Source organism: Ferdinandcohnia jepli (genome assembly GCF_047246645.1).
Lineage (GTDB): Bacteria > Bacillota > Bacilli > Bacillales > Bacillaceae_L > Ferdinandcohnia.
On the sequence record NZ_JBFOKR010000027.1, the window covers coordinates 1 to 50,273 of the forward strand.

Annotated in this window: 43 protein-coding genes and 2 riboswitches; of the genes, 12 read left to right on the forward strand and 31 right to left on the reverse strand. The window is 35.0% G+C overall.

Features of this window, described 5'->3' with window-relative positions; genetic code table 11:
• Positions 1–461 precede the first annotated feature (461 nt).
• The 9 genes from AB3M96_RS21670 to AB3M96_RS21710 all read right to left on the reverse strand — a co-directional run bounded on the left by AB3M96_RS21670 (position 462) and on the right by AB3M96_RS21710 (position 13,492).
• Entirely contained in the window at positions 462–1,784 is a 1,323-nt protein-coding gene (locus AB3M96_RS21670) for an NCS2 family permease (protein ID WP_412969691.1), read from the reverse strand.
• A gap of 136 nt (positions 1,785–1,920) precedes the next feature.
• A riboswitch (purine riboswitch) is annotated at positions 1,921–2,023 on the reverse strand.
• 89 nt (positions 2,024–2,112) lie between these two features.
• Positions 2,113–3,651 carry a glutamine-hydrolyzing GMP synthase gene (gene guaA / locus AB3M96_RS21675; RefSeq protein ID WP_412969692.1) on the reverse strand — a complete coding sequence of 513 codons (1,539 nt, stop codon included), beginning with the start codon at positions 3,649–3,651 and terminating at the stop codon, positions 2,113–2,115.
• Between the two features lie 191 nt (positions 3,652–3,842).
• Positions 3,843–3,944, reverse strand: a riboswitch (purine riboswitch).
• Between the two features lie 29 nt (positions 3,945–3,973).
• The gene (locus AB3M96_RS21680; RefSeq protein WP_412969693.1) at positions 3,974–6,151 is read right to left on the reverse strand and encodes a transglutaminase TgpA family protein; all 2,178 of its coding nucleotides are present in this window, start codon (positions 6,149–6,151) and stop codon (positions 3,974–3,976) included.
• Complete coding sequence (locus tag AB3M96_RS21685) at positions 6,148–7,365, reverse strand: DUF58 domain-containing protein (RefSeq protein ID WP_412969694.1); 1,218 nt, start codon at positions 7,363–7,365, stop codon at positions 6,148–6,150. The genes AB3M96_RS21680 and AB3M96_RS21685 overlap by 4 nt, the downstream gene beginning before the upstream one ends.
• Positions 7,365–8,327: an AAA family ATPase gene (locus tag AB3M96_RS21690; RefSeq protein WP_412969695.1), complete on the reverse strand. Its 963-nt coding sequence runs from the start codon at positions 8,325–8,327 to the stop codon at positions 7,365–7,367. The genes AB3M96_RS21685 and AB3M96_RS21690 overlap by 1 nt, the downstream gene beginning before the upstream one ends.
• Before the next feature lie 298 nt (positions 8,328–8,625).
• Positions 8,626–9,798, reverse strand: a complete 1,173-nt coding sequence (locus AB3M96_RS21695; RefSeq protein ID WP_412969733.1) for a quaternary amine ABC transporter ATP-binding protein — start codon at positions 9,796–9,798, stop codon at positions 8,626–8,628.
• Between the two features lie 3 nt (positions 9,799–9,801).
• Positions 9,802–10,662 carry an ABC transporter permease gene (locus AB3M96_RS21700; protein ID WP_412969696.1) on the reverse strand — a complete coding sequence of 287 codons (861 nt, stop codon included), beginning with the start codon at positions 10,660–10,662 and terminating at the stop codon, positions 9,802–9,804.
• A 324-nt stretch (positions 10,663–10,986) separates the two neighbouring features.
• Positions 10,987–11,979: an ABC transporter substrate-binding protein gene (locus AB3M96_RS21705; RefSeq protein ID WP_412969697.1), complete on the reverse strand. Its 993-nt coding sequence runs from the start codon at positions 11,977–11,979 to the stop codon at positions 10,987–10,989.
• A gap of 739 nt (positions 11,980–12,718) precedes the next feature.
• Positions 12,719–13,492: a divergent polysaccharide deacetylase family protein gene (locus AB3M96_RS21710; RefSeq protein WP_412969698.1), complete on the reverse strand. Its 774-nt coding sequence runs from the start codon at positions 13,490–13,492 to the stop codon at positions 12,719–12,721.
• Positions 13,493–14,271: 779 nt separating this feature from the next.
• Between AB3M96_RS21710 and AB3M96_RS21715 the strand changes: the two genes are divergently transcribed.
• Complete coding sequence (locus AB3M96_RS21715) at positions 14,272–15,126, forward strand: malate synthase (protein WP_412969699.1); 855 nt, start codon at positions 14,272–14,274, stop codon at positions 15,124–15,126.
• A 277-nt stretch (positions 15,127–15,403) separates the two neighbouring features.
• Here AB3M96_RS21715 and AB3M96_RS21720 read toward each other — a convergent pair whose 3' ends face one another.
• The gene (locus tag AB3M96_RS21720; RefSeq protein WP_412969700.1) at positions 15,404–17,326 is read right to left on the reverse strand and encodes an ATP-dependent helicase; all 1,923 of its coding nucleotides are present in this window, start codon (positions 17,324–17,326) and stop codon (positions 15,404–15,406) included.
• A complete protein-coding gene (locus AB3M96_RS21725; RefSeq protein ID WP_412969701.1) occupies positions 17,319–19,247 on the reverse strand; it encodes an ATP-dependent nuclease in 1,929 nt (642 codons plus the stop codon). Before AB3M96_RS21725 ends, AB3M96_RS21720 begins: the two co-directional genes overlap by 8 nt.
• 332 nt (positions 19,248–19,579) lie before the next feature.
• On the opposite strand from AB3M96_RS21725, the gene AB3M96_RS21730 reads away from it, so the two are divergent.
• Entirely contained in the window at positions 19,580–20,824 is a 1,245-nt protein-coding gene (locus AB3M96_RS21730; protein WP_412969702.1) for a hypothetical protein, read from the forward strand.
• A gap of 118 nt (positions 20,825–20,942) precedes the next feature.
• Here AB3M96_RS21730 and AB3M96_RS21735 read toward each other — a convergent pair whose 3' ends face one another.
• Genes AB3M96_RS21735 through AB3M96_RS21745 form a run of 3 tightly spaced genes read right to left on the reverse strand, consistent with a single transcriptional unit; the run spans position 20,943 to position 22,136 of the window.
• The gene (locus tag AB3M96_RS21735; protein WP_412969703.1) at positions 20,943–21,179 is read right to left on the reverse strand and encodes a hypothetical protein; all 237 of its coding nucleotides are present in this window, start codon (positions 21,177–21,179) and stop codon (positions 20,943–20,945) included.
• A 6-nt stretch (positions 21,180–21,185) separates the two neighbouring features.
• Positions 21,186–21,878 (reverse strand): hypothetical protein, encoded by a 693-nt coding sequence (locus AB3M96_RS21740; RefSeq protein ID WP_412969704.1) that lies wholly within the window; start codon positions 21,876–21,878, stop codon positions 21,186–21,188.
• Between the two features lie 48 nt (positions 21,879–21,926).
• Entirely contained in the window at positions 21,927–22,136 is a 210-nt protein-coding gene (locus AB3M96_RS21745; protein ID WP_412969705.1) for a hypothetical protein, read from the reverse strand.
• Positions 22,137–22,726: 590 nt separating this feature from the next.
• Here AB3M96_RS21745 and AB3M96_RS21750 point away from each other — a divergent pair.
• Genes AB3M96_RS21750 through AB3M96_RS21765 form a run of 4 tightly spaced genes read left to right on the forward strand, consistent with a single transcriptional unit; the run spans position 22,727 to position 26,154 of the window.
• A complete protein-coding gene (locus AB3M96_RS21750) occupies positions 22,727–22,873 on the forward strand; it encodes a hypothetical protein (protein WP_412969706.1) in 147 nt (48 codons plus the stop codon).
• A 58-nt stretch (positions 22,874–22,931) separates the two neighbouring features.
• Positions 22,932–23,102 (forward strand): hypothetical protein, encoded by a 171-nt coding sequence (locus AB3M96_RS21755; RefSeq protein ID WP_412969707.1) that lies wholly within the window; start codon positions 22,932–22,934, stop codon positions 23,100–23,102.
• A gap of 9 nt (positions 23,103–23,111) precedes the next feature.
• Complete coding sequence (locus tag AB3M96_RS21760) at positions 23,112–24,542, forward strand: recombinase family protein (protein ID WP_412969708.1); 1,431 nt, start codon at positions 23,112–23,114, stop codon at positions 24,540–24,542.
• A complete protein-coding gene (locus tag AB3M96_RS21765) occupies positions 24,526–26,154 on the forward strand; it encodes a recombinase family protein (protein ID WP_412969709.1) in 1,629 nt (542 codons plus the stop codon). The genes AB3M96_RS21760 and AB3M96_RS21765 overlap by 17 nt, the downstream gene beginning before the upstream one ends.
• A gap of 278 nt (positions 26,155–26,432) precedes the next feature.
• On the opposite strand, the gene AB3M96_RS21770 is transcribed toward AB3M96_RS21765, so the two are convergent.
• The 5 genes from AB3M96_RS21770 to AB3M96_RS21790 form a co-directional block, all read right to left on the reverse strand.
• On the reverse strand, positions 26,433–27,296 hold the full coding sequence (locus tag AB3M96_RS21770; RefSeq protein ID WP_412969710.1) for an HNH endonuclease: 864 nt from the start codon (positions 27,294–27,296) through the stop codon (positions 26,433–26,435).
• Between the two features lie 75 nt (positions 27,297–27,371).
• Positions 27,372–28,085 carry a M48 family metallopeptidase gene (locus AB3M96_RS21775; RefSeq protein ID WP_412969711.1) on the reverse strand — a complete coding sequence of 238 codons (714 nt, stop codon included), beginning with the start codon at positions 28,083–28,085 and terminating at the stop codon, positions 27,372–27,374.
• A gap of 13 nt (positions 28,086–28,098) precedes the next feature.
• Positions 28,099–31,254 carry a type I restriction endonuclease subunit R gene (locus AB3M96_RS21780; protein ID WP_412969712.1) on the reverse strand — a complete coding sequence of 1,052 codons (3,156 nt, stop codon included), beginning with the start codon at positions 31,252–31,254 and terminating at the stop codon, positions 28,099–28,101.
• Positions 31,255–31,265: 11 nt separating this feature from the next.
• Positions 31,266–32,441: a restriction endonuclease subunit S gene (locus tag AB3M96_RS21785; protein WP_412969713.1), complete on the reverse strand. Its 1,176-nt coding sequence runs from the start codon at positions 32,439–32,441 to the stop codon at positions 31,266–31,268.
• A gap of 12 nt (positions 32,442–32,453) precedes the next feature.
• Positions 32,454–33,971 (reverse strand): type I restriction-modification system subunit M, encoded by a 1,518-nt coding sequence (locus tag AB3M96_RS21790; RefSeq protein WP_412969714.1) that lies wholly within the window; start codon positions 33,969–33,971, stop codon positions 32,454–32,456.
• 202 nt (positions 33,972–34,173) lie between these two features.
• Between AB3M96_RS21790 and AB3M96_RS21795 the strand changes: the two genes are divergently transcribed.
• Both AB3M96_RS21795 and AB3M96_RS21800 read left to right on the forward strand, forming a co-directional pair.
• A complete protein-coding gene (locus tag AB3M96_RS21795; RefSeq protein ID WP_412969715.1) occupies positions 34,174–34,410 on the forward strand; it encodes a helix-turn-helix domain-containing protein in 237 nt (78 codons plus the stop codon).
• A 29-nt stretch (positions 34,411–34,439) separates the two neighbouring features.
• A complete protein-coding gene (locus AB3M96_RS21800) occupies positions 34,440–35,639 on the forward strand; it encodes a site-specific integrase (RefSeq protein ID WP_412969716.1) in 1,200 nt (399 codons plus the stop codon).
• A gap of 99 nt (positions 35,640–35,738) precedes the next feature.
• On the opposite strand, the gene AB3M96_RS21805 is transcribed toward AB3M96_RS21800, so the two are convergent.
• On the reverse strand, positions 35,739–36,908 hold the full coding sequence (locus AB3M96_RS21805; RefSeq protein WP_412969717.1) for a DUF3800 domain-containing protein: 1,170 nt from the start codon (positions 36,906–36,908) through the stop codon (positions 35,739–35,741).
• 237 nt (positions 36,909–37,145) lie between these two features.
• On the opposite strand from AB3M96_RS21805, the gene AB3M96_RS21810 reads away from it, so the two are divergent.
• The gene (locus AB3M96_RS21810) at positions 37,146–38,357 is read left to right on the forward strand and encodes a site-specific integrase (RefSeq protein ID WP_412969718.1); all 1,212 of its coding nucleotides are present in this window, start codon (positions 37,146–37,148) and stop codon (positions 38,355–38,357) included.
• 83 nt (positions 38,358–38,440) lie between these two features.
• Here AB3M96_RS21810 and groL read toward each other — a convergent pair whose 3' ends face one another.
• Complete coding sequence (gene groL, locus AB3M96_RS21815; RefSeq protein WP_412969719.1) at positions 38,441–40,072, reverse strand: chaperonin GroEL; 1,632 nt, start codon at positions 40,070–40,072, stop codon at positions 38,441–38,443.
• A 53-nt stretch (positions 40,073–40,125) separates the two neighbouring features.
• Positions 40,126–40,410 (reverse strand): co-chaperone GroES, encoded by a 285-nt coding sequence (gene groES, locus AB3M96_RS21820; RefSeq protein ID WP_412969720.1) that lies wholly within the window; start codon positions 40,408–40,410, stop codon positions 40,126–40,128.
• A 403-nt stretch (positions 40,411–40,813) separates the two neighbouring features.
• Here groES and AB3M96_RS21825 point away from each other — a divergent pair, with 403 nt between their 5' ends.
• Both AB3M96_RS21825 and AB3M96_RS21830 read left to right on the forward strand, forming a co-directional pair.
• The gene (locus AB3M96_RS21825) at positions 40,814–41,551 is read left to right on the forward strand and encodes a CPBP family intramembrane glutamic endopeptidase (protein WP_412969721.1); all 738 of its coding nucleotides are present in this window, start codon (positions 40,814–40,816) and stop codon (positions 41,549–41,551) included.
• 3 nt (positions 41,552–41,554) lie between these two features.
• Positions 41,555–41,758, forward strand: coding sequence for a YdiK family protein (locus tag AB3M96_RS21830; RefSeq protein ID WP_412969722.1), 204 nt, complete (start codon positions 41,555–41,557; stop codon positions 41,756–41,758).
• A 22-nt stretch (positions 41,759–41,780) separates the two neighbouring features.
• On the opposite strand, the gene tatC is transcribed toward AB3M96_RS21830, so the two are convergent.
• Genes tatC through moaC form a run of 4 tightly spaced genes read right to left on the reverse strand, consistent with a single transcriptional unit; the run spans position 41,781 to position 43,922 of the window.
• The gene (gene tatC / locus AB3M96_RS21835; RefSeq protein WP_412969723.1) at positions 41,781–42,530 is read right to left on the reverse strand and encodes a twin-arginine translocase subunit TatC; all 750 of its coding nucleotides are present in this window, start codon (positions 42,528–42,530) and stop codon (positions 41,781–41,783) included.
• A 16-nt stretch (positions 42,531–42,546) separates the two neighbouring features.
• Positions 42,547–42,732 (reverse strand): twin-arginine translocase TatA/TatE family subunit, encoded by a 186-nt coding sequence (locus AB3M96_RS21840; protein ID WP_412969724.1) that lies wholly within the window; start codon positions 42,730–42,732, stop codon positions 42,547–42,549.
• Between the two features lie 38 nt (positions 42,733–42,770).
• On the reverse strand, positions 42,771–43,409 hold the full coding sequence (locus AB3M96_RS21845; protein WP_412969725.1) for a redox-sensing transcriptional repressor Rex: 639 nt from the start codon (positions 43,407–43,409) through the stop codon (positions 42,771–42,773).
• A gap of 18 nt (positions 43,410–43,427) precedes the next feature.
• A complete protein-coding gene (gene moaC, locus AB3M96_RS21850) occupies positions 43,428–43,922 on the reverse strand; it encodes a cyclic pyranopterin monophosphate synthase MoaC (RefSeq protein WP_412969726.1) in 495 nt (164 codons plus the stop codon).
• A gap of 136 nt (positions 43,923–44,058) precedes the next feature.
• On the opposite strand from moaC, the gene AB3M96_RS21855 reads away from it, so the two are divergent.
• Complete coding sequence (locus AB3M96_RS21855) at positions 44,059–45,993, forward strand: ABC transporter ATP-binding protein (RefSeq protein ID WP_412969727.1); 1,935 nt, start codon at positions 44,059–44,061, stop codon at positions 45,991–45,993.
• 347 nt (positions 45,994–46,340) lie between these two features.
• Here the strand turns inward: AB3M96_RS21855 and tsaD are convergent, their stop codons facing one another.
• Genes tsaD through thiL form a run of 5 tightly spaced genes read right to left on the reverse strand, consistent with a single transcriptional unit; the run spans position 46,341 to position 49,974 of the window.
• Positions 46,341–47,357 carry a tRNA (adenosine(37)-N6)-threonylcarbamoyltransferase complex transferase subunit TsaD gene (gene tsaD, locus AB3M96_RS21860; protein ID WP_412969728.1) on the reverse strand — a complete coding sequence of 339 codons (1,017 nt, stop codon included), beginning with the start codon at positions 47,355–47,357 and terminating at the stop codon, positions 46,341–46,343.
• Complete coding sequence (gene rimI, locus AB3M96_RS21865; protein ID WP_412969729.1) at positions 47,350–47,805, reverse strand: ribosomal protein S18-alanine N-acetyltransferase; 456 nt, start codon at positions 47,803–47,805, stop codon at positions 47,350–47,352. The genes tsaD and rimI overlap by 8 nt, the downstream gene beginning before the upstream one ends.
• Positions 47,806–47,818: 13 nt before the next feature.
• Positions 47,819–48,511 carry a tRNA (adenosine(37)-N6)-threonylcarbamoyltransferase complex dimerization subunit type 1 TsaB gene (gene tsaB, locus AB3M96_RS21870; RefSeq protein ID WP_412969730.1) on the reverse strand — a complete coding sequence of 231 codons (693 nt, stop codon included), beginning with the start codon at positions 48,509–48,511 and terminating at the stop codon, positions 47,819–47,821.
• Positions 48,511–48,966, reverse strand: coding sequence for a tRNA (adenosine(37)-N6)-threonylcarbamoyltransferase complex ATPase subunit type 1 TsaE (gene tsaE, locus AB3M96_RS21875; RefSeq protein ID WP_412969731.1), 456 nt, complete (start codon positions 48,964–48,966; stop codon positions 48,511–48,513). The genes tsaB and tsaE overlap by 1 nt, the downstream gene beginning before the upstream one ends.
• Before the next feature lie 9 nt (positions 48,967–48,975).
• Positions 48,976–49,974: a thiamine-phosphate kinase gene (gene thiL, locus AB3M96_RS21880; protein ID WP_412969732.1), complete on the reverse strand. Its 999-nt coding sequence runs from the start codon at positions 49,972–49,974 to the stop codon at positions 48,976–48,978.
• Positions 49,975–50,273: the final 299 nt, after the last annotated feature.

The following is a 50,273-nucleotide window of genomic DNA, read 5'->3' on the forward strand; positions in this document are numbered from 1 at the left end:
GTATTGATTGCTCAATAGTTTGTTACTTGAATTAAACGTTGACGCTTGTATTGTGTTCAGTTTTCAAAGAACTTTTTTGTTTATCGCTCAGAAGCGACTTTTATAATATATCATGTTGTATCACTGATGTCAACACCTCTTTTAAAAGTGTTTATGAAACTAAAAAACAGTGTAACAACGACTCACTAAATATACCAAGATTATTCCCCTAGGTCAATATCATTTATACAGGAAATATTGACCATTTTCGACATTTTATCTTTCATTGATTGATATCTTCATTATATAGTTTTTTCCACAAGCTTTATTCTAATATTAGAAAACTCGGCGGTTGCCGAGCCTTTAGGCGACAGCAGAGCCGTAGTTGCACTTATGCAGATAGGAAGAATTTTATGCTTTCCTATCTGCTAAAAAAGATCCCGAACAAGTGTCCGGGATCAGCTATATTACTCTTTATAAAATTAAACTAAAAACACAAAGTAAAGTACGAAGATAACGAATAACCCATACATAATAGGATGAATCTCTTTCGCTCTTCCTTTTACTATCATTGTAATTGGATAGAAGATAAATCCAATCGCGATACCTGTTGCAATACTATAAGATAATGGCATGATAATAATTGTTAAGAAAGCTGGAACTGCGATTTCGAATTTATCCCACTCGATTTTACCAAGAGTTGATACCATTAATACTCCTACGATAATCAGCGCAGGTGCAGTAACTGCAGATGTTACAACTCCTAAAAGAGGTGAGAAAAATAGAGCTAATAAGAATAAGACCCCTGTTACAATAGAAGCAAAACCAGTACGAGCTCCTGCAGCAACCCCCGCACTTGATTCAACATAAGACGTTGTTGTTGATGTTCCTAAAACTGATCCTACAACTGTTGCAGCAGAATCTGCAAATAACGCTTTTCCTGCACGCGGTAACTTGTTTTCTTTAATAAGTCCTGCTTGGTTTGCGACAGCAACTAATGTACCAGCTGTATCAAAGAAGTCTACAAATAGGAAAGTAAGAATAACAACTAACATTTGTAAAGAGAAGATATCGCCAAAGTTTTCAAATGCTGCTCCGAAGGTTGGAGCGATACTTGGAACTGCACCAACAATTGCATCTGGTGTATCAATCAAGTTAAACAGCATACCAACGATCGCTGTAACTACCATACCAATAAAGATTCCACCATTTATTTTTCGTACCATTAAAATAACTGTGATAAACACACCAAAGATTGCAAGTAAAGTATTTCCTGCTGTAAGATCACCCAATGCTATTAATGTAGCATCAGAGTTTGCGATAATACCTGCATTTTGAAGACCAACAAAGGTAATGAATAATCCAATACCAGCACCTACTGCGTATTTTAGTTCTGCTGGGATAGAGTTAATAATCGTTTCACGAATTCCTGATAAAGTTAATAGAATGAAGATTACTCCTGAAACAAAAACTCCTGACAAAGCAGTTTGCCAAGGAATGCCCATCCCTAAAATAACCGAGAAAGCGAAGAAAGCATTTAATCCCATACCTGGAGCTAGCGCTATTGGATATCTAGCAATTAACCCCATTAATAATGTACCAATCGCTGCAGCTAATGCTGTTGCAACGAAAACGGCACCTGCATCCATTCTCATTTCCGGCGGTAGATCTGGAATATCAGCCAGTGAAAGCATTGCTGGATTTACAAATAAAATATAAGCCATTGATAAAAACGTTGTTAAACCACCAACAAATTCTTTTCTGTAAGTTGTTCCTAGTTCGTCAAATTGAAAATACTTTTTCATGATATTGACACCTCTCCCTGTTATCTATTTGCATCGTATTGCTCAAACCAAACAACAAAGCGCCTCAGATATAATATCTGAAGCGCTTGACTTAAAAGCATAACAATAGAAAAGAAGAATCATAGAATAGACTCTTTTCAATCACGTTATACCTCGTAGTCAAGCCATTTTACGGTAGCTCGGTAGAAACTTTTGGGCCATATCCCCAAGATTATACGACGTATTTCTACAATATTTGATTTGTTTTCATTATAAGACAATGTACCTATGGAGTCAATATGAAAAACGAACGTTTATATATTTTTTTAACATATTGTTCGGTTCCGGCCTATTCCCACTCAATTGTTGCAGGTGGCTTACTTGTAATATCATACACAACTCTGTTAACGTGACTTACTTCATTTACTATACGTGTAGAGATCAACTCTAATACTTCCCATGGAATTCTTGCCCAGTCTGAAGTCATTCCATCTATTGATGTAACAGCACGGATACCGATCGTGTAATCATAGGTTCTCGCATCACCCATTACCCCAACGCTACGAATATCAGGTAATACCGTGAAGTATTGCCAAATCTCCCGATCCAATCCCGCTTTTCTTATTTCTTCACGTAAAATTGCATCTGATTCACGAACAATCTCTAATTTATCTTCTGTCACTTCACCTAAGACACGAATACCTAAACCTGGTCCAGGGAATGGTTGACGCCACACAATTTCATCAGGTATGCCAAGTTCAGTACCAAGTGCACGTACTTCATCTTTAAATAAAGTATTAAGTGGCTCGATCAATTGGAATTTCATATCCTCTGGAAGTCCGCCAACATTATGGTGAGACTTTATCGTTTGGGCAGTTGCTGTACCACTTTCAATAATATCTGTATACAGAGTACCTTGAGCTAAATAATCGATGCCCTCCAGCTTTGTTGCCTCATCATCAAAAACATAAATAAACTCATTTCCAATGATTTTACGTTTTTGTTCTGGGTCGCTTACGCCTTTTAACTTATTTAGGAAGCGATCTTTCGCATCAATTTTTATTACATTCATGTTGAAACCTTCAGTAAATGTCTTCATAACCCCTTCAGCCTCATCCTTACGAAGAAGACCATGGTCTACAAACATACAAGTTAGTTGATCACCGATTGCTTTATGAATCAGTACAGCAACAACCGAAGAATCCACTCCACCACTTAATGCACAAAGGACCTTCTTATCTCCCACTGTTTGTCGGATTTTTTCCATCTCAATTTCAATAAAGTTTTCCATTGACCAGCTCTCTGAGCATCCACAAACACCGAATACGAAGTTTTTGAGTAGATCGTTTCCATACACTGAATGGCGAACCTCTGGATGAAATTGAACCCCAAAAAGATCACCCGCTTCGTTACTCATGGCTGCAATTGGACATGAAGGACTTACAGCATCTACTGTAAAGCCGTCAGGTGTTTCTACCACTAAGTCACCATGACTCATCCAAACCACTTGTTCATTTGGAATAGTCGCAAATAAAGCAGATTCATGTTGTACAGATATTGTTGCTTTACCATATTCACGGTGTTGTGCTTTTTCTACTTTTCCACCAAAATGCTTTGTCATGAGCTGCATTCCGTAGCATATCCCTAAAACAGGAATTCCTAATTCAAAAATTTCCTCATCACAACTAAAGGCATTTGGGTCATACACGCTATTCGGACCACCAGATAAAATGATACCCTTTGGCTGAAGCTTCTTTATTTCATCTGCTGTCATTGTATGCGGATGTAACTCACTATAAACCCCAAATTCCCTTATTCTTCTTGTAATTAGCTGGTTATATTGACTTCCAAAGTCTAAAACAACGACGATTTCTTGTACGTTATTCAACTAAATCACCTCGTTATATTTTGTAATAGATTTACCTGTTTATATACACCAATAATGAAAAGTCGGCGAAAGTAGAGCCGTATTTGCACTTATACTTTCCTATAAGCCAAGAAAAGATCGGCTCATCCGCCGAACAACAAAAAAACTAGAATCCTCGCCTGTAAAAAGGCAGAATTCTAGTTTATAAGTACACACAGAATAGCTGCCTTCATAGTCAAGCCGTTTACGGTGGCCTGGTAGAAACTTTCGAACCATATTATCGAGGATATACGAAGGAAACGTATTAAATTTGTGTCTATTCTATCAATCGGGTACTTATTGGTCAAGATGATATCTTTTTAATTAAATTTTCCCATAATTCAGCGGACTTCTCCCACTCTTTATTGGCATTATCCTTACGATACAATGCTCTTTCATAACTACGAGTCAGTCTCTCCATATCATTTCCATGATAGTACTTATCGACCTGAAGCGCATATTCTCTAAGTGTTTGCCCTTTTTGACGTGGCATGCCAACCCTTGCCAAATGCTTTAGCAAGACACCATACGCTTTGAAATAGACCTCTTCGTCATTCCGTCGTTTATACAATAAAATAAACAAAATAGGAATCCATTTCTTCCGGGTCGAAAATAAAATATATGAAACTACTATCATACTTAACAAGAAGATGAAGAATATCTTCCATGTAAAATACCCGAGTACCTTTTCTAAGACATTTGTATTAGATTGAGTTTCTTTTGTCTCATCTGCTGTTTCCGGCTCTTCTTCAACAGGCATCTCTTGTGGTTGGTTATCTGGTAGTTCACTCTCTTGGTTCGTTTCATCCGCTGTTAAGTCAAACGAGAATACGTTTGAGTTATTGAAACCTTTCGTTGGTTCAAACGGAACCCATCCAAACCCTGGAAAATAAACTTCTACCCATGAGTGCGCATTATTATTTGTGATTTCATACTTGTTTCCTTCTAGATACTCCCCCTGAGAGTACCCTTTAACCCATCTGGAAGGAATTCCAACAGCTCGAAGTAAAACGATCATTGAAGTTGAAAAGTTATCACAGTATCCCGTTTTCGTATCAAATAAGAATTGGTCTACATAGTCTTGATCGGAACGAGGGATAGCTACGTTTTGAGTATCGTAGACAAAGTCATTCTGTTGAAAGTAATCCTCTACCGCCTTAACCTTATCATAGCGATTCATATGCTTACTTGTGATTTCAACTGCTAATTCATTTACTCGATCAGGAATTCTTTCTGGTAATTGTGTATAAGCGGCTGTAAATGAGCCACTTTGTTCTAAGCCGCCTGGATCGTATACCTCACGTAGTTCATTTATTAAAAACTTTGGTTGCTGATAAGCAACTTTATATTGTTCTAATTTTATCGCTTCTTGTCCTCTAAATGTACGAATCTTTTCAGATAACGGATCAACACTATAGTATACATCCGGATCAGCTTCTACAGAGCTTAGTCCCAAAGGATACACTAGATGTGAATATGTAAGACTCATTTGAACATCAGCTTCTAATAACTCTGTTTCGGTTTTCTCTTCATACCAATTAAGCACTGTATTTTCATTATTAAATTGGACTTTTTCGGCTTGATAGGATAACTGCCACCCTTTTCCGGTATATAAATCCTTTGTTTCCACTCGCCAGTAATGACGTCTATCGGATTCTGCAGTAAAAACAACAGTATCATCCGCGATAAATGGACCACCTAGACTTTGGTCGTTTGTTCCATATCCAATTTTTTTCATACCATTTACAGAACCATTTGCATTCTCTTCCCCGTATCCTGTTAAAAACGGTACTGGGTCCGGCCATTGCGGAGAAGCCTTTGGAGCAATATAACCGATTGTTGTTGAAAAAACAATGAATACAGCCAGAGGTACCGCCCACTTTTTCCCGATGTTTAAATGTCTTGTTAATTCCTTGTCCTTAATACGTTCAAATTGGAGTATCCCAAGCATGAAAAATCCAATAAGTACGGTCCGTACAATAGCAAATTTTGCATCGTATGGACTAAAGGTATCAAGAACCGTAATATAAACAATGGTTAGCACGAAAAAAAGTAATATTCTCTTTTGCTGGGTATACCAGTAATGCAATAGATAGCTCATTAACCAAAGTAATATATAGAATAAGAACGTCCGGAATATCGGCGTCATTTGCGACCAGTTCGCCTGAAAAAGTAATTCTATATTTGTTATAAAATCTACAATGAATGCTTTTACCCACGTAAGGTCTAACAACGCATGATCGAAATATAAGTAACGCATTGTAAATATAATTAAGAGACCTTTAATTAACGCAGATGCCAAAAATCTGACTTGTAAAAATAGCAATAAAAACGATATTGCTATAAACAAAATAAATACCGAAACTTCCTCTGTATCAGTCACTACCTTAAGAGGCCTCAACCATTCCCAAAGAAGAAGAAAGCCAAAGACATTCAATAATAAGTTTCGTAGATCACGTTGAGCCGCTATTTTTGGTTTCATGATTTACTCACCTCAAAAAATACATCTGCAAAATGCCCTTCGTAAACAACCTTCACAAATATATTGTGCTTTCTTATCGTTTCAATTACTTCGGTTTCTTCCCAGGTAAGTGGAGTTGCCTTCTCCTTCACTACAAAGAGCATGACATCAGCATTCCTCATTGAAAAGCTTCCAACCATGTGAATAATATCAAAACTCACTTTATTTGTTACCAACATAAAAGTAACAGGTTGATAGATTTTCTTACTTTCAGACTCTACGATCTGTGAAAATGGAACAACACTATTATCTTGTACTTTGGCAAGATGATTATAAATGAGTTGTTGCTGGGTATCACCACTTCGAAGTGGGTAGATGGATTGTTCCTCCCCAACTGAGATAAACGAAATCTGCGCTCCTTTTCGGAGAATAGCCCTTACTAGCGATGCCGTAAAAGTTACAATTTGTTCAAACTGTGGCGTCTTCGTTCGATCCATAAAAATAACTACATCGTGACTTTGTTGTTGTTCAAATTCCTTTGTCATAATGTCATTTTTTCTAGCAGATGCCTTCCAATCTATCCAAGAGAATCTGTCACCAGGCTTATAATCCCTTACTCCAATTGCAATCGCAGTATCACGTTGTAATCTTACATTTGAAGCGGTAGTACCCTGCTCAAAGCGATTCTCTAATTGACGATATACCATTTCAACGTATTGCGGATATATTAAAAACTGTTCAGGAATTGGGTAAACTTGTTCTTTTTCAACAAGGCCAACTAAATCACCTGTTTTGATCCGGATTCCCTCAAATTTATGTTCTCCCCTTGGAATAGCATCAAACACATATTGAAATGCAAAGCTTCGTTTAAACCAGGGAAATAAAATCACTTTCGATTGCTTTGATTGCCCACATTTTTGGAGCTGTGGCGGAAGTAACTCCTCAACAATGATATACATTAATGGGAAAGGAATTCTTCTTGTGATAAAAATTGTTGCCTCAAATCTCTCTCCCGCTATGTATTCAGCATTACTCGTTGTACGGCGGACTTCAAAGTCTTTTAGTGAATAAAAAGATAGAAACAGAGAGTATAACCCAAATGGAATAAAGCTATAGAATAAAAACCAACTTACAAATCCACCTTGGAACATGGCGTATACAAACGTTAACGCAATCAATAGAAAAATAGTACCTAGTTTTCCTGCTGACCTTAGGTTCTCAAGTAGTTTCTTCATTAACGATTCAACGACCTTTGCACTGGTATGGGTGTACGTTCAACTATTTTCATTACTACTTTTTCAGTTGTCATTCCTTCAAAACGAGCTTCTGACTTAAGGATGATACGATGCGGTAAGACATAAGGTGCAAGGAATTGAATATCATCAGGAATGACGAAATCTCTGCCATTAATTAGTGCATAGGCTTGAGCTGCTTTCATTAACGCAATTGATCCACGGGGACTCGAGCCTAGGTATACAGAACTATGCTCTCTTGTACCGTTAACAAGATCGACGATATATTCCTTAATCGTACTATCTACGTAAACTAATTTAGCTTCATCCTGAAGTTCTACTAATTCTTCAATTGTAATTACAGCTTCTAAATGTTGAATAGGCTTTGTTTTCTCAGCACGATTTAAGACTTCAATCTCTTCTTTTAATGTTGGATAACCCATTTTCATTTTTAATAAAAAACGGTCTAGCTGAGCTTCTGGAAGTGGATAGGTTCCTTCATATTCAATAGGATTCTGAGTGGCCATTACAAAGAAAGGTCTTGGTAGCTGTCTCGTAACTCCATCAACTGTTACGCTGCTTTCCTCCATACCTTCAAGTAATGAGGATTGTGTCTTTGGGGAAGTACGGTTAATCTCATCAGCAAGTACAATATTACCCATAATTGGCCCAGGTCGGAATTCAAATTGCAGCTCTTTAGGATTATAAATGGAAATCCCGGTTACATCCGAAGGTAATAAATCCGGTGTAAACTGAATACGCTTAAAGTCTGCACTTACTGATTTAGCAAGGGAGCGTACCATCATCGTTTTTCCAACTCCAGGGACATCCTCTAATAATACATGGCCTTCCGCTAAAAGCGCCACTAAACTAAGTGTTGCAACATCTCTCTTCCCAATCATTACTTTTTCGATATTCTCTATAACTCTACCTAAAACTGGATGTAACGTATCAAGCTGCGTCATTTTTTCTCCCCCTATGTCTACTAAAATAGTCTTATAATTTATGTAACTATTATACTATTCGGCCAATAATTGTAAAACCCCTTTGTGTATAGTGTAATCTAATAAATTAAAGCACTTAATGTGGTGTCAGGCACCACAAAAATACAGTTGTCCGCCTCAGGAGTACAGTAGTATCTTTTCTCAAGTTTTATTATGGTTTGGTTAGTGGTGCCTGACACATTTTCTACTTTATGAGATATGAAAACCCAGATTCGTTATTAGAATCTGGGTTGGTTTTCATTATTTCAATCTAGCAATTCTACACTAAACTTGAGAGAACATGTACACGTAGTATTAATCCAAGCAGACGATTATCTTCATCTACTACTGCTAGTGGGAACTTCGTATCTAATGCTTTAGGAATGATGTCTTGAACATATTCATCTTTAGAGATGGTGTAGATATCCTTCCGAATTACATCAGCAAGAGTCTTTTTATTTTTAATCGCTTCAATCGCATCATCTATTGTAACAATACCTTCTAAGTGGCGTTGCTTATTTACAACAAAAACACTCGATATTCCGTTTTTACGCATCTCTGTAACAGCAACTTGCAGGCCGTCCTTTAGAGACACAAGCGCATTAGGCTTCATCATAACATGTTCAGCCTGGAGAATCTTCGAACGGTCAATATCTTTTATGAATTCAGTAATATAGTCGTTTGCAGGTGTCTCAATAATTTCTTCAGGCGTACCAACCTGTTCAACCACACCATCTTTCATAACTGCGACCCGATCTCCCAATTTGAAGGCTTCGTTCACATCATGAGTAATAAAAATAATTGTCTTTTGAAGTCTCTCTTGAATATCTAAAAGTTCAAGCTGCATTTCTCGGCGAATTAAGGGATCCAGGGCACTAAATGGCTCATCCATTAGTAGAATATCAGGATCGTTTGCTAATGCTCGCGCTAGTCCCACACGTTGTTGCATACCACCCGATAACTCACCGGGATACTTATCTTCGTATCCCTTCAATCCAACTAATTCAATATTTTTCAAGGCAATTTTTTGACGTTCCTCTTTTGATACTTCTTTTATTTCTAGACCATATTCAACGTTAGCTAAGACTGTTCGATGGCTGAATAACCCAAAATGCTGGAACACCATTGCAATTTTGTTTTGCCTGAACTTCTTAAGCTCAGTAGATTTATAATCTACAATATTTTCTCCATCTACATAAATAGCTCCTGAAGTTGGCTTATTTAATAAATTAAAGCAGCGAATTAATGTTGACTTTCCGCTACCAGAAAGGCCCATGATAACAAAAATCTCACCTTTGTTAATCTCCATTGAAACATCATAGACACCAACTGTGTGATTGGTCTTTTTTAAAATCTCATCCTTTCCCATTCCCTGTTGAACTAATGGGATAACTGATTTTGGTTTCGATCCAAATATTTTTGATACATTTTCAATTTTAATTTGAGTTTCCATCACTTACTCTGACCTCCTGTGCTTCTGAAAGGAGTCTGCAACCCCAGCTGTCACTCGATCAATTATAATAGCCAAGAACACGATACTGATTCCCGCTTCAAAGCCTAATGCCATATCGATTCGATTAATAGATATTAGAACCTGTTCCCCAAGTCCTCCGGCACCAACCATTGATGCAATAACAACCATAGCAAGAGCCATCATTGTTGTTTGGTTAACACCAGCCATTATTGTCGGAAGCGCCTGTGGCAGCTGAACTTTCGTTAACATTTGCCATCTTGAAGAACCAAATGACTGAGCAGATTCGATCACTTCATCATCAACATTTCGTATCGCCAGCTCTGTTAAACGGATAACTGGAGGTAAAGCATAAATTAAAGTTGCAAATACTGCTGAAACATTTCCTAAACTAAAGAAAAAGATAGCAGGAATTAGATACACAAAACTCGGCATTGTTTGCATCGCATCTAATATCGGCCTCATTACAACAGAAAAACCTTTGCTAAATGCCATCCAAATACCTAATGGAATACCTATTACCAATGAAATAACAACAGATGTTATGACAATCGCAATGGTAATCATTAATACATCCCACAATCCGAACGTACCTATTAAGAATATAAAAAATGCATAAAAAACACCTGAAAAAACAGATTTGAAATACCAACCTAAAAGGAAAATAAGTAGAATGAAGAGCCACCAGGGAATGAACATTAGAACAGCTTCAATTCCATTAATGGTCTGAGAGGAGATAAAATGTATAAAATCAAAAAATCCTTCAAATGTTGTATCTAGCCATTTTATAAATGCTTCAACGTTTTCACCTAAAAAACCCCAACGTATATCTGGAAAACTACCCATAAAACAGGTTACTAATTGTAACCATTCACCTCACCCATATTCAATTTTCAATAGCAGCCTATTGATGTATAAATCTTCTAGTTGTTTATCAAATGCGCCTTGGCGTATTTGCGCCCGATTTTTTTCGAGCTTGCTCGAAAATTTCCTCTTAAAAATCGTGGCATCCGCCGGAGGCTTTAACTTTATTCAGTCGGAGTTTGAACCCTGACTGAATTGTATACTCCTTTTGCATTCATCCCCCACTTATAGAAGAAGGGGACTTCTGCTGAATAAAGTTAAAAGTTCAGTAGTAGTTGGCAGTAGCCAACCACTACCTGAGATAAATTACTCTAATGATTTTAAAACTTTTTCAGCGATATCCTCTGGAATCCAAGTAGTCCATAAATCTTCGTGTTCCTTCATCCACCATTCGGCAGCCTCATCAGCAGAAGCTTCATTTTCATTCATATAATTTAATGCTTCTTCTGTTAGTGCATTACTAGTTTCGTAGTTTTCTAGAAACTCAACGATTTCAGGTGCTAAGTCTGGAACATCTTTGTGTACTGCAATTACAACGTCATTCGGAGGAAAAGCAGTTCCAAAGTTTTTATTCCACTGTTCTTCGTTATACTCTGGTTCTTCTAGTAAAGTTAAATCGTATTTAGCTGTTACCCAAGTTGGTGACCAGTAGTATCCTACCCATCCTTCTCCTGCTTCATATGCATCCACTAATGTAGCGACAGCACTAGAATCTGATCCTGGACTAATATAATTAAAGGTATCTCCTAAGCCATAAGTTTCCACCTTAGCTGCCATTGTTTCCCCTACGGCCCAACCAGTTGGAGCACCTACAATACGACCTTTACCAGAATCCTCTGGATCCGGGAATACTTCCGGATATTTTTTTAGATCCTCTACTGTTTTTAAGTCCGGAGCAAGAGGCTCAATTCCTCTTTCTTCATCACCTTCAATAACGTAGGTTGGCACATAAAAGCCCTGTGTATTGTCATCAAAGTTTGTTGCTACTTCCACAATATCTCCTGCATCCGTCATTTCTTTATAGAGTTCTTTAACATTATCTGTCCAGATCTCCATATACACATTTATATCGCCTTGACGGAACCCTTCTAAAGTTGCTGCAGTAGATCCTGCTGTTACTTCGGTCTTATAGCCGTAGCCTTCTTCAAGAATCTTTTGCGCTACGCTGTTATGGAAGCGAATACTATCCCAACCAGCATCAGCTAGCACAATCTTATCTAGTTCTCCAGAAGTACTAGAACTACATCCTGCAAGTGCTAATAGTAAAACTGTCAGTAAAACCATAAACCTTCGTTTCATAAAAAACTCTCCCCTTTTTCTATCTCATTTTTAATACCTTTTAAGCCATGGGTATACCTATTTATACCGATCATTATGTTGACAACTTTCCAACATAATTGATATTCAAAGTAAATAATCCTTTATCCAGTTAATTAATAAATAGAATAAAAACACTTAATAATGAATCTTGAAATGGTATAACAGTAGTTTTATTCAATATGATGTGGCATTTTGGATGGTATTATTGAGGATAAGTCTACTTGAAATATCTTGTCGAATATTAGTGGGTGACCCGATTTTTTGGGCTCTATTAAAAGTATAGTGGAGGAATTTTTTTAAAACAAACTTGATAATTCAGCATATTCTGGGATTATCAAGTGTATTTTGTGATTAAATTATCTCAGAGCAAAGATATGGTTTATCCTTTTAAGATACTCCCAAATACTTCCGTATCCTCAAGATTTGTATGGGTTTTCATAATTTAGTTAGAAATTAGTAGGCCACTAGTCATTTAGTTGTAATCATCAAAAAAAGGCGAACGAAAAACTTCACTAGTTAATTCTTTTTTTCAGATTGGCCAAACATTAATAGGAGGTCCTATCATGTAAATGATTAGCACCTCCAATTATCTATTTATACTCGAAGCACCTTGAATTGGCCGCCACCAAACAAAGATGTAGTATAATCTATTTTCGCATTAGAGAAATACGGAGTATCTCTATAGCTTACTAGGAACTTAATCCAACCAACTCCTAGTCTACGGTTGGCTTTCAAGTAATTTGTATTCCTCAATTAAATCTGAAAGATGTACAATCTTTGCCATTTTTTCGTAAACAGGAATGTACTCTTTTAACACATTAACCATCTTTGGTCCTGTAATTCCAACATGACCAATGGCTATCAACTCTTCACTATTCGATATTTTTTTAGCTACTAAATTAGCCTGTTTCGAAATATGTCTTGTTGTATAGACCTCATCAAAAAAGATATCATTTTCTAAATATGGTACATTCATTTCTTTAGCCAGCTTTTCGACAACGCTTTTACTCGAAGTCATGCTATCAAGATAGAAAAGTCCGTTTTCTTTGCACACTTCAAGAACAATTCTCATAACTCTTTTGTCTTCTGTCACCTTTGAACCCATATGATGATTTACACCAACAATATGAGGTATTTCCTTTACGGCTTCTTCTACACGCTTTCTGACTTCTTCATCACTTAAATCCGTTGTGATTGCACCCGGTCCTAACCAGAATTTCTTACCCCTCTTCGGCTCCATGGGCAGATGAAGAATTACCTCATGACCATATTTATGTACAAGTTCCGCATCTTCTTTTGTTGTAGGCATAAATGGCATGATAGCTACCGTTAATTTTATAGGAAGCTTGAGCATTTCTTCTGTACCCTTCATATCATTGCCTAGATCATCGATGACAATGGCTAATTCTTTTTCAGGAATAGTAGATGCTTCCGCGAATCCTTGCGTAATAAATGAAAAAAGTAAGAAGAAAAAGCAGATCAAGATTTTCATTAATTCATCCCTCACTTTTTTCGGTAGTATTCCACACTGCAATATAATTTATAGATTTTCAGGTAGAACAAATGACCAAGGATTACAAAAAGGCTCCTCACTTCTTTCCAATGAGAAACCCCAATAATATTCAATGTATTTGCTGAAAATTCATGAGATAACTGCGAAGAGAATGTATATCTTACGTTGTTTTCTAACATAAGATCTACCCTGTTTAAGGTAGTAATGCCCTTTTATTAACCCGAACAATCAGCCAACATAAGTAAGTGAGAAAAAATAAACTTTTATTTTACAACATCGCAAATTAACCTGTCAATATAAAATTTGTTATTTTTCTGAATATATGGTACTGTACTATTATAGTTAATTTTTCGAAGCCCGCATTCAAGTTCTTATGTAAATTTCTACAGATAGAATTTGGATGCGTTTTTTTATATCCATTCCTCAAAGTTGAAGAAACTGACGAAAGAGGAAGTTATTAATACAAGTAGTCCTAATCATTGTAGTAGTTTCCCAGCAAGGCTACAAACGTGAAAGGAGAAAGGAACTAATAATCTCGACTTCAAACAATAGTTCTGCAACATTTTGAGCAGCATTAGCTGTTGATTTCTTTTGAGCCATTTTTTTCAACCTCCTTTTAATTATCGAGCAGTATCAAGCGTTAAAATCAAACGAGCGTTCTTCTCGAAAGGAACAAATTTGTCACTAGTAATAAAGCAGACCCTACAAGTAGATTTGAAAAATTGAACCAACTTCAGTAAACAAGGAGGACAATAGTAGTGAATCTAATAAATATGGAAGTAACACACAAGCATTTTGGTGAGGGTAGTGTTGTGAAACATGATGAGTCTATCATAGAAATTCATTTCGAAAATGAGAAGAAAAGGTTTGTTTATCCCGATGCATTTGGAAAACACTTAACACTGCATGATAAAAGAATTGCACAATCACTTAATAAGGTTATACATGAAAAGCAAATGGAGTTAGAGAAAGAAGAATTGGAAAAAGAAGAAGAAAAGAAACAACGAAGAAGAGAACAGCAACTTCGCATGGAACACGATAAGCTTATGAAAAACCATAAACTTCACCCGCAATCACAAATGGTCTATTGGTGTGACGACGAAGATCAGAATAAAGTCTTTACAGAATGGCAAGTTTTCACCGGTGTAATAAATAGCGGTACTAACAAAGGAAAGCCAAATAAACCTACACGTTTATACAAAAATAGCGTTTGCTTATTAACAACTAGAGATACAGATATGCCTGAACAGGATAGACGTATCTTAGGCGTCTACATGGTAAAAGAACAGTTTATCGGTAAGGTTTGCGAAAATGGATATGTTCCTGCTCATTCAGAGTACAGATTACAACTAACTGAACAGGAATCTAATGAGATGCTCTTTTGGAAATATTACGTAAACGAAAAATCCCCTAACAGGATGACTTGGAATACAGGTAAATACCGCTATTTGGATAATATCTGGGTAGCACAAATTTTGCTTGATATTGCTTCTCTGAAAAAAGACACAACGGAACAAAAACTGGCACAGAACTTTTTTGAACATTTCTGTATTATGAATCAGATAAGTAAAGAAGATCTACCAGAGAATAATGGTGCATTGTTACGTATATAGACAAAAGGTTCGAGTACTTAACAAAAATATTATAAAACAAAAAAGGTCACGAGCATGCTCGTGACCTTTAAATCTTGATATATCAAGGCTTTATGATGTTTATTACATCATGCCGCCCGTAAGCTTTGAGTGTGTAATATCGTTAACAAGAGGTGCGAAAAACGCGGTAAATCAACGTTTTGGATATTACTGGTTGTAACATCTTTAACGGGGATTTACCGTTTTTTATGGGATTGCGTTAGCAAAATGTTAGCATTATTGTTGATGTATTATATTTTTATTCTAAAATACCCATTTCATATAAAAATCTTGAAGGTTGCTTTGTCCATCCATTGTATCTATTCGCATATGTTAATGTAAGCGTAGAGAGAGTACGAGTTATTGCGACAAAACAATTTCGTCTTTCTTCCTCCATTTCAATACTAATTTCCCCTTTTTTCTTACTTGCAAATGAGGGTAGTTCATCCTCTACTAGCCCCAAGAGATATACGTGATCAAACTCTTTACCTTTAGCTGAATGGATAGTTAAACACTGTACGTAACCAACATCTGGTTCTTTTTGTTTAGATGACAAATCAAGCTCCTGTAAAAACGTACTAAGCGTTACATTATTATATCCGTATTTATAATAAAAGCTTGACATTAATTGTTTCCAAACTTCAAACTCATCATAAAATAATTCTTTATGTTCTTCTTCCATTTGATTAATATATATATCTGTATTTAACCATTGAAGAGTATCTTCTATAAAAGTAATAAAACTTTTCCCTTCAATAAGGTTTAGATTTAATGATTGTAAATAAGTACTACTAAGATCTAGAGAAGTAATACGATTATAGTATCCCTTTAAATAATCACCATCTCTAGCTTCACTCCACGCTATTACCTCTTCAATATCTATTTCAAATTTGGTGAAATACTCAAAAGTGTTTATTACTTCATTTAGAAACTTCTTATCATTCCTTTTATTTGCCAAACGAAGAAGACTATGCATCCAAGATATCTGTGGACTTTCAAATTCATTCTTCCTCTTAGAAATGACCGTCGGTATGTCCTTTTTCTTTAACTCTTCATAAATCTTTAACAATAACTTATTAGAACGTGCAATGACAGCATATGTTGAGCTATTTTCACGACTAACTCTTGATTCTAAATCTTTAACGATCCACTGCATTTCATCATCAAATGAAAGGAAGCTTTTTAAGCGTATTACTTCAGAATTATCCTCAATTTCCTTCATAGCATGAAGTGGCTTTTTATTATCTAACCGACCTTTATTATGAGCGATAAGGTTATTGGCTAACGTAACAACGGTTGAAGGGCATCTGAAATTATCAGGTAATTGAATGATATCCGCTTCATATTCCTCTTTAAACTCATGTATGCGCTTGTTACTTGCACCATTCCACTGATAAATTAATTGGTCATCATCCGCTACAATAAATAGGTTTCTATATTTGCTTTTAGTTAGTTGTTTAATCATTTGAAATTGTGCATAATTAGTATCCTGAAATTCATCAATATTTATATACGAATAAATTTTCCGGTAGTGATTCGCAATAAAAGGGTATTTTTTGAATAAAAGATACGTTCGAAATATTAAAGACTCAAAATCTAAAGCGTTCAATGAATTTAATTTATTTATATACCCTGTATATATTTTTTCAACTGCATTTCTCAAGTTATGATTAGTTATTAATTTATCTAAGGGTGCACCAGACTCAATTAGGTTCTTTTGAAGATATTGTATAACCGGTAAGAGGTTTGTGGTCCCAATCGAACCTATCTCTTCATTACTTTCTAATTCCATTTTTACATCCTTAATAATCTCATCTAAATCCTTTGAATCAGAATAAATGGTAAAATTCGGATTAACCCCTACATGAGAACCATGATTACGTAATACTTCTGCGCAAAAGCTATGAAACGTTCCTAAATACAATCTTTTATTCATATCAGGTACTAATTCATTTAATCTAACTCGCATTTCATCCGCTGCTTTATTAGTAAATGTCAACCCTAATATCCTGAAGTTCTCATTTATTGATTCTTTAAGTATCCGTGCAATTCTATAGGTGAGTACTCTTGTTTTCCCCGATCCCGGTCCAGCTATGACTACTAATGGTCCTTCATTCCAATTAACAGCTTGCATTTGAACAGGAGTTAATTTGGACAGCTCTGTTTTAAATGGATCATTCATTTGAAATACTCACACACCTTTCTATCATGTCCTTTATAAGTTTAGGTACTCTTTCACTATTGCAATTTCTTTCTTTTAATATTTCTACTAATCTATTTGCGTTTCCCACTTTGTCTTTCTTAATAATTTCAGCTAATTCATCTTTATCTAAAATTCCCAATGCATCTTCACTAATATTATAACCGTTTTCTATTGCAATAGCCTTATATTCCTCAGTAAAACCTTGATATGCTAAATACGTTTCAAAATCTTTTTGAGGGAGCATTGAAACAAGTTGTTCTATTTCTTCTTTTCTGTATCCAATTTTTTCAATTTGAGACAATGTACTTTCTCCTTGATCATCATTATCTGAAAGTAAAAGCCATGGAAAATCAAGTAATTTAGCTAATTTAATAAATGCACCCGGAGAACCATTGTTTTGATAATCAATTATGCTTATACCATAATCATCAAGTGGAAGGTCTAATATCTCTGAAAAATACTGTAACAGTATATACTCAGTCTGTCCTTCTGCTAATAACCAACCTCTAGCAAAAAACAATTCACCTCTTGTCCTCTGGACAAACGTAAACAAGTCATTCTTCTCTTCTTTTGTAAGGATTAATTGAGATTTAACAATCAAATTGTCAATTACTTCAGCGAATTCAGTGCCCTTATACATACCATATAAACCTCTGGATTCTTGTTCACTTATTGGCTCAAAAGCTACTAGTGTATTAGTAGTCTCATTAAAAGAAAATTTATTACCTTTAGCTTTAATAAATTTAAGTAAACTTTCCTTTCCTTCCACTCTAGCTTCAGCTTTATCTATTAGTAAGTGAACAAAAGTTTCAGATCCTGTTTTTCTAAATAATCTTAGGTCCATTAAATTCATATTCTGAACAAAATACGGAGAATGTGTTGAAATAATTTTTTGGCAATCAATTTGATTTATTTTAGATGCTAAAGATCGACTTGCTTGAGGGTGAAGATGTGCCTCTGGTTCTTCTAAAGTTAGTATTGCTTCCGTTTCTTGCTCAAAAGTAGTTTTTAATAAAACATCAATATATGCTTGAAATAAAAATAAGGTTGCTAGGCTTTGAGTACCTTGTCCATGCCTATCAAGAGGAAAATTAACATTACTTCCTTTCCCTTTCATTACAACTTGTGACTTTGAAAGTATATCCCATGTTTTTAAAGGCAACGCATTTATTGACACAACCTCTTTATCATTTAATGACAATACTTTGTGAATATTTTCTAGAGAGTTTATCATTTCCTCTATATTTGAATCACTTTTTATTATTTCTTCATTAATTTTAGAAAGACTATCTTGAATGTTCTGCAACTTTCCATCAGGGATATTTACCTTTTTCAAAAATCTCCCCCAAAATGGAGAGTTTGAACTAAATGTATCATGGATATCGCGTAAAGCTTGCAAATAGAAGACTGGCGTTAGTTGAAGAAAATCATTATATTTACTATTCGAGGCTTTAGCAGAAAGTGATTCTCCTTCAGTATTAAGAAAGTCTGTTTCTATTATAAAATCTTTTTGACCTTCATCATATTTAGAATTTACCCTCAACCAAATCTGGTTTATTGCTTCTTCTTCATCTTCCTCCCACATTATAGGTTGTACAATTTCACCTAATATCTGAGGTATTTTTTCAGGCCACTGGTTAGGCTTTTCTTCCCTAAATATAAATTCTATAGTTATTCCATCAGAACTTTTTGGTTCACCTTTCTCATCATTTACATAGTAGTCATATTCATTAAAGGGTGAAACCCTTTTGTTTGATCTACCCAGTCCTAATTTAATAGCATCAAGAAATGCTGTTTTTCCTGAATTGTTCTCACCAATTAAAATCGTATTTTTTGATAGTGGAACCCTAATCTCTTTTAAACTTCTGAAATTCTTTATTCTTACCTCTTTTAAAAACATTCTAAACACTCCCTTCACCATTGATTTCGGTTAAAAATATAACTCTAAAATCCCTAATTTGTATTTATAATTCGACAATTCTTATAACTATTTTACCAAAAATACCCTGAAAACCAATCTATAAATTTTTGCGTTGCATACCCTACCCAAGGCAGCGCTTGACAATAATAATATTCTCATAAAGATAAGAATGGACGGGTTAACTGAAGAGGAAAAATTGCTATAATTATAGAAAGGGAAATAAACTTTGAATTAAATGGAGTTTAGGAAGAATAAAAATTATAACAATAATTGAACGAAATGGAATATATTATACAGAATGGGTGAGTTATTTGCAGGATCAAAAAATATATAGCTTCTTTTTTGATGAATCATCTCATGATAGAAAAGTAACCAATACTGAAAAAGGAATTAATATTTATATGGATGGGAACAACGATTTATTCGTTGGAGTCCTTTGGGGATTAAACAGTCAAACCGAAGATGACTATAGATCCAGATATTTAAATTTTGAAAGCTTCGGAAAAAAGGTTCTGGGCTTATCCAAGGATCAAGAGCTAAAAGGAACAAATATCAGTAAGTCTAATTTCAAATATGGAATAAGCTCTTTTAATAAAAACACAATTGAAATTTATAATCGTTTTTTTGATCTAATCGATAGCAATGTAATGTTACATATAAATCTCTACAGCAAGACTGAGTTTTTAATCACTAGTTACTTTAATAATATAATTTTTCCGAAACAATTGATAATAAATAAACCTGCTTTTATATATTCAATTATTAAGTTTCTATTTAATTATAGAAGAGAGGCATTATTAAAAAAGATATTTTCTAGTGAACTCTTATCCACTGAAGAATTCATCTTTGAGTTAAAGAGTATGATGCAGGATGTAATTGGTAAAACAGTAAACATAAAACGAAAAATACATGAATTACCGGCACTTAAAGAATTGTTATATATCCTAAATAATGCCGAAATTAATCCAACCCCACAAGAGAAATTCGAGTGGAATTATAATGTAATTTTTGACGGCTTTAATCTACTATTAGAGGAGCTGAAAATTAACCCTAATAGGATTAATCTTGTCATTGATAAGGAAGGGACTGGGAAAGTTTTAAGAGCGGCCAAGCGCATAGGCTTTAAAACTGCTATAGAAATTGATTCCCAATATGATCCATGTGTTAGGGTCTCAGACTTTTTGAGTAACTTTTTTAATCGTTTGTCTCTAGCTTTGTATGAATCTTTAAAGGAACAAAGTTATGATGATCCAAATTCATTTGATTTTGAAAGTAAACATACGTTGAGTACTGATTGGTTTGATTTTAAAAATGATAAGCCTTTTTTACTCTATAAAAAATTATATAAAATTTTGGAAGAAAGAAAGAATATTTACTGGACAAGTTATAGTGGTGTTTTTTTTGATTATCAATTATTACTTTTCTCACTAATACTTTATATTGGCGGGAAACATGAAGATATAAATTCATTTAGAAAATATAGTCCAAAGAATCATGTAGAACGTTTCAATACTTTCTGCGCTCAAATTATTAAGGAAAGATTCAACAATTTATAATTCTTTAATAAATAGAATAATTAATGCTCTTATCAAAAAACACCCGAGATGATATAGCACTGAATATTGTGTTATGTCATCTTAGGTTAAGTACCTCATTAAATCTCCATTGATATTTTTAATTTGAATGATTATATCGGAATCCATCCATTATCAGCTCATCTCCCATATACTGAGCAACCCTCTGCGTAATCATTTTATTCTCGAACATTGATTTTCTAATATCCGAATGAGATTTAACGTGATTCAGATTATTCGCATCATCAATTATTAATTTTACTAATAGAATTTTAACGTAAAAAGGATCATCTACCTCTTCAATCCACTCCCACGCTTGCTCCGTAAAAAAAATCATATTATATTATTCATTAACAAAAGCAGCCACAATCAACTTTAATTTCTGTATAGGTAACGAGAGATATTGCATTAATCCTCCTTCTCCATCTTGATCTAAGACTTTTTTAATACTGTAGGCAATTGCTTTTAAAGTAAACTCTTGTTCGTCAGTTAATACAATCGTGCTGCCGTCATAGTATAGATAAGCATTTTCATCAGCTAAATACATTTTGTCTTCAGTGGAAGCTTCCTTAATTTCAAGAGCTGGACGGATTTGATTATGAAAGGCTAATAATTGATCTTCAATCTTGGTAATTTCCTGTTTTAACATCGTTTCGATTTCACTTGCTGTATTAGTTAAAAAAGACTCTAAATTTTTCGCAACCTCGGTTAATGGGATATATGTTTTTATCTCCCACCCGGTAAACATCATATCCATCACTACTGTACCAAATTGCCACTCCATCACTTCCGGATGACCAGAAACTTTGGAGAATGCATCTAAAAAGGAGAATTTTTCTCTTTGTAAGCAGAGCCATGTCCGGGCAATAGCTCTGATTACTTCTGAATCAGAAAACTGCGGTCCAAAGTATTCTCGTTTTACAACGTCTGCAAAAGGAAAGGCATTTACTAACTTTAAACTTTCATCATAAACTTGCTCCCATTCAATATTAGATATTCTACTAGGTACTATTGATAGATTAATATACGTTCCCACTATTTCTCACCTTAACTCTACTAAACTAAATAGTCGATTAGATTTTCCTTATTTTTTGTCAACCATCGGCGTTACTAATATGCTCAAGCCAAACTCCTCATAATCCCACATCTTAGTCCATGCATAAGTTCCTTCTGGTAAAATAAACTCTCTTTCCTCTAAATGTTGGATTGGCTTTTTTTTAGTAATACATCCATGGAAAGTTGCAGGATGAATTTTTACTAACCTACCGGTGTCATTAAAAAACACAAATTTCATTAAAGTACACTCCTTCTATTCATTATATTTCCTAGCCTTGCAAGGCTTCTTTTAACACTCAAGATTAATTGATATTTCCTTTCTTTTATCCGCTAACAATATTATCCAGTAAAAAATAATAATATACATAAGGCCTTTGGGTTTTTATTTTTTTGAGATAGTAGGTATAACATTTTTTAAAATTGAACATTATAGAGTTGTTAGTGCAATTTGTATGTCAAAGGAAAGAAGAAGTGCCTATGTGCATTTCTTCTTTTTCTTTCAAAAAATTTTTTCTTATTACCATGTCTGTTATTAAAATGAGAGAAATCCCAAGATATAATGATTCCTGATTAACCGGTTAATTCAAAAATTTAATAAATAACCAAATAAGCGAAGTCCGCTGGTTACATGATGTTATCTATTTAGATAACCATGTCCTGCGGACTTTTTTGTTTATCTCGGAGGTTTTCGAATGGAAGAAAGGAAACGGAAAAGATTAGATCCTCAGTGGATTAATAAAGTATTAGATTGTTGTGAAGAAATAGGCGTTTCCAAGGCTACTATAGAGCGTTTTAATCATTACTACGCCAAACCAAGGAGGGGTGACCATGCAAAATCTTCTCAAATTACTTCAAGAACTAAAAGTACCAAACATTGAGACAAAGATTATGATCGTACCAAATGATAAGAATAAAACACAGGAAGATACTTACCAGTTGCAACTAGATATAGATATTAGTAAAAACAGCAACTAGTATAAATTTCTTCACTCCCGTCAATGATTTTAAGTAATTGCTGATGGGAGGTATGTTTATGTCACGTAAACCAGTAGTCAAGGTGACGTTTAATGAAGAATTACAACCAGAATCCTATTATTTTCTTAAACGTTTAATTGAGAAAATGTTAATTGAACAGTTGGATTTAGATCCCAAAATGAAGGGGCTGCTGCTGATAAGCAGCAAACAAATTATTGAAAAGGAGTAAGTTATTATTATGGAAATACCACAATATATTGATGCAAAGAAATTGTATGATGAATTTGTTATCGTCTATAGTCGCGTGAGTTCTGCTAATCAGGATATTCAAAAACAAATTCTGTTAGCAGAAGCTTATGTAAATAATCATAACTACGAAAAGGAATCTGTTATTTGGTTAAAAGACAATGACGTATCTGCGAACAAACTTTCAATGGATGAGCGTCCTGCTTTGCAGGAGCTCCGATTACTGTTAAAACAAGGATTAATTAAAACCATTATTGTTTATAGTCGTGATAGGTTAGCTCGAAACTTTTATGAATATGTAGCGCTTGTAAAAGAGTTCTATCAATACGATGTAAATGTAATTTTCACCTCAACTAAACAACCGCCATTTTCAAAAAAGCTTTCTATCGAAGCTTTGTATGGTATTTTTGCGCAAGCTGAAGGACAGAGTATCATCGGAAGACGGGGTGATACGAATAAACAATACCCATCTAAAATCTTCGGGTTTAAAAAAATTGGTAAAAAGAAGGACACGAAATACGTGCCAGATGGTAAAGTTGAAAAGGATCTAAAGGCATTTCTTCTTGCCATTAAACAAGTGGAAAATGCCGAAAGTTTGTTTAAAATTCTTTTATCCTATAAAAAAATTCTTAAAAATAAAAACTATGATGATTTACTAAGGTATTTGCAGAATCCTTTTTATGCGGGACAGATGGAAACACCATATGGATATGAAAAGCTTCACCATGTTCAGCCAATAATTTCACTTGATGATTTCCAAGCTACCCAATCAATATTGAAAAGGTTAAAAAATGAGATATTTAATGCCATTTCCCTAGCAAGTAGTCATGGTATCATCATTCCTCACTGTAGCATATGTAAAAAAGTGATGACCTTTAGATCATCAGAGTTAGGAAAAAGCAGTTATTATGTCTGCAAAAATAAACATCCAAAAATTGTAGTACCTGTTGATGTTTTTAACAACTTAATTAGTAGTCACTTAAAAGATGTACTTGACTCAATATCTATTGATAAATTAAAAATTGATTTACTGGTTTATTTAAGGCAGCTCCAGAATGAATTTGAACAAAATCTCATAATTATAAACCGGCAATTAAACAACGTTCACAAAGAGTTGACTACCAACTTTTCAGCCCAATCAAATACAAAGTTGGATAAATTAATACAATCTTCTAGAAAACTAAAAGAAAACATCAAAGAAATTCACATTGCTATTATTAAAATTGAGGAGGCCCGTAAAGGGATAAATGACCATATTGGAATGATTAAAGAAAGTATGCTCATGGAAATACAAGAGTACGATTTGTATTATATATGCAATTTGTTCTTTTCAAAAATCGAAGTCAATAATACTTCACTCATTTACCATGTAACATTTGGTAAGTACTTTGATAAAGGTGATTCTTATGAGCTTCGAGCATAAACACGTTTACCTCGTTAATGATATGTTCTTAGTTACAGATCGTCCACGTCCAAAATATGAGCCAGTCAATTTGCCATGTAACATCTATAAGGACCCGATAAAAGTAATGACTGGCTATGTGCGGTGGTCAGATGATAGCCAAACGCTAGGGCATTCACTTGAAATACAAGAGTCAGTGATAATTTCTAGAGCAAAATTAGAGGGCTATCAAGTTGTAGTGTTATTTATTGATGAAGCAACCTCTGCCTATCACACACCCGCACAAAAACGTAAAATCATGCTTAACATGAAACACTATGTTTTAAGCAATTCAAATGTTACAGCAGTAATTTTTTATGAAGAATCCCGAGTAACAAGGTTAATCGAGGATTTTGTCCTAAATATCCTTGGACCAATTAAGTCAGCACGACCAAATTTTATTGTGTACTCAACTCAAATAGATGGTGAATGGGACGAAAATAACCCATATGTTCAAGCTAAACTTGCGTATGCACATGAAGAGGTCGTTAATAAATCTCAAAGGGGCTACGATTATCATAAAAGTGTTATTAAGGACTCTCATAATCCACAACGCCCCGGCTCACGTAACCCGTTCGGGTATGATAAGACGACGTTAAAAGATGATGAAATTGAACCAAATGAGTACTCGGTTTTAGTAATTTTCATTTTTTACCTATATAGCTTTGGTTATAGTGATAAGAAAATTGCTAAGTTATTAGATAAAGCTTCAATCCCTCCACCGTCCGTTGATGCAAAAGGATGGTCAGATTCAAGTATTCGGTACATTCTGTCCAATTATTGGTATATTGGGGATTTAGCATGGTTCGCTCGAACAAGTTATCATATAAGCAAAAAGAAACCGATGAATGAGATCGAATTTTTTAAAAATCATCACGATGCTCTCATAGGACCAAATTTATGGAACATCACTCGATTTTTTCGTGAATTTAAACAAGACAAAGACCGAATGAATAGTCCATTTATATTGCGTCACATTGTTTTTTGCGAAACCTGTGGAAAAAGGCTAGTTGCCAAGAATGCTACTCCTGCTAAATCAACAAAAAAATATAATTATTATCGTTGTCCAGAATGCAAGAATAAAATCAAAATGGAAGATTTACACCAGATTATTATAAGCGATTTTTCATCCCGTTGGACCAGAGAACTAAAGCATTATTTAGATAAAGCAAAAAAGATTCTTCATGTTTGGAAGAGTACTTTGAATGCAAAGCTTTCAAATTCGAGAAAAAAACTAGAAACTTTAAAATACGATTTAAGTATGCTCAAAGAAGATCACAAATATTATCCTGAATTAAAAGAGAGCTTTGAATTACAATTAGTGGCTATTGAAACTCAGAAACAACAATACCTTACTGTTAAAGAAGAAGTTGATTACCAACTCAAAGACAATATGCTATACGAATTATTAGGCAGATTTAAACAAGATATTTCATCTTACACGTTTGAAGAGCAGCGCTCACTATTACTGCTAGCAGTCGAAAAAATCTCGATAAACTTTGACGCTAATAATCAAACAACAATCGGATATCGCCTCACACCATTTGTAGATATAGAAAATATGATAAATTCTCTTGATGACGAATCCGCCTAGCTGCTGTTTTAAAACAGCAGTTTTTTTATATCTCATAGTACTTACTTTACCGAAGAAAACTTGATACTACTGCTCACATAACCGAAACATTTAATGGTTTCGTCTTATACTATGAATGTAGAATCGAGTAAACCCCTTGATATCAAGGCTTTTCACCGGTATATATTCGGCAAAGTACTTATCGAGCGATACGTCGATGCTTATATTACCGAAAGGGTTATTATCTTTATGCCCACTTTGCCGAAGTATTATACTCAATACCTTTAAGAGCATCTGATTTATAAAGATAAATTATTTAAGGCTTTCACTTTGATTTTTTCCATATCTTCATTTAATTCCAATTGGTGAATTTTCCTATGACAATTAGGACACAACGCAACAACATTATCGATTGTATCGCTTCCTCCTTTAGATAAATAGTTAATATGGTGAACCTCTAAGAATGGAACTCCATATTTATCTTTAAAGGGGGCTTCCTTATCACACAATTGGCAAATCCCTTGCGAAACTCTTCTTGCAAATTCTTTTATGTAGATGTTTCTATTATAGGATGTAGATTTTAATACTTTATGTTTATTGAACTTATTTGGCTGCTGATTAGCCACTTCCTTTAGTTCCTTTAATGACATTTTCTCAAAATACTCACTTTTCATTTCTTGAAATTCATCAATTAGACTTAGCACATGTTTCAATATATAAGGCCTGTAATTTTCTCTCCAATATTCTTGATCCCTCTTTATCTTCCATAAAGAATCATAATTACTGGCCCATGATTCCGTCAGATCTATTCCATAATCTTTTGCTTCTTTAATTATCTTTAGAGCCTCTTCTTTGGAGTTTGATAATAATATCTGTTGAATAAATAGAACACGATATCTACGGCGAGTTTTTTGTAATATCTTGTCTTTTAAAATCTTACAGTCTTCATAGTCTTCAATAAAGTGTATCAATGTGCCGTTAAAAAATTTGAAAGGTGGGTTAAAATTGTGTTCATTTAATTTATTGTAAAACATCTTAACTTGGTCATAATCTTCTAAAAAATAAACCATTACATTAAGATCTTGTATTGAAGGTCTTTTCTTCTTCTTTTTCATAAGATCTAAATATAATAGTATTTCAGATAGATTCATTGTAATTTCCATAGAAATCACCCTTTCTCCTTAAAAAGATTTCATATATGAAAGTAGGGCTATCAATACTCATGATAGCCCCAACTTTTACAAATCCATCCTAACCCCAAAATTTTTCAACCATTCTTTCCGTCTCTCATAATCTGGCATAACAGATGAGAGCAAGTCCCAAAAATCTTGTGAGTGATTCATATGATACATGTGACACATCTCATGAACAACGATGTAATCAATCACATGAGACGGTGCCATTGCACAACGCCAATTAAACAAAAGTTCGTTCTTAGAAGTGCAGCTCGCCCAGCGCTTTTGTTGTTCCTTCACTTTTATATCATTAGGTTTTTTCTTAAAGAAATGCTGAAAGTAATTAACTTTTTCTGTTACTTTCTCTAGGGTTTTCTCTCTATACCATTTTTCTAATGATATTCTTAATGGTTCTTGACTCTTTGTAGGAGTGGTAATAAGAAATTTACCTTGATAGAGTTTTACAGAAGGTTCCTTTATACTCTCATCAATTATAATTTGTAATGAGTAATTGCGCCCCATATACATAAAGGACTCTCCATTTACTAGTTCTCTGTTAATCTTTTGGAATTCCATATCCTTAAACAGAAATAACTTTTGTACAATCCACTGTGCCTTCTTTTTTACTTTTTGTTCAATTATTTCCTCTGGAGTATTTAGTGGGGCTACAACACTAACAATGTTCGGCGCCTCTACACTAATTTCCAACGATTTTCGTTCACGAAATTCTACTGAGTATTCAATTGTTTTTGTACCATATTCAATAGAACGAATCATTATTTTCAACCTCTTATTCTCTTGTTGCAAAGTGTTTTTTCGCTAGTTGTAGAAGAGGGCCGACTAATTGCTTTCTTACTTCAAGTTTTATTTGCTTGAAATACTTTGTTGTTAACATCATAAAGATGGAACGTTCAATGTCTGCTGTCTTAGATGGATTAGTTGTCCAATCAATTACCCATGTATTAGCAACAATATCAGCCACATTTTGGGCCATTTCTTTTGAAAGGTCAATAATATCTTGGCTAATGTATAATTCAGATGCCTCTTTTGCATGACCCGCTTTGGATACCTCTTCAGGGTCAAGAAGATGCTTCTTAATTACTTCAAAAAATGCAAATTCTTTTCTTGATAATCCAAGTGCTTCTGCTTCTTCAGTCTCACCTGTTTTAATATCCTTATTAATAAATTCTTCCAATTGCTTCTTTCTCTCTTCCCAATTGTTCCTAGTTTCATCAAGAATCTGCTGGAGTTTTTCTAATAAAGAGGTGTAATACACTGGATTGTCGTCCATCTTTACACTTATTACATGTTTTACAGCGTGTTCCATACTAGAAGCAATAGCCTCGTCTGACTTTAGAGTTTCGAGCTTCGTTTGGTAATCTTGATCAAAAAGAGTAATTGGCTTTATCCACTGTTGAACACCTTGGGATGTTAAGTGTTCATTTATGATTTTCCGAACCTTTTCCCCACAATCAGCTATATCTAGCTTTGTTTCTGGTTCAAATCTAGCCTTTGTAGCAGCTCGGATGTAAGAAAGCCATTTCAAATCATTTGTATTTTCAGTTGAGACATGACCGGGCATTAGTTGTTCCATTGTTCCAGCAAAGCGCTTATAAGCAAGTTCGAATTCAGCTCTTTTATCTTCAGGTTCTAATTGCTTAACTAATTGGTCAAGATTATCCTTTTCAATTCCCTTAAACATTCCCATAACCGCTTCACGATAAGAAAGCATTTGTTTATGAACTCCATCTAAAGATTCCATTGGTTCGCCCAAGTCTTCTTTATCAAATATCTTTAAAGCTTCCTCAAGATGATTTGAAATACCATAGTAATCTACGACATAGCCACATTTCTTCTTATCCCCAAATGTCCGGTTCACACGGGCAATAGCTTGTAATAGATTATGCTCCTTTAACGGCCTATCTAAGTACATCACTTGTTCAATAGGAGCATCAAATCCTGTTAGTAACATATCTTTGACTATAATAAAGCACAATTTATTCTCGGAAATGGGCTTCGTAAATTTATTAATGATATCTTCCTGTTCAGCCTTCGTTGTAAAATGCTCTTTCAAGTGAGGAGGATCATTTAGATTCCCTGAAAAGATTACTTTAACCTCTAATTCCTCACCCATGATATCTTTCATGTGTTTATTCAATGCATTGTAGTACTTAACTACTGCTTCACGAGAAACACATACTATTTGCGCTTTAAAACCGTTCGGATATATATATTCCTTGTAATGCTGAAGCATATCCTTGGCAATATCATCAATTCTTTCATCTGCCTCGACGATAGCTTTCTTATTAGCATATTTTTGTTTAATGGCTTCTTTTTCTTCATCTGTTCTGTCATCAAAAGCTTGATCAAATAATTGTTCTAATGTGTCAGCCTTTACTTGAAGGTCTGGCCTTCTTCCTTCATAAACAATACGTACGGTGGCACCATCATTTACAGCTTCTTGAATACCATATTTATCAATATAGGACCCAAAAGTCCGAGGTGTTGACTTGTCTTCTTTTTCAATCGGTGTGCCTGTAAAACCTATAAACGCTGCATTGGGTAAAGCATGACGCATATTCCGTGCATATCCTTTATATTGACTGCGATGAGCCTCGTCAGCCATGACAATGACATTTGATTTTAGGGTAAGAACAGGAAACTCTTTTTCAAGATACAAACCAGTTTGTTGAGTTGCATCTTTTAACACTTCCTGCTCTTCTTCGTCACTTTGAAACTTGTGTATCGTTGTCATAATGATTTGCGGCTGTGCATTTGATAGTAGTTCTTTCATGGTACTGACTTTATCCGCTCGAACTGGAGTAGTGATAGTCGATAAGGTTCTAAGGAATGTTTGGAAAATCTGCTTATCTAAATCAACACGGTCAGTTACAACAACGATAGTTGCATCCGATAATTCTTGTAATCTTCTTATCTTCCTAGCAAGAAGAACCATAGTGAGTGATTTACCTGAACCTTGTGTATGCCAAATGACACCTCCACGAGAAACTGAATCTCGTCCATACACTAAGCGATCAAGAGCTTTATTTACAGCACGAAATTGTTGATAGCGGCTAATCTTCTTTATTTTTCTAGAAGACGTTGTATCAACCTCAAATAATAGGAAGTTTTGTAGAATATCTAATAAGTTATGCTTCTCTAATAACCCTTGAAGGAATACATTTTGACCGTTATTTCCAACGTCTTCTATTTGCTCTTTTTTGTATGGATAAGGATCTTTCCATTCAACATAGTGAGTGTACTGAGAGCTAATCGTTCCAACATAAGCTCTATATTTATTTAAAATACCAGTAAAAAAATTGGTGTAAAATAAGCGAGGTGCGCCTTCAATCCGCTCTGAATCTCTCAAATCCATGTATCTTCGTAATTGATCAAAGGCTGCCTTCTTGCCGATATTCTCATTTTTTCCTTTTTCTAAGAAAGGAGACTTACATTCCAAAACAACGACTGGAATACCATTTATGAAAATAATGATATCAGGGATAATTTTTTCGTTTGGGCCTTGGATAACAAACTGCCTAGTCACTAAAAACTCATTGTTCTCAACATTGGTCCAATCAATAAACTTCACTGTGTGATAACTCTTTTTGCCTGACCCATCTATGTCTTGGTCAACTGCATAGTTTAAGTTAACAATAGCATCATAAATACGTTCATTAATCTCTAACAAGTTTGTACCGAGCTGTTCTGCTCTTGATAAAAAACGCACTGCTTTATTTAAATTTGATTCATCAATCCATGGATTTAACCGTTTAATTGCATTTTCCAATCGATGTAAGAGTATTACCTCATTCAACGATTCACGTTCATTTTTTTCTGGAGTTAACATTTCCCCATGAATAAACTTATATAGTAGCTTGTCTTGTAGATAATCTATGGCTGGCAATTCAACAAGCGTCTCTTCATTTCCTAGATAAGTAGCCATAATATCCCCCGCTAAATATTCACTCGAATTTTACCTTTTAACAGTTGTTTTGCTAAGCCATTTTTCATATTTTGAAGTTGGCTTTTAATATTTAAGTAGTGATTAATTTGATTATCTATCTCAAAAATAATCGAGGCAATCTTCTGTTGTTCTTCCAAACTAGGTAAAGGTAATTTAAGATTTCTAATTGTCTTTAATGAAAGATTTTTTATGGTAGTCCCTGTTAATTCAGACTGAAAATACTTCTGAACTCTATAAGACTCCAATGCATACATCAGAAATAATTCGGAAACCTCTTCTTTATTTACATTAATATAGGCAACACTCTTACCAAGAAGTACTTGTTCACCTTTATAAATTGCTGTATTTCCAATAGTACCATTGATTGATATTAAAACTGAATCATTCACTAAATGATTAGGATGTTTTTCAAGCTCTCTCCTTGATATTCTTTTAGCATTTCCCAATTTGCCGATTCGATGACTCACTAAGTTATTCCCATTAATAAATGCTACATCTCCATTTTCAGAGTATTCAGGAGTTGAATGGATACCATCTCCAATTTTAATTGTTATATCACTCAATAGTCTTACTTCCCAATCTAATGGAATATCACCAACTTCAGTCTTTTTAAACTCTTTGTTCCCAATACCTTCTTTCATTAACTTTTGAACTAGTCCATTTTTTAAAACTATAGTTTTTTCAATTAAAAAATTTGTTTCTTCTATTTGCCTATCAAATGTTGAAAGGATATTTGCAATTTCCTTTTGTTCATTAAGAGGGGGACAGTAAAACTTAACGGCACTAATATTAGATGCACTTAAACTCGGTACTCCAGTAGCTTCATTATATCTGTACCAGTTTATATTTTGGAATAAATAGTACATAAATTTCGGCACTACTAAATTAGTATCAATATCAGTATAAAAAAGTGTATCTATTGTCCAAAAGGGCCTATCCATATATTGCGGTCTATCAATTGTTCCTTTTCTTCCAATAAGAACAGACTCTTTATCAAAAAGAGGTTTATTCGCCCATCCTATTATTCCTCCGGTACCCAATATTGGAATATCACTATTATCTACTTCGATATTTTTTTGTGACTTCCCATACTTTACTTCTAGTACATCCCCTATCCTTTTTTCTTGCCAACCTTCTAGGGGAACTTCATTCTCTTTTAATTCCATAAAAATCACACCCTATATTTCATCGAGACCTAGTTCTCGTAAGTAATTATTTAACTTTGCTTCTGTCTTAGAAAATTCCTTTTTAATTTCCTTCAAATCATTAATTACACCACTAATATCAATTTCTTCCTCTTCCTCAGAAGTATCTATATACCGGCTAATATTTAAATTATATTCATTATCCTTAATAGTATTTATATCCACAATTGCAGCATACTTTTCAATATCTATAAATTCATTAAATGTAACAACAATTTTCTCTATATCTTCTTCACGGAGTTTATTCTTATTTCCATCCTTTATAAATTCTTGACTAGCATCTATAAACAAGACTTTATTTCTGCGTTCAAAAGGCTTGTTTTTATTAATAATGATTAGAGCAGCAGGAATAGTTGTCCCATAAAAGACATTCGAAGGTAGACCTATAACTGCTTCAACAAGATCATCTATTAAGTATCCTTGACGAATCTTCCCTTCTGCCCCCCCACGAAATAAGACTCCATGTGGGACAACTGTGCCTAATTTACCTTTTTGATTCAAACTCGCTACCATATGGGATACAAATCCTAAATCTCCATATGATTTCGGAGGAACACCGTATGAGAAACGATTATATGGATCATTTTCTGCTTCTTCAACACCCCAATTTTTAAGTGAGAATGGCGGATTGGCTAAAATAACATCAAACGTTTTTAATACTCCACCTTCTGTATGCATCGGAGTACGGATTGTATCACCTTTACGAATATCTGCCCCTCTAGCGAAGTGAAACAGCATATTCATTTTACAAATTGCCCATGTACTGAGGTTAATCTCCTGTCCAAATAAGGAAACATTTCGTTCATTTCCACCATTCTCTTTAATGTAATGCATAGATTCAATTAACATACCACCACTACCAACTGTTGGATCGTAAATTCGATCTCCTTCTTGTGGCTTTAATATATTTACCAATACTTTAACAACTTCACGAGGGGTATAGAATTCCCCACCCTTAGTACCTCCATCATCTGCAAATTGCTTGATTAGATATTGGTAAGCATCTCCTAGTACATCAGGATTCTCAAGATTTTCATATGCCAAATTGTGCTTATCAAATAATAGCAATAGCTGTGATAACTTTTTATCTGGAACACGTTCCTTGTCATTATAGTTAGCAGTAGTTAGAACACCTATCAATTCTGCGTTTTTCGGCTCATCTTCAATTGCTTTAAACGCTTTATCTAGTTCCGGACCAATATTTAAAGTTAGATTCTTTAGTTTGTCCCAGCGTGCAACAGGTGGTACGAAGAACGTTTCATACATGGTCGGTTCTTCTAGTAACACCTCAACTTCTTCCGCATCCATTCCTTGCGAAACAAACTCTTTTTCTTTAGTTTCTCTTTCAATTGAGAATTGATCGTTCATACGCTTTAAGAACATTAATCCGAATATGTAGTCTTTATATACAGCTGCATTCAATTCTCCACGAAGAATGTCCGCAGCATCCCATAACGTTTTTTCTAATTCTTGCAGTGTTAACTTACTCATTTAATTCATCCCTTCAATTAAAACAGTCTTACCTTACAATATATCACATTTCCTCAGTAGATTTTTTAAAACTATCTAGCATATTAGGTGAATCTCATTAATTTCCTTCCATTTTTTTAAAACAATTTTTCAAATTGCTATTCGAATGAAAAGATTTACCGTGTATCATGTTTCAGAATTTGATTGGAGGAGGATATATACAATGAAAACAACCAAAGAATATTCTACTTGGGAATCTCTACCCGATACTCTGACAGCAATGCACATCTCAGAATTTCTTGGTATTTCCAGAAGAAGAGTTTATGAATTGTTTCAAATACAAGTTGATAAGGGTGGGATTCCTCATTTTCGAATTGGAGCTTCTAAGAGAGTGGAAAAGGAAGACTTTAGACAGTGGGTTACACAATTGAAGAATAGAAATAGGAAGATCATCAGCTAAATTTATTTTAAAGAAAGAGAGGAATTATTATGAAAGGTCATTACTATAAAAGAGACTGCAAGTGCGAAGCGGATGATTGTACTTGCAAGTGGACATATGTTGTTGACAATGGAATTAACCCTAAAACTGGTAGAAGGCGTCAGAAATCTAAGGGAGGTTTCAGCACCAAACATGAGGCTCAAATGGCTGCATTCGCCTTCTTGGATGAGGTAAAAGAAGGGAAGTCTGTAGTTAAAAAAGACATTAAATTTAAAGATTTTATTCAAGACTGGTTAGAATATTATATTGATAGAAATGCACCAAAGCCCGGAACCATAGACAATAGACTTTATAGTATAAATAAATTAATGCCATTCTTTGCCCATCTAAACCTAAAAGATATTACTGAAGATATATATCAGGAAGCATTGCATACTTTAAAGAGTCAAAATCTAACCAGAAATACATTAGAAGGTATTCATACTACTGGGAAAATGATCTTTAATTTTGCAACTAGTAAAAAGGTTATTGAAACAAACCCAACAGAGCAGGCTTACATTAGAAAAGATCAAAAAACCATCATTGAGGATGATGTGGAAGAACTTCCTAATTTCTTCGAAAAAAATGAGCTTCTGATGTTTTTGGATACCGTTAAAGGAAAAGGTCTATATATGGATGAAGTCATTTTCACTACATTAGCCTATACAGGTATTCGTGTAGGAGAATTGGTAGCACTTCAATGGAAAGATATTGATTTTAAAAAACAAACAATCCGAATTACAAAAACGTACTACAACAAGAAAAATAATACCCGGAACTATCAACTGGTTCCACCAAAAACATTAAAGTCACGTCGTATTGTTTCAGTGGATGAAATTGTAATTAACGCACTTAAAAAGCATAAATTAGAGCAGGAAGCAGTAATTAGGCGTTTTGGGGACAGATACTCTGACTATGGGTATATTTTTGCTAACTTTAATCTTTATCCGGGCTATCCTGTCTTGATCAAATTAGTTGAAACAAGGATGGCAAGAATAATCAAGTTGGGAGAATTGAATAAAGGCCTTACTCCACACTCACTTCGCCATACACATACATCCCTACTCGCACAAGCTGGGGCAACTCTGGAAGAAATCATGGATCGGTTAGGCCATTATGATGAAGAGGTGACTCGAAAAGTATATCTTCATTTCACAACAGAAGTGAAAAGAGCCGCTTGTGATAAATTTAGTAAGTTATTACAGAGGTGATTAAAGTTATACTTTGAAAGCAAAATGTATTCATTTCGCTTTCCCTTACATATACAGTTTATATTTTCTCCATAATTAGGACTAACATTTGATCAATTGTTATACTAAGCCCTTTGATAGTTCTACAATTTTTTTAATATCTTCATATTCTGCTTTATCAAGAATATCTATCTCATTATTAGTAGCTAATAAAATTTGGTCTCTACATTTAGTTATTCTTTGAATCATCGGATGTATATTTAAACTAGTCAGGTTAACAAAATCATACAAATCTTCTATACATGTAGGTAACTTATATCCCTTATTACTACTGGCAATTAATAACCCATTGTCGCGTAACTTAGATACAATATTAGATCTAAAGTAATGGATGTTAATCTTTTGGTTTCTAATAGCATTTAGGTTATCAAGAATTTCATGTGTATATATATATTCATTTGGGTTTTGGTACGTTTTAAATAACAAAAACTTCAAAAAATCAACTCTGTCCTTTTCATCAATATCTTCGATATTGCCAGACTTATCTATATATTGGTAAGCCAAGTTGACAGCCTGTTTTAAGATTACTTCATCATATGGCGTTTTATTTTCATTTTTTGACCGATCAACCAAAAAATTTCTATAGTCCTTTGGCCAATATTCTAACCTAATAATGTGTTTTTCTAAGATCTTATAAAAAGTCTGATATTCATCTGTAAGTTGGTTTTTATCATATCCCTTAGCGAGTGTCCCCGCCAGTAGATCAGCTAATTGAATAAGGATATTAGACTTACTATTATTAAAACCGAAACTGGAGAAGTTAAATAAATCGGGCATACTCCTCCGTTTCACATACACTTTGAACTCTTCCATGAACTCTTTATTTCCATACTCATCTGCTACAAGCTCCAGTTGGTCAAAAGTTCTATATAAATCATCATATAATAGTCTATTTAAAAATTTAAAAAAAGTCTTTTTATAACGAATTCCTGCGTTCTCTCTTATTTTCCTTTTATCTATAACATAAGCAAAAATATTGAAAGGCAGACCTTTTAGTTCATTTAGAATCAAACTTCTTCTCTTGTGGTTGTTTCTGATTTTACTGGATTTCATTTCACCAGCCTGAAAAAACCTCTGCCTTATATATTCTACTTTTTCCTCTAATATCTCTTTATTAGAACCTTTAACTAGAACAGCAACAATTATAAAATGTGTAGAAACGTCATTTTTCTCAAAATCAAAGCCATAGTTTCCATATTCATCTACAAAAGCAAATTTAACATCGTTCACCAGCTATTCACTCCAACTTATAGTAATAATTATTATGAATAATTTCTACAAATTGTTCTCATTTACCTCCTGATTTTAGGAATTAATTGTAACAACTAGACAATTGGACATACCAATTCATAAACATTATAGCTACATTCTCTTTTAGTAGCTCTTGGAAGGAATTGTTCTTTTTTATATTGGACATAATGGAAATTCAGTAACAAATCCATCCAGAAAGTGAGGTTTTCAAATGAAATGAAAGGACATTTTTACCGGCGAAACTGTACTTGCAAGAAGAAAAAATGCATATGTGGTTCAAAGTGGGCTTTCACCATTGATATAGGAATAGATCCAATCACTGGGAAGAGAAAGCAAAAAGTAAAAAGCGGCTTTAATACTAAGCAAGAAGCTGAAGAATTTGCTGCTACTCTAATTCATGAATTAAACCAAGGAACATATTTAGAGGAAACAGATAAAACTTTTAGTGATTTTGCAAAAGAATGGCTTCCCGTTTACAGCGAAGCAAAAGATGTAAAGCCCGGAACCATTCGAGTCCGTCTCCATGAAATCGGTAAATTGTTACCCTACTTTGCTCAATTAAAATTGAAAGACATCACACGAAAGATGTATCAGGATGCTCTAAACAACTTAAAGGACAAAGGGTATTCTGATAGCACGAGAGAGGGAATTAATAGGACAGGAAGGATGATATTCCGAAAAGCACTAGAACTGGAACTGATAAAAAAAGATCCCACTGAATTCGCCTATGTAAAAAAAGAAAAGAAAACAATTGAACAATTAGAAGAAGAGGAGGTTCCCCGATACCTTGAAAAAGAAGAGCTTGCCCTGTTTTTAAAAACAGCCAAGAATCACGGTCTGGAGCATGATTACTTGATGTATTTAATTTTAGCCTACACCGGAATAAGGGTTGGTGAACTGGTTGCTCTCAAGTGGAAAGATATAGACTTTATTAACCATACGATTAGCATTTCCAAGACGTATTATAATCCGAAAAATAATACATTAGAGTATCAGTTAGTCACACCAAAGACAAGAAAGTCACGAAGGAAGATCATTGTTGACGAGGAAGTTATAAATGCTTTGAAGGATCACAAAAACACTCAAAATCAAGTGATTAAACGTTTAGGTGCGGATTACTATAACAAAGATTTCATTTTGGCCAAAATGGAAAGACAATACGGCTATCCCATCGTAGTTAAAAATGTGAGAGATCGAATGAAAAGACTTCTTAGAATCGCAGGACTAAACGAAGATTTAACGCCCCATAGTTTAAGACATACGCACACGTCACTTCTTGCCGAGGCTGGTGTTAGTCTCGAACAAATTATGGATCGCTTAGGTCATACTGACGATCAAATTACGAAAAATGTGTATCTCCACGTAACCCAAGAAATGAAAAAAGAAGCCTCTCAAAAGTTCGCTGAACTCATGAGAAGCCTCCGTTAATTTACCTCAATGTTAGCAAAATGTTAGCATTTTACTCTCATCTTACTCAAAAACCCACTCATATCAAGGGTTTGAGGGCATTATTACATCATGCCGCCCATTCCACCCATGCCGCCCATGTCAGGCATTCCGCCTTGGCCAGCTGGTTCTGGGATGTCAGCAACTACTGCTTCAGTTGTTAAGAACATAGCTGATACAGATGCTGCGTTTTGAAGTGCTGAACGAGTAACCTTAGTTGGATCAACGATTCCAGCTTCGAACATGTTTACCCATACACCAGTTGCTGCGTTGAAACCAACACCTAGTTCTTCATTTTTCAAGCGTTCTACAACTACAGATCCTTCAAGACCAGCGTTGTGAGCGATTTGGCGTACTGGCTCTTCTAAAGCACGAAGAACGATTTTCACACCAGTAGCTTCGTCACCTTCTAATTGAAGAGCAGCCACTTTGTTGTATACGTTCACTAGTGCAGTACCGCCACCAGATACGATACCTTCTTCAACTGCTGCACGAGTTGAGTTAAGAGCATCTTCGATACGTAGTTTGCGCTCTTTTAATTCAGTTTCAGTAGCTGCACCAACTTTGATTACCGCTACTCCACCTGCTAATTTCGCTAAGCGCTCTTGCAATTTTTCTCTATCAAATTCAGAAGTAGTTTCTTCCATTTGAACACGGATATTGTTAACGCGAGCTGCGATTTGAGCAGACTCACCAGCACCTTCTACGATTGTAGTGTTTTCTTTTGTCACTACGATCTTAGCTGCGCGGCCTAATTGAGTAATATCTGCTGATTTAAGGTCTAATCCTAAATCTTCAGTGATTACTTGGCCACCAGTTAAGATTGCAATATCTTCTAACATTGCTTTACGACGGTCACCGAATCCAGGAGCTTTTACAGCAACTGCATTGAATGTACCACGAAGCTTGTTAACTACTAATGTAGCAAGAGCTTCACCTTCTACGTCTTCAGCAATTAGTAATAATGGTTTACCTTGTTGTACAACTTGCTCTAATACTGGTAGGATTTCTTGAATGCTAGAAATCTTTTTGTCAGTGATTAAAACATATGGGTTGTCTAGAACTGCTTCCATTTTATCAGAATCAGTTACCATGTATGGAGATGCATATCCGCGGTCGAATTGCATACCTTCTACTACTTCTAGTTCAGTAGAGAATCCTTTTGATTCTTCGATAGTGATAACACCGTCGTTTCCAACACGTTCCATAGCTTCAGCAATTAACTGACCAACTTCTTTATCATCAGCAGAGATTGCAGCAACCTGTGCAATAGATTCTTTACCTTCGATAGGTTTAGAAATTGTCTTTAACTCTTCTACAGCTACCCCTACAGCTTTTTCAATACCTTTACGGATAACCATTGGATTTGCACCAGCTGTAACGTTTTTCAAGCCTTCACGAATCATAGCTTGAGCAAGTACAGTTGCAGTAGTAGTACCGTCACCGGCTACATCATTAGTTTTGCTAGCTACTTCAGCAACTAACTTGGCACCCATGTTTTCAAATGCATCTTCTAATTCGATTTCTTTTGCAATTGTTACACCGTCATTTGTGATAAGAGGTGAACCGAACTTTTTCTCAAGAACCACGTTTCGTCCTTTTGGTCCTAAAGTTACTTTTACTGCATTTGCTAGTGCATCAACACCGCGAAGCATCGAACGGCGAGCTTCTTCACTAAATTTAATTTCTTTAGCCATTTATAAAGACCTCCTCAAAGATTTAATTAAAATAGTATGATATAGTCCTGCTATTAACCTACAATAGCTAGAATGTCGCTTTCACGTAAAACTAAGTATTCAGTACCTTCGTATTTCACTTCAGTACCAGCATATTTTGAGAAGATAATGCGATCACCGACAGCAACCTCTAAAGCTACTTTTTCACCGCTATCTAGTACACGACCTGTACCAACAGCAACTACTTTACCTTCTTGAGGTTTTTCCTTTGCAGAATCCGGTAAAACAATTCCACTTGCAGTCTTTTCCTCTGATTCAACTAGTTCAATAACAACGCGATCACCTAATGGCTTTAACAAGTAAAACAACCTCCTCAAATAAATTTTATTAGATAGTTTTGTCCTTTTATTAGCACTCAAACCACTTGAGTGCTAACACAATTATTATATTAAATAATCTCTATTTTTTTTGCAAGTATTTGAATGCAAAAATTTTAGAAAAACATATTTTGTGTCTCCAATAATGAAGGAAAACCATTGTTTTCAATCTCTAAATCAAACTGTCCTACCTATCTATCCTATGTAAATGTCAGGAAAAATAAACCAGTATTTTAAATTTATTTAAATGCCTCTATGAAAATTTGGTTTTGCATAATACTAATAGATAATTATGAATATATGGTACAATACATAGCGTGTAATACTTGGTCCTGTTGTTAGTTTTTTACCGAAAAAAATCTATTTTTTTTAAAGGAGACTTACATTGAAAGCACGATATTGGTATGTCATTCTAACTTATATAATCATGCAATTTTCAGGTATAATTGGTATCCCTCTTTTACTTCTTCTTGGTATTGGTGATGGATTAGATCCTGAATCTGGGCAAAATACAATTGTTTCATATTGGACAGTTATTAGCTTTGTCGCAGCACTACCAATCGTTTTATTTTTCTTACGACAAGATATAAGGGATCGCCACGAAAATCTTTATCGTTCAACAAAAGGTGAAGCTTTTGGATGGGCAATTGCAGGTATTTTTATGGCAATGACCTCTCAAGTTATTGCAGCCAATATTGAGATTCACCTGCTAGGAATTGAAGCTGGTTCAGAGAATACCCAGCAAATCATGGCTCTTGTTAAAACCTTACCATTACTAATAATCGTTGTTTCCGTTATTGGTCCAATTTTAGAAGAAATTATCTTTCGACAAATTATCTTTGGATCATTGTATAAGAAATTCAACTTTTTTATCTCTGCATTAATAAGCTCGTTAATATTTGCAGTGGTACACATGGATTTTACACATATTCTAATCTATACAGCAATGGGCTTCACTTTTGCATTCCTTTATGTAAAAACAAAACGTATCATCGTTCCGATCTTTGCACATGTTGCGATGAATACCTTTGTAGTAGTTGTTCAAACAATTTTTGCAGATGATATAGAAAGGATTATGAAGGAAGCTGAGAAGATACAACAGACGTTTATTGGAGGATTTTAATTTATGCGACGAACTTCACCCTTTGCGATGGGTATCATCTATTTATTAATGGGTGTACTTTTTACTTATATTGCAATAGGAAGTGCAACTGAGACCGTATGGAACTTTTCCACCATTTTATTAGCGCTAGTTGCTACATTTGATTTCGGAATAGCCATTCGGATGTTTGCTTTACACAGTAAAATTAAAAAAATGACAAAAAAATAGCCTCCAATTAGGAGGTTATTTTTTATTCGATATTATTCGCAGCCTGCATTTCGGCTTTCAACACTTTTCGATAAGCACTCTTAGAAACAATAATACTAATTTCATAAAGTCCAAAAAGCGGTACCGTCACCATTAAATGCGATATTATTTCTGGAGGAGTAATTAAGCCTCCGATTACTAGTAAAATAAAATAAGCATATTTACGGACTTGTGCAAGAAACATTGGTGTAACAATTCCAAGTCTAGTTAAAAACATGATTACTACTGGTAATTGAAACAAAAATCCAAATGGTAGTGTAAGTTGTAGTAGAAATTGAAAATACTCATTAATACCAATGACTTGATTGATTTCAAGTCGACTTGCTAATCTTCCCATGAAATTTACAACAAACGGGAAGAGAATAAAGTATGAAAATGAGACCCCAAGTAAAAACAAACCTACTGAAATAGGAATATAACTTAAGGTTACTCTTCTTTCCTTCTCATATAATCCAGGGCTAATAAACGCCCATAGCTGATAGAGTACGAAAGGTGAAGATATAATCAATGCAATAATAAACGCAAATTGCATATATATCTTAATTGGATCAGTCATACGGAAAGCATTCATTGTTAGCTCTTTAGCTTCTTCTGCATTTTGCAAATAAATAATTAAAGGCTCGGCTAGAAAAAAGCTTCCTAGCGCAACAATGAAGAAGAAAACGACTACATAGATAAGTCGTTTTCGTAGTTCTCCTATATGATCATAGACAGACATTTCTTTTTCGCTCATGTGACTCATCCTATCATTACTTCACATCTTGTGTCTTTTTATCGTCGTCATCATCGTCATCTGCTAAACCTTTTGTTGCGTTTTTAAATTCACGCAATGTATTACCCGCTGCTCTTCCTAACTGAGGTAATTTTTTTGGTCCAAAGATTAGCAAAGCCGCAAAAACAATCAAAATAATACTACCGAATCCTAAGCTCCCCATTGTGAGTCACCTCCTCAAAAGTATTTTTCTCTATTTAATTATTCACCTGAATAATGCTTTAAGAAATAAACAAGCGCTTGTAACTCTACCGCCAGGTCAATGTGATGAACCCTAATATCATCCGGTACATTAATTCTAGCAGGTGTAAAGTTTAAGATACCCTTTATCCCTTTATTTACTAAGCGATCAGTAATTGGTTGGGCTGCACCGACCGGCACGGTTAAAATTGCTACTGTCACATCATCAGGAAGCATTTCTTCAAGATCATCTAAATGATGGACTTTTACGCCTCCAATACTGGAGCCAACCTTATTATAATCCACATCGAACGCAAGCTCAATTTTTGTGTTATTGTTTTTTGAAAAATTATAGTGTAAAAAGGCAGTTCCTAAATTACCTACTCCAATTAGGGTAACCTTTGTTAATTCATCTTGGTCAAGGGTTTTACTGAAAAATGATAATAAATAGTTTACATTATACCCGTAACCCTTTTTTCCCAGAGCACCGAAATATGAAAAATCCCGTCGAATGGTAGCTGAATCTACCTTTACCGCATCGCTTAATTCAGACGATGATACTCTTTGCTTACCTGAGGCATGAAGATTTTTTAAAAACCGATAATAGAGTGGTAATCTTTTGGCTGTAGCTTGTGGTATTTTTGATTGATCAAGATTCACCTGACATCCCCCGCTAATTTAACTATTTAATGATTCCCTTTTAAAATCTCCGTTCTTTCCACCTGTCTTTTCTGCTAAATAGGTTGGTCCGATAATCATGCCTTTATCAACCGCCTTACACATATCATACACAGTTAACGCACAAACTGAGGCAGCTGTAAGAGCTTCCATTTCAACACCAGTACTCCCTTTTGTTTTAACAGAAACCGTAATTTCAAGTTTATACTGATCAGTTCCCACTGACCAACCAAATGATATATCAACACCTTTTAATGAAAGAGGATGACACATCGGAATGAGTTCAGACGTTTTTTTGGCAGCCATTATACCTGCCACCTGTGAAACAGCAAGGACATCTCCCTTGCTAATTTTATTATCTACTATTTGCTCGTAAATTGTTTTGTTAACTGTTACACTCGTTTTTGCAATCGCTGTTCTAACAGTATCTGATTTTTCACTAATATCAACCATTTTGGCGCGACCTTGCTCATTAAAATGAGTAAATGAAGACATCTTAAAAAACCTCCAATAAAACTATACACTATTTTACCACATCTGTCTTACGAACATCTGTGAAGAATGTCATTGCATGTTGCTCTATTAAGATAATACAGATAAACTATTTATAGGAAACAAGAGGTGAAAAAGCATGATATTACTACAGGTAAATCAGCTCAAAAAATATTTTGCTGCTGATCTTATTTTATCCAATATAAAACTAGAAGTACAATCCAAAGATAGAATTGCGCTTGTTGGAAGAAACGGCGCTGGGAAGTCAACATTATTAAAAATTATTGCTGGACAGATGTCCTATGATAGTGGCGAAATTATTAAGCCTAAAACTGTTACCATTGATTACCTTGCTCAAGACACTGGGCTAGAATCTAGCCTTACCATCTGGGAAGAGATGTTAACCGTTTTTGCTCCACTTCGCAAGCTTGAAGAAGAACTGCGAAATCTGGAAGTTAAAATGGGGGACCCTTCAGTCTTTGAAAACCAGGCTAGATATCAAAAATTACTTGAGGAATATGATCAATTACAAGTTGATTTTAAAGAGCAAGGTGGGTATCAGTACGAGGCAGATATTCGCTCCATCTTACATGGCTTTAATTTTTCTGAGTTTGATTATTCAACTTCTATTTCTACCTTAAGCGGTGGTCAAAAGACTAGATTAGCGTTGTGTAAGCTTTTACTTTCAAAACCAGATTTACTCATTCTAGATGAACCTACAAACCATCTAGACATCAGTACACTTACATGGCTTGAACAGTACCTGCAAGGATACCCGGGTGCTCTACTCATAGTCTCACACGACCGTTATTTTCTTGATAAAGTTGTAACGCAGGTTTATGAAATCTCAAGAATGACAAGTACCAAGTTTGTAGGGAATTACAGTAATTATTTAAAGCTTAAAGCAGAAAACTATGAGCTTGAAATGAAGAAATATGAGAAGCAGCAAGATGAAGTAGAGAAATTAAAGGAATTTATCGCAAAAAACCTTGTTAGAGCTTCTACTACAAAACGTGCTCAAAGTAGAAGAAAACAACTTAATCGAATGGAGCTAATGGATAGACCATTAGGAGATGAAAAATCAGCTTCCTTTCACTTCGAGATTGAAAAGCAAAGTGGGAATGATGTATTAACAGCTAATGACGTTTCCGTTTCCTATGAAAAGGACAAGCCCATTATAAAAAATGTCAACTTCTCTATCTATAGGGAAGACAGCATTGCTTTAGTTGGGCCGAACGGAATAGGGAAATCCACTTTATTAAAAGCAATTATTGATAAACTAGACCATGTAGACGGTAGTTTCCGTTTTGGCTCTCATGTAACTGTCGGTTACTATGACCAACAGCAAGCAAACTTAACTTCTAATAAACGAGTTTTAAATGAGCTGTGGGATGAATTCCCACTTAAACCGGAAAAAGAAATACGAACTGTACTAGGTAATTTTCTTTTTTCAGGAGACGATGTACTTAAAACTGTTTCAACTCTAAGTGGCGGAGAAAAGGCTCGACTTGCTTTAGCGAAGCTCATGTTAGAAAAATCAAACTTTCTTATTCTAGACGAGCCAACAAACCACTTGGACCTCGATAGTAAGGAAGTCTTAGAAAACGCCTTAGTGGATTACCCTGGAACTATCTTATTTGTATCCCATGACCGATACTTTATTAACCGAATAGCTACAAAAGTATTTGAGTTATCCACAGAGGGTCTTACAGAATATCTCGGTGACTATGACTATTATCTAGAGAAAAAGGAAGAAATGGACGAACTAGCTAAGCTGGAAAGCCAAGATAACAAGTCTATTAATAAAGTGGTTGTTCAAGAAAAGACTTCCTACGAACAAGAAAAAGAAGTAAAGAAACAAGAACGCCAACGCAAACGCAGAATTGAAGAAATCGAACTCGAAATTTCTACCCTCGAAGAAACGATTGAAGCAAATGAGGAACTGCTATGTGATCCTGAGGTTTATCAAAATCATGAAGAAGTTCAAAGAATTAATGAAGAAAATGAGAAGTGTTCTGCTAGACTTGAAGCATTAATGGAAGAATGGGAAACACTTCATGAGGTTAGCAGTTAAGGTCACTATATAAGTCTTAAGGCATAGTCTTTGGTTTCGTCCAAATACCACCGTTTGCATTCTAAAGTTATCCCCAACTCTAACAAAAAAGAGTTGGGGGTTTTTTTATTACAAGATAAGTCAAAATTCGACCTCTATATTAAAAAGTTTTCCACAATTCAAATAGTTATACACGGAGTTGTCCACATTATCCACAATTAGTGCGGATTTTATCCACAAAAAATGTCCACATGTCGAATCTTAGAATAAATATGTTTTTTTATACTTTTCCACAACTGTTGAAGAATTGTGGATAATTTATCAACAAAAAAGGTCCTGTTAAAAGGACCTTTTTACTAGTCGTCAGACTACCTTTCTATATCTAAACCCGGATTAGCATTCAGAGCATATGAGGAACGTTTCCCTTTCTCATATAGTACACTCCCAACAGCTGCTATCATGGCAGCATTGTCCGTACATAGAGAAAGTGGAGGAATAATTAATTTCATATCATCCACCGATGAAAACTCTTTTTCCAAAGCATGGCGTAGTCCCTTATTCGCTGCAACGCCACCTGCAAGTAAAACCTGTTTCACTTTATATTCTTTTGCAGCTTTCATAGTCTTCGTTACTAGTACATCAATTACACTAGCTTGAAAACTTGCTGCCAGATCTTTGGGATCAATAGACTCCCCTCTTTGTTCAGCATTATGAAGGGTATTGATAACAGCTGATTTTAATCCACTAAAGCTAAAATCGTACGAGTTTTCCTCTAGCCATGCCCTTGGTAAATCGATTGTAGGTGATCCTTCATGAGCTAACCTGTCAATATGAGGGCCACCCGGATATGGTAGATGTAAAGTTCTAGCTACCTTATCGTATGCCTCACCTGCAGCATCATCTCTTGTTTCCCCAATCACTTTAAAAGAACCATGTTCCTCCATATAGACAAGCTCCGTATGCCCTCCAGAAACAACAAGAGCTAATAAGGGAAACTCTAGTTCTTCAATTAAGCGATTAGCATAAATATGACCTGCAATATGATGAACACCAAGAAGCGGAATATTATGAGCAAATGCTACAGCCTTAGCCGCATTCACTCCTACAAGCAGTGCCCCTACTAATCCAGGTCCTTCTGTAACGGCAATGCCATCAATATCTTGAAAAGATACATTCGCCTGCTTCATCGCTTCATCAAGAACAATCGTAATTTCCTCCACATGATGTCTAGAAGCGATCTCCGGTACTACTCCTCCAAACCGTTTGTGGCTCTCAATTTGAGATGCTACAACATTTGAAAGTATTTCCCTTCCGTTCTTTATGATTGATACAGCTGTTTCGTCACAGCTCGTTTCGATTCCCATAATTATCTGGTCTTTACTCATTTAAATTCACCCACATTACTAATGCATCTTCTAGATTATCTGTATAATAATTTTTTCGAATCCCACCAGGCTTAAAACCTAACTTACGATAAAGCGATTGAGCAACATGGTTTGAGACACGGACCTCTAAGGTCATTGTAACAGCACGATGTTGCATTGCTAAAATTTTTACCTGCATTAATAAAGCTTCCCCGAGCTTCTTCCCCCTATAATCAGGCAAAACAGCGATATTCGTAATATGAGCCTCATCTAAGATAAGCCACATTCCGCAATATCCTATAACCCGATTATTGTCGGTCATAACAATATACTTTGCAAATTGATTATGAACAAGTTCGTTATAAAAAGCTTCTCTCTTCCACGGTACAGTAAAAGAAGATTCTTCTACTTTTAGAACCTCATCAATATCATCCAACGTCATAAAACGAAACAATACTTGTTCTGTCATTAGATCCTCCATGTTACCCCTGCCTTTTTCCGAGCCAATTAGCCTCCGCTTCTGCCATACGAATATAGTTTGGTACAAATGTATGAACATCCTCAGGCTCTCTATTCCTTCCAAGTAAAGCGAGTTCACTTGGTCTAGGATTCCAATCTGTATATGGTGCAACATATGCAAGTTCAGCTAATCCTGTTTTTATTTTTTCTTCATGTATAGGTAAATCGTTTCCGATAAATAAAACCTTTGTTTCTTCACTTTTTAATTCAGTTAGCCAATCTGTTAAAAGAATAATTTGATCTGATTTTTCACAATACAAATCTTGGCCATGGTATCGATAGAGTCCTGTATACACTTGTCCTCTTCTTGCATCAAAAATCGGGGATATAACACCGTCAAAATACCTACCATTGGCGGCCACGACTTCTAAGCTAGAGACACCTACTAATGGAATATTCAATGACCAAGCTAGCGTTTTAGCAATTGTTACCCCAATTCTAACACCTGTATAAGACCCTGGACCTTTAGCTACAACAATCTTTTCAAGTTCATTTGCCCGTATACCACATTCTTGTAACAGCTGTTGAATTGCTGGCATGACGCGAACCGAATGATTTTTAGGAAGATTGGTTATAAATTCGCCTACAACCTTTTCCCCTTCAAGCAGCGCAATCCCTAAAACATAATTTGATGTATCTATTGATAATACTTTCATTAGATAAAAATCTCCTTACAAAGTTCTTGATATCGAGCCCCAAAAGGTGTAACAGAAATTTTCCGTGAAGTATCACCTTGATGCTCAATTGATATGATAAGTCGTTCATTGGGAAGTTGCTCTTCAATAAGATGGGCCCATTCAACAACAGTGACTCCATCCCCTTCAAAATATTCATCAAATCCTAAGTCCTCATCACTATTTTCAAGTCGATAAACATCCATATGATAAAGGGGTAAGCGACCTTGATACTCTTTAATAATTGTAAATGTTGGACTATTCACTGTCCTTGTAATACCAAGACCTTTTGCAAGCCCCTTTGTAAAAGTTGTCTTACCTGCACCTAGATCCCCTTCAAGCGTGATAACATCACCAGGCTGTAATTTTTCAGCTAACCTAAGCGAAAAATTCAAAGTTTCATCTGGACTGTTTGTAACTAGTTCATAATTTTCCATTACCTCACCCTATTTTGTAAAATGGTTATATCCTTTTCTATCAATTGTATAATAAGTTCCATCTCTATATAGATAAACGATTGGTTCACCACTTGATACAGTACCAATCTTTTTAATAGGCAGCCCTGATTGATCAGATACCTTTTTCACATGTTGCCAGTCAGTAGGTGACATGGTACCTACCAACTGAAAATCTTCTCCACCATATAAGGCATATTCAAGAGACTTGCTTTTCGCCACTTCTTTAATAGACTCGCTATATGGTATCAGTTCTTCGTTAATCGTAATAACAACTTGACTAGATTTAGCTATTTCGTTAGCCTCACTAGCTAAACCATCACTTATATCATTTAATGACACTCTTTCTAGTTTAGACAAAGTTCTACCAATCTCAACCTGCGGCTCTGGATATTGATGCTTCGATACAAGATTTTTTTCGTGCTCAGAAAATGAAAACTCTTTTCCTTTATGTAAAAGTAGCTCTAACCCTGCAGCAGAATCACCGAGAGTGCCAGTTACAAATACAATGTCCCCCGGCTTAGCATTACTTCTTAAAAGGTGTTTGTCCTTCTCTACTACTCCAAGAACAGTCACTGTTACTGTTAATGTATCCGCAATTGAAACAGTATCACCACCAATTAAGTCCATTTTATACTTATTTGCCAGCATTGCCATACCATCGTAAATAGATAACAGATCAGCTTCACTCCACTTTTTTGGAATGGCAATAGATACTAAATAAAAAGTTGGAATGCCGCCCATTGCAGCAATGTCACTTATATTTACGGCCAACGCTTTATACCCTACTTGGGAAGGTGACATTGTATCAGTAGTAAAATGAACACCCTCTACCATTGTATCCATACAGATAACTTGCTCCATATCTTGTACTGGACGAAAAAGAGCTGCATCATCTCCAATTCCAGTTAATAGACCTGTTTGGAACGTTCGCACTGGCTTTATTCGATCAATAAAAGCAAATTCATCTTGAATTGCCAAGTTATTCACTCCTATATACATAAACTATAGTGCAACTCTTTGTAAACTTGAGTTCTAGTTAAAAAAATCCTTAGGACTACTCCTAAGGATTCATGTTGTGTATTTAGTTTACATTATTTCAACAAAATCTTCAAAAATAGATAGCAAATTTACATAATATTTGACTAATCCTATCATGTTTCAACTTTTGGGCAAAAAAAAACGAAACATCCTGTTTCGGTTTTCAAAAAATATGGCGGTCCCGACCGGGATCGAACCGGCGATCTCCTGCGTGACAGGCAGGCATGTTAACCGCTACACCACGGGAC

Excerpts from the sequence above, each read along its gene's own strand:
- AB3M96_RS21700 (WP_412969696.1), bottom strand. The coding sequence starts at position 10,662 with ATGGGTAGTTTTCCAGATATACGTTGGGGTTTTTTAGGTGAAAACGTT.
- AB3M96_RS21680 (WP_412969693.1), bottom strand. The coding sequence starts at position 6,151 with ATGAAACCAAAAATAGCGGCTCAACGTGATCTACGAAACTTATTATTG.
- AB3M96_RS21780 (WP_412969712.1), bottom strand. The coding sequence starts at position 31,254 with ATGGCTACTTATCTAGGAAATGAAGAGACGCTTGTTGAATTGCCAGCC.
- AB3M96_RS21745 (WP_412969705.1), bottom strand. The coding sequence starts at position 22,136 with ATGAAATTTGTGTTTTTTAATGACACCGGTAGGTTAGTAAAAATTCAT.
- AB3M96_RS21795 (WP_412969715.1), top strand. The coding sequence starts at position 34,174 with ATGAAAACAACCAAAGAATATTCTACTTGGGAATCTCTACCCGATACT.
- rimI (WP_412969729.1), bottom strand. The coding sequence starts at position 47,805 with ATGACAGAACAAGTATTGTTTCGTTTTATGACGTTGGATGATATTGAT.
- AB3M96_RS21800 (WP_412969716.1), top strand. The coding sequence starts at position 34,440 with ATGAAAGGTCATTACTATAAAAGAGACTGCAAGTGCGAAGCGGATGAT.
- AB3M96_RS21725 (WP_412969701.1), bottom strand. The coding sequence starts at position 19,247 with ATGTTTTTAAAAGAGGTAAGAATAAAGAATTTCAGAAGTTTAAAAGAG.
- AB3M96_RS21695 (WP_412969733.1), bottom strand. The coding sequence starts at position 9,798 with ATGGAAACTCAAATTAAAATTGAAAATGTATCAAAAATATTTGGATCG.
- AB3M96_RS21840 (WP_412969724.1), bottom strand. The coding sequence starts at position 42,732 with ATGGGGAGCTTAGGATTCGGTAGTATTATTTTGATTGTTTTTGCGGCT.
- AB3M96_RS21775 (WP_412969711.1), bottom strand. The coding sequence starts at position 28,085 with ATGATTCGTTCTATTGAATATGGTACAAAAACAATTGAATACTCAGTA.
- AB3M96_RS21750 (WP_412969706.1), top strand. The coding sequence starts at position 22,727 with ATGCAAAATCTTCTCAAATTACTTCAAGAACTAAAAGTACCAAACATT.
- tatC (WP_412969723.1), bottom strand. The coding sequence starts at position 42,530 with ATGAGCGAAAAAGAAATGTCTGTCTATGATCATATAGGAGAACTACGA.
- AB3M96_RS21810 (WP_412969718.1), top strand. The coding sequence starts at position 37,146 with ATGAAAGGACATTTTTACCGGCGAAACTGTACTTGCAAGAAGAAAAAA.
- groL (WP_412969719.1), bottom strand. The coding sequence starts at position 40,072 with ATGGCTAAAGAAATTAAATTTAGTGAAGAAGCTCGCCGTTCGATGCTT.
- AB3M96_RS21855 (WP_412969727.1), top strand. The coding sequence starts at position 44,059 with ATGATATTACTACAGGTAAATCAGCTCAAAAAATATTTTGCTGCTGAT.
- AB3M96_RS21770 (WP_412969710.1), bottom strand. The coding sequence starts at position 27,296 with ATGGAAATTACAATGAATCTATCTGAAATACTATTATATTTAGATCTT.
- AB3M96_RS21790 (WP_412969714.1), bottom strand. The coding sequence starts at position 33,971 with ATGAGTAAGTTAACACTGCAAGAATTAGAAAAAACGTTATGGGATGCT.
- AB3M96_RS21685 (WP_412969694.1), bottom strand. The coding sequence starts at position 7,365 with ATGAAGAAACTACTTGAGAACCTAAGGTCAGCAGGAAAACTAGGTACT.
- tsaE (WP_412969731.1), bottom strand. The coding sequence starts at position 48,966 with ATGGAAAATTATGAACTAGTTACAAACAGTCCAGATGAAACTTTGAAT.
- AB3M96_RS21670 (WP_412969691.1), bottom strand. The coding sequence starts at position 1,784 with ATGAAAAAGTATTTTCAATTTGACGAACTAGGAACAACTTACAGAAAA.
- AB3M96_RS21785 (WP_412969713.1), bottom strand. The coding sequence starts at position 32,441 with ATGGAATTAAAAGAGAATGAAGTTCCCCTAGAAGGTTGGCAAGAAAAA.
- AB3M96_RS21735 (WP_412969703.1), bottom strand. The coding sequence starts at position 21,179 with ATGATTTTTTTTACGGAGCAAGCGTGGGAGTGGATTGAAGAGGTAGAT.
- AB3M96_RS21765 (WP_412969709.1), top strand. The coding sequence starts at position 24,526 with ATGAGCTTCGAGCATAAACACGTTTACCTCGTTAATGATATGTTCTTA.
- moaC (WP_412969726.1), bottom strand. The coding sequence starts at position 43,922 with ATGTCTTCATTTACTCATTTTAATGAGCAAGGTCGCGCCAAAATGGTT.
- AB3M96_RS21690 (WP_412969695.1), bottom strand. The coding sequence starts at position 8,327 with ATGACGCAGCTTGATACGTTACATCCAGTTTTAGGTAGAGTTATAGAG.
- tsaB (WP_412969730.1), bottom strand. The coding sequence starts at position 48,511 with ATGAAAGTATTATCAATAGATACATCAAATTATGTTTTAGGGATTGCG.
- AB3M96_RS21760 (WP_412969708.1), top strand. The coding sequence starts at position 23,112 with ATGGAAATACCACAATATATTGATGCAAAGAAATTGTATGATGAATTT.
- AB3M96_RS21710 (WP_412969698.1), bottom strand. The coding sequence starts at position 13,492 with ATGAAAATCTTGATCTGCTTTTTCTTCTTACTTTTTTCATTTATTACG.
- AB3M96_RS21755 (WP_412969707.1), top strand. The coding sequence starts at position 22,932 with ATGTCACGTAAACCAGTAGTCAAGGTGACGTTTAATGAAGAATTACAA.
- AB3M96_RS21830 (WP_412969722.1), top strand. The coding sequence starts at position 41,555 with ATGCGACGAACTTCACCCTTTGCGATGGGTATCATCTATTTATTAATG.
- AB3M96_RS21705 (WP_412969697.1), bottom strand. The coding sequence starts at position 11,979 with ATGAAACGAAGGTTTATGGTTTTACTGACAGTTTTACTATTAGCACTT.
- AB3M96_RS21720 (WP_412969700.1), bottom strand. The coding sequence starts at position 17,326 with ATGAATGATCCATTTAAAACAGAGCTGTCCAAATTAACTCCTGTTCAA.
- tsaD (WP_412969728.1), bottom strand. The coding sequence starts at position 47,357 with ATGAGTAAAGACCAGATAATTATGGGAATCGAAACGAGCTGTGACGAA.